This is a genomic window from Pedobacter cryoconitis (genome assembly GCF_014200605.1).
Lineage (GTDB): Bacteria > Bacteroidota > Bacteroidia > Sphingobacteriales > Sphingobacteriaceae > Pedobacter > Pedobacter cryoconitis_B.
The window spans coordinates 115343-173013 of the sequence record NZ_JACHCE010000007.1; the positions used below are offsets into that span (position 1 = coordinate 115343).

The window sequence follows — 57671 nt, forward strand, 5'->3', positions numbered from 1 at the left end:
TTTCCTTTAGCCACAAATTGAATCCATGCAACAAAGTCAATAGTCATCCTGATCAGGATGCCGATAAACGCTTCGGTAGAAGGTAGATTTTTTTGCATAATTATCAGATTATTTCTGAAATTCAAAAATACCTTATAAGGGTTATTTGCATCCAAAGTACCACCACCAACGTGATAGACCTCTGCATCAGGGCAATAGATGATTTTGTATCCAAGATTCTTTAATCGCCAGCAAAGGTCAATTTCTTCCATATGCGCAAATAGATCAGGGTCCAGTCCCCCTGTTTCTTCCCATTGTGCTCTTTTGATAAAAAAAGCAGCACCACTTGCCCAGAATATCTCTTTAGCCTGGTCATATTGTCCCAAATCATTTTCTATCTGATCAAAAATTCTTCCTCTGCAAAAAGGGAAGGCATTGATGTCCAGAAAACCACCTGCAGCACCAGCATATTCAAATTGTGATTTATCTTTTTGCCATTTTATTTTTGGCTGAGCTGCTGCAATCTGTGAGTCAGCTTCCATAGCTTTAATGACAGGTTCAATCCAGTTTTCAGGAACCTCAACATCAGAGTTTAAAAGCACGTAATAGTCAGCCTGAACCCGTTCAAGAATACGGTTATAACCTTCTGCAAATCCATAATTGCGATCATTTTCAATGATCTGAATATCAGGGAAGTTATTTCTCACATAATCAACAGATCCATCTGTTGATGCATTGTCACCTACAATGAGCTGAAGGTTACTATACCTTGTTTTAATTACACTGGGTAAAAAATCAGTTAATAATTGTTTTCCGTTCCAGTTGAGGATTACAACAGCTACACTCGGCTCTGACATTCGCTTAATTTCTCGTTTACGTTTATAAAAAAATGGAGATCAAATAGGAAAAAAGCCTTTTTTATCATTATTTTGCCTGATTGAAAATGCAAACATAAATTAACCAATGCACAATCCAGCTATATTTCCTCTTTTTTATCTTCCTCCTGTAAGTTATTTCTCTGCCTTAAATGCTCATAATTATGAATTTATCCTGGAAAAGGAAGAACATTTTCCAAAACAAACTTATCGTAACAGGACAAGAATCTATTCACCTAATGGAGCTTTAGATCTTTTCTTACCTGTAATTAAAGGATCGAAATACCATACAAAGGTCAAAGATGTTAAAATAAGTTATGATTTTAAATGGCAGCGTCTGCACTGGCTAAGTTTAGAAAGCTGTTATCGTAATTCTGCTTATTTTGAATATTACGAAGATGAGCTGGCAGTCTTTTATAATAAGAAGTTCGAATTTCTGTTTGACTATAACCTGGAGATATTACAATGGATATTTAAACAACTAAAAAAGCCTGCGGATTTTAACTTTACTACAGAATATATTAAAGAAATACCAGCTGAAAATGATTACAGATCAAAGATTCATTTCAAAGAACCTGAATTAATAGTGCCTGCAAAACCTTATTTTCAGGTGTTTGAAGATCGAATGGGTTTTATGCCAAACATGAGCATTGTTGATTTGTTGTTCAACCAGGGCCCTCAGACCAAAAACTATCTTTAGTTGATGGGTTAAAAAAAAGGTATGGATAAAAGGAATAAATCACGTAAGAAAAAACAACGCTTTAAAATACCTCTGGCTGGTACCAGTCCTGGTGTAGTCTATATAGACGAGAATTCGTTAAAACCGGTAATTACACTTCATAAAATCAATGAAAGTAGTTATGAAACCAAACAACTGCCTGATATTAATCAGATTTCTCAATTGCTGGCAGATAAAAACTTTACCTTCTGGATAGAAATAAAAGGTTTTGGATCGGCCGAGCTTTTTGAAACACTCAATCGTGAACTTCAGGTAAACCGGTTAATTCTGGAAGATATAACCAGATCATATCAGAGGCCGAAAATCGAAGAGTATGATGGTTATGTTTTTGCAGTGAGCAGGATGCTCTTGCTCGATGAGGAGAAAAATCTGGAGAACGAACAGTTATCTTTTATTCTTACAGATAATACACTGATTACTTTGCAGGAAAACTATTCTGATTGTTTCGGACCGGTAATTCAAAGATTGAAAGCTGGAAAAGGAAATATCAGGATTGCAGGAAGCAGTTATATCATGTATGCGCTGATGGATATTATTGTAGATAAGTATTTTGAGATTCTGGGGACATGGAGTGATGAACTTGACCTGATAGAAGATCGCTTGTTTGATAAACCTGATAAGAGCTTTATGTTTGATGTGCAGTTGATTAAGAGAAATCTGATTAACATCCGCAGAGTTGCCTGGCCAGAAAGAGATAAGTTAAATGATATACTACGTAGTGATAGTCCGCTGATTACTGATCAGACTAAACTATATATCCGTGATGCTTATGATCATTGTATACAGATTATTGATATTGTAGAGTCTCTAAAAGAGATTTCAGCAAGCAATATAGATATGTATTTGTCGATTATCAGTAACCGTATGAATGAAATCATGAAGGTGTTAACTATTATGTCTTCCATATTTATTCCGCTTACTTTTATTGCGGGGGTATATGGGATGAATTTTGCAAAAGAAGATCCGGTGACCCATAAATATATGCCTTATAACATGCCTGAATTGTATGCTTCACATGGATATCTTTATACGATGCTTATTATGGTCGTTATTGCAATCCTCCAGGTTGTTTATTTTTGGCGAAAAGGATGGTTTAAGTAAATGTCAGGGGCCATAAAAGAGAAAATATAATTACCTTAGCGTGGCATGCAATCTTATGAACTAGACAAATCGGATGTTTCCAGAATAAAATCTGCTCTTAGTGGTACTGATAATCAGTTAGCTGTCATTCTGGATGAGTATCACGCGTCCGAAATTGCTATCTTATTTGAAAGTCTGACTCAGGAGGACAGACAGCGTATTATTAACTTGCTTCCGGTTGAAACTGCATCAGAGATTTTTGCAGAGATGCATGAAGAAGCGCATCCTGAAGAATTATTATTCCAGCTCCATCCTGATAAGCGTACCGAGATTGTCGAAGAGCTGGACTATGATGATGCCACAGATATCATTTCGCAGCTCGAAGAGCATGAGCAGAAAGAAATTCTGGAAGACCTGAGTGAAGATGACGCTTCACATATCAGGAATCTGATGCGTTATGATGAAGATACAGCCGGCGGGCTAATGAACACGGAGTTTATCCGTATTCAGCTTCATCTGAAAAAGAAGGATGCTATTGATGAGATTATCAGACAGAGTGAAGAAATTGAAGAGTTCTATACAATCTTTGTTGTTGATGAGCACAATGTATTTCAGGGAATTGTCTCTCTGAAAGATATTATCAAAGCGAAGGGAAACGTAGAAATTACTGCATTGGTTAAATCTGATGTTGCCTGGGTAAGTCCTGATACTGACCAGGAAGAGGTAGCGAGATTGATCTCTCAATATAATATCACAAGTATTCCGGTTTTGGATAATCAAATGAAATTACTTGGAAGAGTAACTTTTGATGATGTGATCGATGTTCTTGAAGATGAGAATACGGAGGATATCCTTAAAATATCCGGGGTTTCGGAAGATGAAGAATTGAGTGGTAACTGGGTAGAAGCGGTGAAATCAAGGTTACCCTGGCTCATTATTAACCTGGGAACGGCTTTTCTGGCTTCTGCAGTAGTCAGACATTTCGAGCCGACAATTGCTAAAATTGCTGTACTTTCGGCTTACATGACGATTATTGCAGGGATGGGTGGAAATGCTGCTACACAGGCGCTGGCTGTAACTGTAAGAAGGATTTCTCTTTATGATTTGACCGATAATCAGGCTTATCGTACGGTATTAAAGGAATTTACAGTTGGTTTGATCAATGGCGCAGTAACTGGTCTGATCGTTTTCATCTTTGCGCTTGTTTTTGACGCAAATCCTTTATTAGGCCTCGTTATTTTTCTGGCAATGACAGGGAACCTTGTCATTGCAGGTGTAACAGGAGCAGGGATACCGCTGATACTTAAAAGGGTAGGTATTGATCCTGCAATTGCTTCTTCAATCATTATCACGACCTTTACAGACGTATTTGGGTTTCTCCTGTTACTAGGTATGGCGAGCAAATTACTGCTTTAAAATTCTTATTAGCTGATTTCTACTGGCGCAGGCTCATAAAGACCAAGGATAGTATTCGCCTCATCTATAAAACGCTCTATGTGTCTGGTTCTTCTAAAGTTAATTACTAGTAAAGGTTTGGTTTTATTCTGACCTGGAAGGTCAATTAAAGCTTTTACTTCAGTATCTGTATAGATGAAATTAGTAGACTTACGAATAATCTGAAACTGGATAAAATCATCAAATGAATATGTCTTTTTGATAAGCCCACCCAATGTAGTGTCTATAATCTGACGGTTATTTTTATCAAAACTTACTGAGGAAAAAAAGCCATTTACAAGTACCAGGCCTATTATCGCAGGAAAATAAGTGACCAGTATCCTTTTATAACTGGCTCTGTCATCCATGAAATCCGGATGAAACAGAATAAATACGGTGAGCGCGATTAGTAAAACCCCAAATATCAGGCCGCTCAACTTATTGTGGGTTATCTTATAGATGCCGTTTTCTTCATTGAAAAACTTGAAATCATAAATTACCTGTTTAGTGTGAAGCGGGCGGTTAGAGAATACAAGTTCATTGATTCTTGGTAAAACTTCCTGTTCGTAGGCGGTCAGGTTTGGATTGTTCTGTTTAGAATAGCCACAAGATAGTATGATCCCTTTTCCATGTCTGTTCGATTTTGAAAATGCACGGTAACTTATAGCTCCCATAGTATCATAAGGTGTAATGGCTGCAATCTGATCAAAAGGAGTGGTGCTGGTTGTTATCCCGAATAGTTTAGTGGAAAGCTGGCGGCTTTCGGCATCAAAAATCACCTTACGTTCACCCATAACATACACTAATAAACTCATCAGTATGATCAGGCCTTCGTAAGTTAAAACCAAATTGGTATTGCTTAATGTTTTACTGGTATAAAGAACAGCAATAAGTGCAGTAAATACTATAAAGTAAATAATACTTAGCCGGCGGGCGATTCTTGCAGGGTAAATAGTTAATGTATCCGGTTCACTGATCCAAAATGTTTTTGCCATTATATTTTATATTAATCCGTATGATAAGGTTTATATTAATGCCTAGTATAAGTTTTTTTGACGAAACCACAAAAAAACCGTCGCCTTTTAAAAAGCGACGGCTCTGTCTGTATCTGAATTTTATACTGCGGTAACTCTTGTTTCAATATTACCTCTGGTTGCTTTTGAATATGGACATGCTTTATGTGCTTTGTCAGCTAGTTTCTGAGTTTCTTCATGGCTCAATCCTGGTATGTGAACATCCAGTTCGGCTGATAATACATAAGCATTACCGTCCTGGTTAAAAGAAACCTGTACATTTACTGTAGCTTCAGAAACTTCTATACCTTCATTTTTTGCTACCGCATTTAATGCGCCAAGATAGCATGGGCCCCAGGCAGCAGCAAATAATTGTTCAGGATTTGTTGCGCCTCCCTGACCACCCATTTCTTTAGGTGTCCTTACTTCAAATTCAATAGTTCCGTCACTTGATTTTATATGACCGTCACGGCCTCCTTTAGCTAGTACTGCAGCTGTATATAACTTTTCCATGTTTTATTGTTTATAGTATTCCAACAAATTTTATTGTTTATACTGTGACAACAAATCTTATAGGCTTAAGTTTTATATTTTAATCTTTTCGGATAATTTAAAGATATCATAGGCTACTTTCTGAATCATATCATATTGCTCAATAATCATCATTTCATCCGGATTGCTAATTTTATTATCATCTTGTATACTCTTGATCAGGGGTACGTTACTGACTTCCCCGTCATTTTTAATCAGGTATTCAGCAGAGAGGTTTAGCAGGTAGAGTGTATTATTGACGATTGGTTTTAATTCTTCCGGATTACGCAGTGAAAAAGCATGTTCCTTAAAATAAAGTGAAAGTGTAGCTGTATAAGAAGACAGCAAATGGTTAAGTGCTGTGAACTGATGCATTTCTGTCATCAGTCTTTGCTTGCTTTTAGGCTCTGAGAACATCTTTTGGAAAATGGATGATAAATTAGCTGATGTTACATAGATCTCTTTTCTGGCGAGCCTGTAATTGGTTAGATTGTGCTCTGTGGTCGTATATAATAGTGTGACCTGATCGAAATAAGCCATATTAGCTTTCAATGTACTTAACATCGCTTCTTTCAAATTCTTGTTTTCCCAGTTAGGGAATAATGTATAACTTCCTAATAATGCAATAGCAGAACCTATTAACGTATCAAATATCCTTTCTCTGGCTACCGATAAACTACCCATCCCCAGAAAATCAAATAAAACAAGGATATAGGGGGTCATGAACAGAACGCTTACGATGTAATTCTTTCTCTGGAAGCTATAAGTTCCGATCATGCAGAATAGCAAAATAAAAAATAAAGTATGTTTATCATGGATATATACCAGAATCCCCATTCCGATTAAAGCGCCAACAACAGTTCCTGTCAGACGTTCATAATTACGTTGTTTGGTTAAGCTGAAAGCCGGTTTGGAAATGACAAGTACGGTAAGTAAAATCCAGTAGCTATGAGAGGAATCCAGCATTTTAGCTACCAGATATCCAATAAGCATAGCAATAGAGACACGCATTGCATGCCTGAAAGTAGAAGAGCTGAAAGTTAGGTTGTCAAAAAACAGTTTTGTATCAAATTTTTGTCTTGTGATAAATCTTTCCGTATCAATTGCACCAGTATTTTTTAAATTCTTTTTCTCTTTTTTATTGAAGTATCCATTGATAGTTTTAACTCTGGCAGCGATATTCTCGATATTAACCTCTATATTTTTCAGGGCAATCAGTCCAAGAGTATTGTATTTGCCATCAGTATTATCTTTTTCAAGCGCATTAATCTCTTCTTTTAAGCGTTTAACATCATCTGTAAGTACTGCCGGTGGACGCGGAGTACCTCCGGTTTTCAGTGCAAATGCTATTTCATCAAGCTCCCATGCGATCCTTCTGATAATCTGCTCATATCGTGATAAAATACCTGCTTTATCAAATTGATCATGAAGTTGCTGGTAATTATAATACGTTGACATCACCTGTTCGTAAAGGTCAACCATATCAACAAAAACCAGTAATAAGAAACGACCTTCGGGGGTAGATTCCCTTACGATTTCTCTCGTTTTAAAAAGGACTTCTCTTACCGCATCCTGTTTTTCATGTACAAGTACCTGTAATTGTAGTAGTTCTGCATAATTATCATCGTAATCTGTGCTTTCATGGTAAAACTTAGCCTTTGCTCTTAAAAATTCACTGACTTCGTGAATGGAATCACTAAGCGTTTGCTGAACAAGACGATAAGGTCTGAGCCGATAAAAGAAATAACTCAGCATCGCATACCACAAACTGCCTGAGAAAACCAGTGCAGAATAGATTAATACATCTTTCCATGGGCGCACATCATCAATACTCAGCACCATAATCAATAATGTTGCTGTTCCTACCAAAGCAGCTCTGGTTCCGTAAAGAAAGAACATGGAGAACAGAAAACTACAAATGACAAGTAATATGGCTATAAAATAAGGGTTCTTGTTGGTCAGTCCCACAATTACAGACAATGCTGTAATCAGTACCGAAGTTACCAGCATGGCATTTCTGCGGTGAACAATAGGACCTGGAGTATCAACAACGCTTACGCACAGGGCACCCAATGATAACGTCATTCCATACTTTAAAAGGCCAAACTGAGCCAAAATTAAAGAGGGGAGCAGCACACCAAAAGTGATACGCAGCCCATCTGCAAAATAGGTGCTCAGTAAAAAATCATGTATGCTTCTGATTGGACGATTAAACATTTGCAGAGGTTAATATATTATATTTGATTGAGCAATAATCTGACCGAAACAGCTAAAATTAGTTTGTTAAAGGTCAGGAATGATGTTTTTTAAGTGCTGCTGAGCAAATAAATAATCCTATAAGCGTTAAAAAGGCGGCTAGTATAAATGGTGCGCCAGGAAAATAAACGGCGTGTTTTGGATTGGTAAAATAGGCAAAAAGATTGGTCATCATTAAAGGGCCAATAATTGCAGCCGCACTCATCAGACCAGCTGTAACCCCCTGTATTTCACCTTGTGCATTCGCTTCTGTGTTATTCGCAATAATACCTTGCATTGCTGGTCCGAATATGCCTGCCAGGCCATAAGGAAGCATAAATGCAAACATCATCCAGCCTTGAGTGGCGAAAGCGAAAAGTACGAATCCTATGAAATATAATAACAATCCATAAAAAACAGCTTTTTCCTGTCCGATTTTAGGAATAATTATTCTGATCAGTACTCCTTGTACTATTCCGACTACAATACCTACAAAACCTAATGAATAACCTACCCAAGCCTCATTCCATTGAAACTTTTCCATCGTATAATAATTCCATGTGGACTGAACAGCATGGGCTGCAATATACAGTAGAAACAAAGCGGCCAATAAACCTGCTAGTTTAGGGTATTTTTTAATATGGAGTAAAGATCCAACTGGATTTGCTCTTTTCCAGTCAAAGCTACGTCTGTTTTCTTCGGTAAGAGATTCTGGCAGTATAAAGTATCCATAAAGCCAGTTAACCAATGCTAATACGGCTGATATGATAAAAGGAACTCTTAATCCGAACTGACTGAAAACACCGCCAATAACTGGTCCTACGATAAAGCCAATGCCGAATGCAGCACCAATTAAACCGAAGTTTTGTGCTCTTTTTTCTGGTGTGCTTACATCAGCTATATAGGCCATAGCAGTTGTAAAACTTGCGCCGGTGATACCAGCAAATATCCTTCCTACAAATAACCAGGCAATTGTGGGGGCAAAAGCCAGGAAGATATAATCGATCCCTAAGCCAAATAATGAAGCTAAAAGTATTGGTCTGCGACCAAAACGATCACTTAAACCTCCTAAAATAGGGGAACTAATGAACTGCATTACAGAATAAGAAATAGTCAGCCATCCTCCATAAACGGCTGCAAGACTTAATCCTCCGCCAGTAAGCTCTTCAATTAATTTAGGTAAAACAGGAATGATGATTCCAAATCCTGTGAAGTCGATAAGTAGTGTTATAAAAATAAATCCAATTGCAGATTTCTTTTGAGAGGCCATATGATAAATTGAATCGTAAAATTAGTTTAATTTCTGTAATTGCCGCTAACTGCATATGGAATACTGCTATAAAGAAAAATATTTTTCATGGCTGGAATTGGTAGTCTTCTTATTTTAACATTCTTTGCTTTAACGTTTTAATAATATCATGATTCCATTTTATGATAAATAAATATTAATATTATTTTATCAAACCAAATATAAATCTATGAAAAACATGAAGAAACAATTCAATGCGAGATCACTTGCAGTTATCGCAGGTGCGGGATTTTTTTTATTAGTGCATGTATCCTGTAAAAAGGAAGTTTCGCAGGGTAATACTGTTAGAGGTGAATCTGCTAAAACTGAAACAAATGCTTCAAATGCCAGTTTAATCGCATATAAATCTACACCACATGAAATTTCTGTTGGGTATTACAGGACATGGCGCGACCGTACTGTTTCAGGTAATATCAATGATCCGATTATGACAGAAATTCCTGATAGTCTGGATATTGTTTGTAATTTTTCTAATTTTACACCTGCCGGTTCTTCTTACTGGACTACATTGAAAAACACCTATATTCCAGCATTACATGCTAAAGGAACAAAAGTTGTAAATACGCAAGGTTTCCCAAATGTAGCTGATACCTCATATACAAATCATTATACGGATAATGTGGCCGGCTACCAGGCATGGGCATTGGCAACATCCAATCAATATGCTGCTATGGGATATGATGGTATTGACTTTGATGTCGAATATAATCCAACTGGAGCTAAACTGGTCACTCAGACCGGAATGGTTAAGGCCTTAAGCAAATATTTTGGTCCCAAATCAGGCACAGGTAAATTATTGATTTTTGATACTAATCAGAATGGTACTAACAATCTTTTCAGACAAGTGAGTACTTATATTGATTATTTGTTTTTGCAGGCCTATGGTCGCGGAACAAGTGGAATGCAAAGTACCTGGAATTCCTTTTCCACATATATTCAATCCAAACAATTCATTATCGGATTCTCTTTTTATGAAGAAAATGGTTATCCGGGGAATTATTGGGATGATGTAATTTATCCACGCAATGGTAAGGGGCGTGCTTATGATTACTCAAGATGGGAGCCGGTTACTGGTAAAAAAGGAGGCGTGCTTTCTTATGCAATAGACAGAGACGCACCTTTAACCACGTTGCATGATAATAATATTGTGAAACCTGATTTTAAGGTGACTAAAGATTTAATCAGGATTATGAATCCTTAATTTATATCATTAAATACATGATATAACTATATATAAGATCTTGTATGATAGTTTATACAAGGTCTTATATATAGTTGATGGTTAACTATTTCTCAGGTGCCATGCTTTAGGTTTAGTAAATGCACGTAATCCCTGATGGGATAACGTAGCGCCAATGCCTGAATGTTTTCTTCCGCTCCATGGGAGTCCTGCACTTACCCGGTCACAACAATTCCAGTAGCCTGTACCTGAATCAATCTGTGAAAGAATCTGCTGTGCCCGATCCATACTGGCAGAGTATACTGAAGCAGTTAGGCCGTATTCAGTGTCTTGCATCATTCTGATGGCTTCTGCATCATCTTTGACCTTCATAATGCCTATAATAGGCCCGAAACTCTCTTCTTGCATCACTTTCATTTCGTTAGATACGTTTACTAAAATGGTAGGTTCAAAATTGTATCCTTTACCATTTATCCGTTTTCCTCCGGTCAATAAAACTGCTCCATTCTTAACGGCATCCTCAACCTGTTGCTCCAAAACGTTTAATTGTTCTTTTCTTGTCAATGATCCTATGTATACACCTTTTTCAGTTGGAGACCCTATCTTCCATGATTTCAATTCTTTATTGAATGCTGATATGTAATCTTCGTAAATTTTTTCATGAACGTAAATACGTTCTACCGCACAACAACTCTGGCCATTATTATAAAAAGCCCCGTCTGCGGTTCCAATAGCAACTGCATTAATATCTTTAACATCTTCAGTTACGTACAAAGGGTCTTTACCACCTAATTCAAGCTGGCAGGGAACCATTTTTGCGGCGACTTTTTGATAGATGTGCTGGCCGGTACGATAAGATCCTGTAAAGAAGTACCCGTCAAAATCCAGGTCAAGAAGGAGCTCGCCAGTTTGATGAGCACCTAATGCTATCTGAAAAACTCCATCAGGTACGCCTGCTTTCTTAAGTAGCCTTTCAATTTCCAGTCCGGTAAGAGAGGCATATTCGGATGGTTTATACATAACTGCATTTCCGGCAAGCAGCGCAGGTATGAAAACATTTACGCCAACAAGATAGGGGTAGTTCCATGCTGAGATATTACAGATGACACCAAGCGGATCATAAGAGATTATTTCCTTTAGTTCGCTTGTGTTAACTATCAATTCATCAGATAGATATTTGTCTGAATTGTGGAGCATCCATTGTATTCTTGTCTTTGCTCCATTAATTTCGTTACGGGATTGTTGTAAAGGTTTTCCCACCTCTGATGTAAGCACTGCGGCAAGTGTTTCATTTTCAGTATCCAGTAAATCATAAAAGTTCTGAATAACTTTTGTACGTTCTTTAAGACCTTGTTTAGCCCAGTCTTCCTGTGATTTTTTAAGTATTGCTATTTTTTGATTCAGCGAAGCTTCATTGTCTTCCTGCAGTGTTGTGATTATTTCTTCTGTAGCCGGATTTATTATATTCATTTTTTATGTTTTTTCACTTCCTCAATAAATCTTTCTTTTATTTTTTGAGACAGTGGATTTACTTCCTTTTCTTTCATTCTTTCGGGGTGCCATTGTACCGCAAGCATAAAAGATTTATCTGTTTTGTCTTTAAATTCCAAACCCTCAATGAGTTGATCTGAGGTAAGTGAGTAAGAATTAGCAATTAAATTGTTGCTTAAAGTGTTATTTGTAACTCCTTGATGATGTGCGCTGTTCACTAATCCTTTTTCTAATCCAATTATAGCGTATAACATAGAGTTATGACCTATTTTGACATGATGGACTTTATCCATTGTCTGCTTTTTATGTATTTCATTAGCTCCGCCAATGTCTGCGAGGACCTTTCCGCCTTCAAGAATATTGATGTACTGCATTCCTCTGCATATACCTAAAACCGGTACTTTATGCGCTTGTGAATATTCATAAATCAGCTTTTCAAAATGGTCTCTTTCAGGTAAAAACTGAGCTGGTTTATAAGGGTAATTTTTGGGCCCGTCATAGTAAGAAGGTTCTACATCAATACCGCCGGTTAACAGGAAACCATCACACTCTTGCAGATCTTCAAGATTATTCTTTTCGAAGGATAATTTGATTAGCTCTATCTCGTCACCCAGGTCAGCATTAGTAAACCAGTTCCAGTAATTCTGGAAATTGGTCTCCGTGTAACTTATTCCAATCTTCTTTTTCATTTATATGAACTATTTGAGCGCTTTTAAATAGAGTTGTTTAAAATCTTCTCTCGTTACAGGTTTCGGATTATTAGGATGAGCAAAATCGGCAAGAGCCAAATCTGCAAGTGTTTCAATATGTTCTGGCTTTACACCAATTTCACCTAATGTATGCGGAATATGAACGCTTGAATTCAAATCATATAAATACTTAACTACCGCTTCCCCTGTTTCTTCTTTCAATTCCAGGGTTCTGGCAATACGCCTGAACCGGTCTTCAAAGCCTGCAATATTAAATTCCATGCCATATGGCAGATTTACTGCATTTGCTAAACCATGATGTGTATCCAGCAAAGACGAAAGCGGATGTGCCAGTGAATGCACTACACCTAATCCTTTTTGAAAAGCAATTGCACCCATCATAGAAGCCATCAGCATTTTACTTCTGCTTTCCAGGTCGGGGTGGTTAGTGGCTCTTTCAATTGCGTCTTTAATGAGGTATATACCTTCCAGTGCTATTCCATCACATAAAGGATGTGGATTTTTCGCTAAAAATGCCTCTAGATTGTGTGTTAGTGCATCCATAGCTGTAGCGGCCGTAATAAACGGTGGTAAGTCCATTGTTAATACCGGATCAGCAAATATAATTTTTGCCATTAATTTGGGAGAGAACAGAATCTTCTTCTGATGTGTTTCATCATCTGCGATAATTGCACTCCGGCCAACCTCACTTCCTGTTCCGGCAGTGGTTGGAACGGCAATGAAGTGTGGTACTTCATTCGTTACATAAATATCACCGCCAATTAAATCATCATATTTGAATAAATCTTCTCTGTGGTTTACACGCAGCACAATAGATCTTGCTACATCTAAAGCAGCTCCGCCACCAATTCCAATAATGCAGTCTCTTGAAGTATTGTCCCATAAGTCGGTCCCTTTATACACATCACTTTTAACAGGATTCTTATGAATATCACTAAACACCTCTGCAGAGATTTGATGTGTATTTAAATCACCCAAAATTGATTTAAAAAATGATAAACCCGCTATTGTCGGATCAGTCACGATAAGAGGACGTTTTAGTTTGTTTTTTTGAAGGTAAGCAGGCAATTCTTTTATCGCACCTGCACCAAACCGAATGATAGTCGGAAAGTTATACTGATAAACTTTATCAAATGTCATAGCTATAGTCGTTTAAATAATTTCAAAATATCTTTTAAGCTCCCAGTCAGTTACCGCTTTGGCATATTGTTTCCATTCCCATTCTCTGGTTAGGGTAAAATGCTCTGTAAACTGTTCTCCGAATAATTCTTTAGCAACTACTGATTGTTTCATCAATTGTGTGGCATAATGGAGGTTGGCAGGTAAAATGCCATTAGAAATGTCCTGGTATCCATTGCCTTTAGTAGCCGGCTGATCAAGTTTCATGTGGTGCTTAATTCCATATAAACCAGCAGCAAGACAGGCCGATAAGGCCAGGTATGGATTCGTATCTGAGCCAACAACCCTGGTCTCTAATCTGGTCGCTTTTGTGCTTCCTGGTAAAGCCCTTAAAGCCACTGTTCTGTTGTCAATGCCCCAGGTTAATGTCGTTGGTGCCCAGGCGCCTTCTACCAATCTTTTATAACTGTTCACCGTTGGCGCAATCATCGGTAAGATATGTGGCAGGCAATAAAGCTGCCCTGCTATATAGCTTTTCATCAGTTCACTCATTTTATCCGGATCTTTTTCCTCGTAGAACAAGTTTCTATTAGCTCCTTTATCCCATAAGCTCTGGTGCACATGACCACTGCAGCCAGGCAGATTTTCATTGAACTTTGCCATAAAAGTGGCCATGATACCATATTTATAAGCAATTTCCTTTACTGCTGTTTTAAATAATACTGCCTGATCTGCAGCTTGCAAAACAGGTGCATATCTGATTGCAGCTTCATAAACGCCAGGCCCGGTTTCTGTATGCAAACCTTCTATGGGGATATCAAATCTGGAAAGTAAATCAAAGAGATCACTCATGTAATCATTTCTCAACGAACCTCTGAGTATGGAATAACCGAACATTCCAGGGGTTAAAGGCGTAAGCTGATGAAAGCCCTTTTCATGTGCACTCTGAGGTGTTTCTGCAAAATTGAACCATTCGAATTCCTGTGAGAAATAAGGGGTGAAACCATTCTGTGTTGCTTCATTTAAAACTTTACGAAGCAATTGACGGGGGCAGGTGTAAGCTGGTACATTCTTTTCATTTACAAAATCACCCAAAAAAAATGGAACATCGTTTTCCCATGGGATTTTACGAAAGGTGCCTAAGTCTAGTTTGACCAGTGCATCCGGATACCCGGTGTGCCATCCTGTAAACTTTACATTATCGTAAGCTACATCGCCCATATCCCATCCAAAGGTAACATCACAAAAGCTCAGCCTGCCTTCAATGATAGAAGCAAACTTTTCAGCAGCAATGTATTTGCCTCTTAAAATACCATCTATATCGGCGACGGCTACTTTTACTTTTCCCGAAGGATGTTGTTTTACATACGCTAATATTTCTTGAACTGTCATTGGTCAGCTGGTTTAAACGTTCTATACAATAAAAAGGTGATGGCCAATATGGAAAAGTAAATCAGCCCTAATTTTATATTAAAGATTAACATAGCTATGATCGATATCGTAGCTATAAGCAGAGATATTACTGGAAATAATGGATAAAAGGGGACGCTAAACGGGCGTGGCAGTTCAGGTTCCTGTTTTCTTAAAAGCAGGATGGATATCATCGCAATAATATAAAGTGTTAAGGCTCCAAAAACAGAAATAACAATGATCTCAGAAGTCTTACCCGATAACAAGGCAAAGATTCCGATTATCATATTTCCAAATAATGCATTTGCAGGAGTTTGGAAACGCGGAGATATTTTTCCTAAAAAAGAGGGGATGTTTCTGGCATGGCCCATCTCGTAGGTTGAGCGCCCGGCAGCTAAAATTAATCCATGGAAAGAAGCTACCAGGCCAAATAAACCGACTGTAATCAGTAAATGATACATCAAATGATTACTCCCTGTTATTTTGGCCAGTGCTAAAGGAAGAGGAGAGTCTGAGGTTTCTCCACTTACACCATTTTTATATACAATCGCTTCCCAGCCTGCAATGCCAGTCGCTGAAATAAATATCAATGCACATAACACCACTAATGTAAATATAGCCCATCCAAATCCTTTACTAATATCACGCTGTGGATTTTTGGTTTCTTCAGCTACATTTGCGAGCCCCTCAATACCCAGAAAAAACCAGATAGCGAAAGGAATAGCTGCAAATATACCGCCCCAGCCATTTGGGAAGGAATGATGTGTCAGATTCGCTACCTCTAATTTTGGTAAAGCCAGACCTGAAAACAAGAGCAGTTCACCAACAGCTAAAACAGTCACTATAACTTCAAAAGAGGCAGCTGCTTTAATCCCATATATATTTAAACCTGTAAAGATAAAATAGATGACAATAGCACTTGTTAATATGGGAACCTGGGGAAAAAATGCATTGAAATAAGCACCAATAGCAAAGGCAATCGCAGGAGGAGCCAATATGAATTCAATAATCTGAGCGATACCTGCAATAAAGCCGATGTTTTTGCCCATCGCTCTGTTTGCATAGTCAAATACACCGCCTGCTTTTGGAATTGCACAGGCCAGTTCTGTATAACTGAATGTAAAAGTGACATACATTATGGCGATGGCGATTGTAGCAATAGCCATACCCCCTGTGCCACCTTTCTCCAGGCCAAGATTCCAGCCGAAATACATACCCGAAATAACATAACCTACACCGAGTCCCCAAAGCATAAATGGAGTCAGTGTTTTTCTTAAACCCTTATTTTCTGTCATTTATGCCTCAATTACTACGTAACTAAATATAAGATAAACTAATTTAAAAACGTATCGGCTAAATAAAAAAACAAAACAGAGCCTGTTTTATTCCATAATTTCTATAAACGAAAAATAAATAGTTTGAATCCACTATAGAATGGAATTATAATCTCAAAAAACACAGGATAAATGGATGATATTTTTAATTAATGATGGAGTTAGTCTTTGTATTTTCTTGTCGGTTGTGAAAAAAAAATATAAAGTGTCAAAAATACACAACTCTTGGTTTCGAAAACTGCTTTCTTCTATTCTTAAAGGCATATAATAGCTGTTTAAAAGCTTGTTTTATCGTATTAGCAAAATTTTCATTCACCACGTCAATAGGTATGTTTCGTCAAATAAATTATGATCTTAAATTATAATTACGAAAGTTTATGCACTTATTATTTAAATCATTTGAATGTGTTTAAAACTATAAGACAAATCTGTCTTATAGTTTTCAGACAAGAGGGGGAGGTATGTTTTTATTTTTCTTTTAATGATTAAAGTTATCAGAAAATTAAAGTTGATTGAGGTTGTGACTTGGTGTAAGTATTAAAAACAACATAAAAACAATAACTAAATATAAACAATGGCCGATAACATTAAATTCATTAAGGGTGAAGGTATTCGCCTTTACACCCCCGAAAACGAAGAGTACATTGATGCTGTTTCCGGAACTTTCAACATCTCGCTTGGATACAGTCATCCCGAACTGGTAGAAGCGCTTAAAAAACAGGTAGAAGATCTGATTCATGTATCTTCATCCTTTACCGGAGAACTTGCTCAGGAAGTGCTGGACTCTATTCTGGATGAAGCTCCAGAACATATCACTGACGGATGGATGCGTGATATTATTGGTTCTACAGCCAATGAGGGAGCAGTAAAAATTGCCAATAAATTTAATGGAAAAAGTGAAGTTCTAAGTGTTTCACTTTCCCATCACGGGCAAACACTTTTCACTACGAACATCTCCGGAAATGCCTTCAGGAGAAAGTCCTTTTCCAATACAATTTCGACAAACAACGCTGTCATTCCGGCGCCATATTGTTATCGCTGTCCTTTTTCTGCAAAAGGTCCTGATTGTGGTTATTTATGTGCAGAAGCTATACATGATTATGCACAGTATGGTAGTTCTGGTGGTGTGTCCTGTATGATTATAGAGCCTATTTTAGGTAATGGCGGTAATATTATACCCCCTGACGGTTATTTCAAAAAGGTAAGAGAAATATGTGATGAACTGGATATCACGTTGATTGCAGACGAAGTACAAACAGGAATAGGCAGAACTGGTCATATGTTCGCCAGCGAATATTATGATATTAAACCAGACATTATCACACTTGCAAAAGGATTGGGTGGAATTGGTATTCCTGCAGCTGCTATTCTTTATAAAAAGGAGTATGCTGTATTGGAGAAATTTGAACATTCTTATACTTCGGGTGGTAATTTACTCTCACTGACCGCTTCACAAAAGACAATGGAAGTAGTTTCCAGAGCAGGTTTTCTTGAGAATGTACGTGCTTCGGGAAAGATACTTGGGGATTTCCTTAATAAATTAAAGGAAGACTATGGACATGTTATTGGAGATGTACGTGGCATAGGCTATATGTGGGGCCTGGAAATTGTCGATAAAGACGGTGCACCAGATGTTGACCTTGCTAACAGGATCATCGATGTTGCATTATCTGATCATAAAATGATCCTCAGAGGCTCACGTTATGGATTTGGCAATGTAGTCAAAGTACGCCCGGCACTCACTGCCACGCAGGATGATATTGAAGAAATCTATTTCCGCTTAAACAAAATATTCAGTCAATTATAAAATGAAAGCAATCGTATACAACGGAGCCTGGGACATCCAGCTAAAAGACAGAGCAGAGCCTGAAATTACAGCAGCCGATGAAGTTATTGTCGAAATCAAAGCCACAGGTATTTGCGGCACAGACTTAAGTATTATTTCTGGTGAATACCAGGCAAGCCCACGCGTAATTATTGGTCATGAATCGGCAGGGGTTATTGTTGCCAAAGGCGACGGTGTAGAAACCTGCAACATAGGTCAGCGTGTGATTATAGATCCTACTTATTATTGTGGTTATTGTGAAAATTGCCGTAAGGGATTGCGTAATCACTGTTTGTTAAAATCAAGTACAGAAGCAGGTGTATCTATCGATGGTACTTTTACCAAATACTTTAAGACGACTAAACAGTTTATTTACCCTCTGCACGATCATATTCCTTTTGAACAGGGAGCTATGTCTGAACCACTTAGTTGTGTCCTGACAGCTGTGAAAAAACTAGCTGTAACTCCATTTATGCGGACTGCTATTTTAGGAGGAGGACCAATTGGTTTACTGTTTTATATGGCATTAACCCAGCATGGTATTCAGGAAGGTGTAGTTTATGAAGCTTCCAGTGACCGGATCAAACTCATCGAAGAAAATAACGTGCTGTCAAAAAACTGGAAAATAGAACCAGCTTTTATTCCGCAGAAAAACCAGTATGATCTGATTATTGATACTACAGGTACGCTGCTGGAAAAGTCTATACAAGCCATAGCAGATGGCGGTAAGATCTCTATGATGGGTTTGCGTAATAATCAGCAGACTATTAATCCAAGAGAGATTGCCGATCGCAGTATTTCTATTATTGGCTCTATCGATTCAATGGATACTTTCAGACATGCAGTTGATCTGATCAATAAAGGTAATTTAGGTTTAGAAAAAATTATCACTAATGAATATGGCCTGAATGATTTTGAAGCAGCAATTAAGGATCTGGGTTGTGATGTCAATAAACGTGAAAGAAGTAATAACATTTCAAGTCTTAAATCAGTAATCAGAATTTAAACAAAGGATGCTTAACTCAGCATAATATTTAATTAATACATACAAATTAGAATATCCCATGAGATACATTATTTTTGATATAGATGGAACATTGACAGATACCACCGAAGTAGATGATCACTGTTTTACAAAAGCATTGGAAGACACTTTTAATTTCCGTGGTTTCGAAACAGATTATGGACATTATGAAGACACAACAGATTCTGGAATTATTCATCAGTTGTTTATGGAACGTGATCAGCGTACTTATACTGAAGAAGAAAGAGAACATTTCATTCATAATTTCTGTGCTTTGCTAAAAGAAGCTTATGCAGATCGTAACGATTGTATGAAAGAAATACCTAAGGCAGGTAAAATCTTAAATGCTTTATGCGCAAAAGAAGGAATCAGTGTGGGGCTGGCGACCGGGGGCTGGAGAGAATCGGCTATGTTTAAGCTCAGCTGTGCTGGTATAACCACTGCAGGATGTGCAGCAGCTTCATTTGCACAAGATGCCAGGGCGAGACGTGACATTATTGGAAACACCATACTGCAGATGAATAAATTACATCAGATCGATATGCCATTGTCCGAAATTATTTACGTTGGAGATGGGAAATGGGATTATCAGGCGACACAACAGTTAGGTATACAATTTATTGGAATTGAAAATAAAAAATTGGAACACCTGGCAGATATTGTTAAGATTGCAGACTATGATGAATTACACCTGCACCTGGCATAAAAACAAATAATGTATGTTATCTATTGATAAAAAACGTTCACATCGTATTGCAACCAGCGTATTTTTTTTTATCGCCGGACTCACATATTCAAGCTGGGCATGCCGTATTCATGATATTAAATCTTTCTATACTTTAAATGATGCAGAATTGGGTAGTGTATTGTTCGCTTTACCAATAGGCCTGATGATCAGCCTGCCTATATCCGGATGGATGGTTACCCGTTTTACGAGTCGTAAAGTTTTGATTGCAGCTGGTCTGTTATTTCCATTTATGCTTTGTATGATTGGATTGACCACACATATCTGGCAGCTTGTTATTGTCCTGTTTCTATTTGGATTTTTAAACAACGTTTTTGAGATCGCAATGAATACACAGGCAGTTGGGATAGAAGAATTATATCAAAGATCAATTATGGCCTCTTTTCATGGGCTATGGAGCCTGGCAGGATTTACGGGTGTTGCGATTGGTACATTGGCTATAGCTTTAAAATGGCCTTTTTGGATACATTTTACTATTGTAGGAGTGTTATGCTGGGTACTGGTAATGTATTCTTGGAGATATTTGCTGAAGCAGGACGGCATATCAGAATCGCAGCCATTATTTGCAAAACCTGATAGTAATATTCTGAAACTGGGTTTCATTGCCTTTGCAAGCTTAATTACCGAAGGGACTATGTTTGATTGGAGTGGAGTCTATTTTAAAACGGTGGTTACGGTACCAGAAGCTTTGACAACAATGGGTTCTATCGCTTTTATGGCAACTATGGCAGGCGGACGTTTTACTGCAGACCGGTTCGTGACCAAGTTTGGGATTAGCAGGATATTACAATGCAGCGGTATCATTAGTACAACAGGACTCTTAATAGCTGTGATGTTTCCAAATATCTATACAGCTACAATTGGGTTTTTGATGGTTGGCATTGGTGTATCATCTGTAGTACCACTTGTATTAGCTCTGGCAGGAAAATCTAAAACTTTACCTCCCGGGATAGCTATTGCTGCTGTTTCAACAGTTGGGTTCCTGGGTTTTCTAATCGGACCGCCAATGATTGGTTTTATCGCTCAGGCGACAAATCTACGCTGGTCATTTTTATTAATTGCCGTTCTTGGGTTTGGAACAACATTATTAGCTTCACAGATTAAAAAGATGGTTTAGAATTATCTATAAAAACCATATTAAAACAGGCTTGGAATTAGTATTTTTACGATGTAATTAACTGATTTCAAGCCTGTTATTTGTATCTTGAATGAATTCATTCAAGATACACAAAAGCTCCCCTAAAAGCTTTGTTTTAACGTGCATTTCAAAGGCATTGTTAATCGTTTCTGTAATAAATTATGTATTAGCAGGTAAGAATTACTTGATTTTCCATTGTCAATAATTGAGAATTACGCATTGTAATGTTTCATTTAATTATGTTAAATTTAAGTTAGTGTAAACCAAATAATAAATTAATGTATGATGAAAAGATTTACAAAACAAATTGTTTTGCTTCTAATGCTCTGTTTTACAGTTTTGTATGTGAGAGCTCAAAGCATTGTTATTAGTGGCTCTGTAATTGACAGGCAAAGCCGGGAGCCGATCCCCGGAGCTGGAATTACCGTTAAAGGAAAAACGGTTGGAACGTCCACAAACCAAAATGGCCACTATGCATTCAGCACTTCAGAGAAGGCTCCATTTACACTTGTGATTTCCTTTTTGGGTTATACTCCGGTCGAGAAGCTGATTACGGGAAACATTGCGGACTTAAATATAGAATTGGAACAAGCCGGTATTCTAGGTCAGGAAGTTGTTATTTCTGCTTCCAGAACTCCTGAAAGGATATTAGAATCTCCGGTTTCTATAGAAAGAATGGGCCAGAGTACTATTAAAGAGCTTGCAGCTCCGTCATTTTACGATGCATTGAACAATATGAAAGGTGTTGAAGTGAGTACTCAGAGTCTGACTTTTAAATCTGTTAATACAAGAGGTTTTAATTCCAATGGTAATACCAGGTTTAATCAGTTTGTTGACGGAATGGACAACCAGGCACCGGGATTAAACTTCGCTGTAGGTAATATTGTAGGAATCAATGATCTGGATCTGGATAATGTAGAATTATTGCCCGGTGCATCATCTGCACTTTATGGTGCTGGTGGAATTAATGGTACGATGCTGATGACGTCCAAAAGTCCATTTGACTACCAGGGGCCTAGTTTTCAGTTTAAAACCGGGATCAACCATGTGAACGATAATAATACTGGCGGTGTACAGCCTTATAATCAATTGGATCTCCGGCTTGCAAAAGCATGGAATAATAAATTTGCTGTTAAAGGAACCTTTTCCTTTTTACAGGCACAGGACTGGCAGGCAGATAATTATTCTGATTTTGACCGTGCATCAAGAACAGGAAAGTCCGGAGACAGAAACTCAGATCCAAATTATGATGGTATCAATGTATATGGTGATGAAGTTAGTCAGAATATGCGTAATGTAGCACAATCTGTGCTTAATGCAGGTACATCTGGTTTTATTCAAAGCGCATTGGGTTTGCCGGCACCACCAACTGCTGCACAGATCGCTGGATTTAAAGCTGACCCTGGAAGATTGGGTGCATTAAATGGTTTTTTGAGTACGAATGCAACCATGAGACCTTTTTATGCAGGAATCAATACACCGGGTTTACTTCCTAATCAAAATGTATCCAGAACCGGTTATGACGAAAGTGCACTGGTAGATTATAAGACACAATCAATTAAGGCATCCGGTTCAGTGAATTACCGTTTGACAAAGACTGTTGAAGCTATTGCTCAGGCATACTGGGGCAGTGGCACTTCTGTCTATACAGGATCAGATCGTTATTCTCTACGAAATTTTAGTATAGGACAATATAAACTAGAATTAAAAGGACAGGATTTCTTTATCAGAGGTTATACAACCCAGGAACGTTCAGGCGATTCTTATATAGCTTCGATTTTGGGGAGTTATATTAACGAAACCTCTAAAAAATCTACCGACTGGTTTCCACAATATGTAGGGAACTATATTGGAGCAAAATCCCAGGGTGCTACTGATGCAGCTGCCTATGCAGCGGCGAGGGCAGCTGCTGATCAGGGTAGGTTTGTTCAGGGCTCGCCGCAATTCGAAGCAGCTAAAAATAAAATCCTGAATACCACAATCTCTGGCAGTGATTTTAGCAAAGGTATATACGGAGCAAAATTCGATGATAAGACTAATTTATATCATTACGAAGGAATGTATAATTTCAGCAACCTTTTTAATAATGTTGTTGAATTCCAAGCCGGAGCCTCTTATCGTTTATATCAGTTAAGATCAAACGGCACAATTTTTAACGACTTTGACAGTGAGATCGATATCAAAGAATATGGAAGTTTTGCGCAGCTGGGTAAAAAATTCTTTAATGATAAATTTAAGCTGACTGTTTCGGGACGTTATGATAAGAGTACAAATTTTGACGGCCGCTTTACGCCAAGAATAACAGGCGTATATACAGTAGCCAAAAATAATAATATACGTATCTCTTATCAGACCGGGTACCGGAATCCAACTACTCAAAATCAATATATAGATCTATCAGTTGGCGGTGGTTCACAAAGGTTAATTGGTGGAATACCAGAAATTCTTAATAAGTATAGTTTATATACCAATCAGGCCTACACAGATGTGAGTTATCGCGCATTTCTCAATTCGGCGGCCGGAGGAACTCCGGATATGAGCCTGTTGAAAAACTATAGCTTTGATCCGAAAGGTGTGCGTCCCGAAAGTGTCCAGGCTTATGAAGTTGGATACAGAGGCCTTTTAGGACCGAAATTTCTGATTGATGCCTATGCTTATTATAACATCTATAAGGATTTTATTACAGCAGTAGACGTTTATCAGAAGGAAATTAATGGCTCAAACTTTACAAAATTTGGTGTTCCGGTAAATGCAAAAGGAAAAGTTACTTCTTATGGAGCGGCATTGGGAATTGATTATTTACTGGCAGATTATACTTTGAGCGGTAATATTTCTTATAATAATATAGGGGATATTCCTGATAATTATATCAATGATTTTAATACCCCGAAAATCCGTTATAACCTGGGGATAGGAAAAAAAGAACTGATTAAAAATGTCGGTTTTAATGTCAACTATCGCTGGCAGGGTAAATTTTACTGGAATTCTTCTTTTGCTTCTGGTAATGTTCCTGCCTTTGGTTCGCTGGACGCTCAGGTTAACTTTAAAATTCCTTCAGTAAATTCTATGATTAAAATCGGAGGTTCAAATGTACTGAACAAGTATAATTTCACTTCTTATGGAAATCCGGCAGCAGGTGCTATATATTATGTAGCATATGCTTTTAATCCTTAAGGTTTTATTTGTACATCTGTTTTTGTTTTTACAAGGACCTGTCAGGCTGATAGGTCCTTGTAATTCATAGCTACCGGCGGTAGGGTAGGGATCACTGGACACTCATGTATTAAACCTGGGAAAAAATCTTTGTATGATTCTATCCCAAGGCGATTACTTATCGTGTTGTGTAAAATAAATAAGTTCATGTCATTATCTTTATGATATGAACTTATTTATTCAAAACCTGGAGAGTTTATTTATGAGATCTTTTGAAAATATTCTTATAGATCTTGAGGATGCAGATATTGACCTGATTTTGAGTAATCGGGATCTCTATGTTTTTTCAAATTCATGGGCCAGGGCTTATAAAGAAATTAAAAAGAAACCAGTCAATAATCAGGAACAAAAACAAATAGATGAAATAAGGAAGGATATTTTTATGCGTGTGTTTTCAAAAACAAACTCTTCAGATCTTTCGGCATATATTTCTGATGACTTTGAATTGATTTGTTTTCATTTATTAGGAAATTATAGAAATAAATGGGTAACAACATTATGTGCAGCATATTTTACGAGTCAAATCCCGCAGGGAAAATTAGTTGCTTCTGATAAGACTTTGCAGGAACTGATTAGTAATCAATAGACTTGAGAATTTGTTATGTAGATGTTCTGTTGTAAAATGTATATTATTTTCTTTTTATTATTTTGTTGTATAATTAACATTATGTTAAGTACATTTATTCGGTAAATATATTGTCTCCCATTTTGGCCCATATTACTCATCCATTCCTTTTAGAGGTTTTAGTTCTTTATGATTTTATAGGTCTGTACACTTCCATCTAGATTGGTTACAGTTAATACATAAAACGGATCCTGGTAATCCTTCATGCTCAACTCGATATTTTTACTGTTCACATGTGTAACGATCTGTAAAACCTGACCAGTTCTAAGTGAAGTTAATTTAGCTGATGAAATTACATGCTCACTATTTAATTTCAGCCAATCCTTTACCGGATTTGGATAAGGAAGAAATTCTCTTGAGGTTACCGGAAATACTTTCTGATCTTTTAAATTCGAAGTCTGATCTGAACCACCCAGATTAAAGCGGTAAATAACTGCATCGGCAGCACCAAGATTAGTATTTAACGTGCCAGTAACAGATAAAATATTACCGCTGTACAATTCCTTAACCGAATAATTCTGATCTGGATTTAATCCCAGTCTGTTCAGGTTGACCGTATAATTTTTACTATTGGAACCATAATTTAAGACTGCAATATAATAGTATCCCCCTATCTGTCTGGAAAATATTTCGCTTGCCCCCTGCCCGGCATTGCCTTCTACTGGCCTAAATGCAACTCCGTTTCTTGCAATATCGAGCACATCCTGATTTTGAAATAAAGTCTGTGCTCTTCCATTCCATTGTCCCGTCGAAGAAAAATCATCTCCCATCATTAATGTACCGTTTATGACTCCTGAAGTTACCCTCGCTTTATTTGCGCCCAACGTCTCATTTTTAAGTACTAAATGATCACCATCAATATAATTATAAACATAAGTCTGCCACCAGCCGTAATTTGTACTATTCAACGTATACTGTGTTTCATCGATGCCAGAATATGCATCACATGCGATTCTCCTGGTATGTGCATAACGGCCAGTAGCCATATTTGGAGAAATAGCGGCATAAACAAGCATTTTTCCATCCAATTGGTCTGTAAGATATTCCATTCCTTTACGAAATGCCTGCATGCCAGTATGTACAGAAGAATCGTAATAGCTATCTGCTTCTATAGCCGCATGACCAATAAAATCAATCTTGATCATTTCAAACCCTGCAGCCTTGAATCTTCCTATCATATAAGCAATTCTTTGCTTTGTTGCAGGATGTGTAGGATCAATTGCCCGGCAACCGTCCAAATCGTGATAAGCCCCATTTTGTTTAGTCCAGATCTCTGTATAATTGGTTGAGCTCCCTTCTACTATTCTGTTCGTTTTACTCCAGTCTACAAAAGGTGCCCAGTAAATTCCTGGTTTGAGCCCTTTACTCTTAGCATAATCTGCAAACTCCTTTAGTTGACTGTCATTCAGATTATCCCAATAAGAATCAAGATCTATATAAGCCGTATTTCCATTCCGGTACCCCTTTAGGCTGGCATTCACAAAATCGACCACACCTTTTGCATTTGTTAAAGAAAGATTACTCTGGATTGCTCCCCAGCTATTCCAGCCAAATGGCGTTGGCTGTGTCCAGCTGAAAATATAACGTGATTCTGCAATTCTGTTAGATTTCCCATACTCCTCCATCCCATCTCGCCAGTCACTAAAATAACCTATCATCATTTTTGGGGATTTTGCCGTTGTAGTACCTACTCCTACCCATCCATGCCCCCTTTTATCCCTGGTTGTTTGCTCTTCAACGAAACCTCCAAATACTTCCAATGCAGTAAGATTTGAGCCTGTTCCATTAATTTTAATCCCTGTTTTCCAGTCATTATGTTCTATTGAGCCGAATACCAGTCCATTACGACCATTGTTATCATAGATAGCACTTACTTCCGAACTAGTCGTATTTACAGTTTCACTTAAAGATTTTGCATCATATCTAATGAAAGTATCATTATCAAAAGGAACATATAAAGCTTTGAGGTCACCACTAAAAGGCAGTTTAGAATTTCCTGATATTAATGGAGACATATAATAACTGTTAGCTCCTATCCCATTCAGGATATTTTCGGTATAAAAATATTCTTTCGAATTATATATATAAAATACCTGCTGCATTGGGATTAATCCATTTCCGGACATACTGATGGTATGTTTTGTACCTGCACCAAATCCATCGTTTATGGCAGATGTCGCATAAGTACGTGTCGTATAACTTGTACTGGTAAATGTAGTATTTGATTTCGCACTGGCATAAGCATCAATAATCGTTTTAGTATTATTAAAATAAACATTGTACTTTCCTGTAGATAAATTATACTCTATACGGTTACCTACTCCGAAATACATGTTTTTTATCGCTGCATTTACAGCCGTGATTTCCAGTTTGTCCACATTAGGTGCCCAGCCAGAATTATTATCCATTTTGATTGTATTATTTCCCGAATTCAGGTTCACTACTACCGTTGTGGTTGCTACAGTAGTCCATCCACCAGAAGAGAAACAAGGCAATTGAATTGCTGCGTTGTTATTTACCTTTAGAAAAATAGAACGCGGATCATTAGTTGCATAATAAACTGTAAGATTATAAGTGCCAGCTGTACTTACATTGACCGAACTAAGCAGACTTCCATTTGTAGTCCCTCCAAGATTACCCACCATTTTTGAACCAGAACAACTATTGCAACTTTGAATATTTGCCCCGCCAGACAGTGTGCCCGTTTCTGCTTCATATATTGTCTGTTGAGAAAATGCAGACATACCAAAGAAAAGAAATAAAAAACATGGGATAAAGGCATACAATAAGCTTCGCATAAGGAGAGGTTAAAAAAAAATCAGGCACATGTGATTTTCACACTTATCTAAAAATCGTAAGAACCATCAATTTAATATTATGCTTTTTTGGCTTTATGTTAAGCTATATTCAATATATAATAGTTTAAGAAAATTCTTAATAGAAAAAGCTTCCTTATGATGCGTTTCGAAGAAACGCATCATAAGGAAGCTTTTAAATAGGATGTTAATCAGGTTAAAATTCCTCTAACTGAGCTTTTAGTTCCTGAGCTCTGTCGAATCTGTTTTTACGGGTATAAATATCAATCAGTAAATTGATCGTAGGCTTGTCTTTTCGGTTTACCTTATGTGCTTGCGACAGGATAACTTCAGCACGATTCAAATTAGAAGTAAAAGCAGCAACATCTTTTTTTGAAGGCTCTAATGCATCATTGCTCAAATTAATATAAACAAGGGCCAATTGGTATAAAGCATCAAAATAATTACGATCTATATCCAATGCTTTATTGTAAGCCAGTTCTGCTGTACCCATATTTGTGTTTTTCTGATGCAGGTAACCATACAGGAAATACAGTAGTTTACTTCTGGTTTCTACTTTTAAAGTATTTTCAATGACCTGTCTTGCTTCCGTATATTTCTCAGTGTCTAATAACAAATTTATATAATCATTATTCAGCAAATCATTATATGGGTTTTTGATCAGACCTTCCTGAATAGTTTTCAGTGCCATATCATTATCCAGTTTGCTTTTATATATTCCAGCCATACGCTGAAATACAACAGGATTAATAATACCATTATCCTTAGCGCGTTTAAAATAACTCAACGCTTCGTCTTCATTTTTGACACCTTCAGCACTTAAAGCTGCATTTACAGCAAGAATTGTATCCTTTGGGAAAAAATCACTGACTTCCTTTAAATATTTAAATGCAGCTCCAAAATCTTTGGCCTGATAAGCAGCCTTTCCTTTTTGCTGTTTTTTAATATTTACATTATAGCTTGATGCTGTGATTAAGCCAGTATTATCTTCGAATTTATCAAATCTTTTTGCTGAATCTATCGCATTGATAGCCAGGTCATAATATTTATCAGAATTATCCTGACTAGGGTCAATAATCGCTATATAAGAGCTCAAATACGATTTTATAGCCCAGGTTTCCGGCCACTTTTTTGTTTCCCTATCCTTTTCAGCAGCTTCAGCAGCCTTGATCCCCTCTCCTAATATGGAAAGCTGTGTTTTTTGATCTTGTTTATTTGAAATTGCCGCCTGAAGTTTCCCTACACTATTTCTGGCAATGTACAGTTGTGTTTTTTGCGAAAACGCTGATGTGGAACTAACCATTAAAATAGTAACTGCAAATATATATCGTTTCTTCATCATATGCTTCATTAGGCTTAGCTGCAAATTTATACAAAAAAAAAGAGGGATAAAATTTATCCCTCTTTTAATATCAATTGATTAAGAATTATTTTTTTGGTGCTCCATTTTGTGCATCCAATAATTTCTTAGTAGCCTCATAATTTACTTTATCATCTTTAAAAGCATAGATAACTTTTAAGTTTTCTAAAGCAGAGATCATTTTAGGATCAAGTTCATAAGCTTTTTTGTAATAAGGTAATGCCTGATCGATAAAACCTTTCATTTTAGCAGTTACTTCATCAAATTCTTTTTTCTTTTTAGGATCTATTTTATTTCTTTTTCCTTGTAAATCCAATGCTTGTTTGTAGTAAGTATCGCCCATAGCATATTGGTATGTAGCATTTTTACCGTCTTTAGCAATTAGTTTACTTAAAGATTCCTGAGATTTTGCAACATTACCCTGTTTGATATAAAGGTCAGTTTGCATACCAGTGAAATAAGGATTTTCAGGATATTTTGCAATAGCAGCCTCTAACAATGCAGTACCAGCAACAGTATCTTTCACAGTAGCGAAAGTTGTAGAAATGATTTCACTGTATAAAGATTCAGCATCTTTAGAACCTAAATCGATAGCTTTTTTGAAGTTTGTAATCATTTGAGGATAATCAGGAATTTGTTTAGCAGTAACACCTGCATTTACAAAAGTTGAAGTATCCTGAGGATTTTTAACTGTTACTTCATTAAAAAACTGAAGAGCAGATTTGTAATCTTTTTTATTGTAAGCAAAAATGGCTCTGTTTCTCAAAGCATTTGACAAAGTCTGTTCAGCTTCTTTAATGTTTTCTTTTTCTGCACCTTTAGTATCCAGTGCTTTTGCTTTTTCAATTGCTTCTTCTGCAATTTTATCCTTTGCAATTGCATTGGTAACATCTAAAGAATCCACAAATGAAATTCTTGAAGCAAATAATGCTCTGTAAGACCATGCTTCTGGCATATCTTTAGACTTTTCGTTTGCAATAGCATTATCAGTAGCCTTTAATCCTTCTTCAAGAGATTTTAATGTTACATCTAAAGGTTTATTGTTCGATAAACTCGCTAACGCCCATGTGTTTTTAGCTTTTGAAACTTCACTCTTTTGAGCACTTGCATAGGTGGCAACACCTACTAGAAGCATACTTAAAACTACTTTTTTCATATTGTAAATTGTTTTTAATGAATATAAACCCTACAGGTCAACAATTGTTTATGCTGCAGGGTTTATGGGTTTTTAATTTAATTTATAATTAGTTTTCTTCTGTTTCGTCAGTATCTCCTTCTTCACTTTCTTCATCTGTTTCTTCTTCTTCAGTTTCAGCTTCCTCTTCTTCAGCACCAGCTTCTTCTGGAAGAACATCAGCAGGATCTATAATTAACAGATCTTCAGAAACTTCTTCTTCAGGATCATCCTCATGTTCAATTTTTGCAACAGATGCAATAGAGTCACTACCTTTTAAGTTGATCAGACGAACACCTTGTGTTGCCCTTCCGATAACCCTAAGCTGACTTAATACAATTCTGATCACAATTCCTGATTTATTGATAATCATTAAATCATCAGCATCAGTTACTGCTTTAATAGCAATCAGATCACCAGTTTTTTCAGTAATAGTAATTGTTTTTACACCTTTACCACCACGGTTTGTAACGCGGTAATCTTCAACATTAGTACGTTTACCGTAACCTTTTTCAGAAACGACCATTACTGTAGCTGATGGATCATCAACAGCAATCATGCCAACAACTTCATCTTCAGCATGACCTAAAGTAACGCCTCTTACCCCAGTAGCAGTTCTACCCATTGGTCTAACCGTAGCTTCATTGAACCTGATAGCACGTCCGGAGCGTAATGCCATGATGATTTCACTTGATCCGCTGGTTAAACTTGCTTCCAGTAATTGATCACCTTCATTAATGTTAATTGCATTGATACCATTTACCCTCGGTCTTGAATAAGCTTCCAGTGAAGTTTTCTTAATCGTTCCCTTTTTAGTACACATGATAATATAGTTGTTCTCCAGATATTCCTGATCTTTCAAGTTCTTAACCTTAATATAAGCCTTGATTTTCTCTTCTTTAGGAATATTGATAATATTCTGGATTGCTCTTCCTTTACTTAGTCTTGAACCTTCCGGAATTTCGTAAACTCTTAACCAGAAACAACGGCCTGTTTCAGTAAAGAACAACATATAATTATGGTTAGAAGCAATCAGTAAATGCTCAATAAAATCTTCATTTCTCGAATCACTTCCTTTAGAACCCTTACCTCCTCTTGCCTGCGTGCGGTATTCAGTAGCAGGTGTACGTTTGATATAACCTTCATGAGAGATCGTGATCACAACTTCTTCATCTTCGATAAAGTCTTCCATGCTCATATCTTCGGCAGAGTGAACGATAGTAGTTCTACGTTCATCGCCGTATTTCTCCATCATTTCAGCTAACTCATCCTTGATAATCTTCATTCTAAGAGCTTCATCAGCCAGGATAGACTGCAAGTATTCAATCGTCTTCATCAACTCATTAAACTCTTCTTTGATCTTGTCTCTTTCCAGACCTGTTAAACGACGTAAAGTCATATCCAGAATAGCTCTTGCCTGGATATCACTTAAACCAAACTGCTCCATTAAGCCTGTTCTTGCTTCTTCCGGAGTATTTGAGGCTCTGATTAACTTAATTACTTCATCTAAGTGATCTAAAGCAATTAATAAACCTTCAAGAATGTGTGCACGTTTTTGTGCTTCATCCAATTCAAATTTAGTACGGCGTACAATTACATCATGTCTGTGATCAACAAAGTGTCTGATCAGATCTTTCAGATTCAGCATCTGAGGTCTGCCATTCACTAAAGCGATGTTATTTACACTGAATGAAGTTTGTAATGCAGTCTGTTTGAAAAGGTTGTTCAATACAATAGAAGCATTCGCATCACGTTTAATTTCATAAACGATACGGATACCATCCTTATTTGATTCATCTTTAATATTAGAGATACCTTCCAGTTTTTTCTCTCCGACTAATTCAGCAGTACGCTCAATCATCATTGCTTTATTTACCTGGTAAGGGATTTCAGTAACGATAATAGTTTCGCGGTCCTTTACAGTTTCGATTTCGGCTTTGGCACGCATCACGATACGTCCTCTACCAGTTTCGAAAGCATCCTGAACACCATTATATCCGTAAATTATAGCACCAGTAGGAAAATCCGGGCCCTTTACGAATTTCATTAACTCAGGGATAGTAATTTCTGTATTTTCAATGTATGCGATAGTCGCATTGATTACTTCAGTAATATTGTGAGGAGGCATATTGGTTGCCATACCTACAGCAATACCCGAAGAACCGTTAATTAAAAGGTTTGGTACTTTTGCAGGAAGCACAGTTGGCTCTTTTAAAGAGTCATCAAAGTTCAACTGAAAATCTACCGTATCTTTATTGATATCTGCAAGCATATCTTCAGCGATTTTCTGGAATCTGGCCTCCGTATAACGCATTGCTGCCGGAGAGTCCCCATCAATCGAACCATAGTTACCCTGACCTTCTACCAGTAAATAACGTAAGCTCCATGGCTGTGCCATACGAACCATAGTCATATATACTGATGAGTCACCATGCGGGTGATACTTACCCAGTACTTCTCCTACAATACGGGCTGATTTCTTGTAAGGCTTATTGTTCGCCAAACCAAGATCAAGCATCCCGTAAAGTACACGACGGTGTACCGGTTTTAATCCATCGCGTACATCAGGTAACGCCCTTGATACAATAACAGACATCGAATAATCGATGTAGGCAGACTTCATCTGCTCGTCAATATCAATTTTTATTATTTTGTCGTTTTCCTGATTTTCTAAATCTTCTGCCATAAAATATTGATGTTCGTTAAAAACGATTTAAATAAGGTAATGTTATAACCTTGCGAATTTAAGAAAATATTGCTGTTTAAGCGCATTGTGGAAAAAAATTAAGCCCAGTCTATACCTTTTATTAACTTACTCAGAGTTGCAGCCTCTGGGCTGTTTTCTGCAGGCTGGTGGTTATATATCCACTTTGCCATTGGTGGTAAGCTCATTAGGATAGATTCGATTCTTCCGTTTGTCTCCAAACCGAACTTTGTACCCGAATCATAAACCAGATTAAATTCCGCATAACGGCTCCTTCTTACGTATTGCCACTCTTGTTCAGCAGCTGTAAAAGGCTTATTTCTGTTCCTTTCAATCAGCTCAGTATAAGCCGGAAGGAAAGAATTACCTACTGCAAGAGAAAAATTGAACAATTGATCCCAGTCCAGGCCCGTATTTTCAGGTTTTAGCCTGTCATAAAAGATACCGCCTACACCACGTGTTTCTTCCCTGTGTTTAATAAAGAAATAATCATCCGCCTGTTTTTTAAACTTCGGATAAAACGATGAATCAAACTCATCACAGGTTTGTTTAAGTAAGCCATGAAAAAAACGAACATCATTATCAACTACATAATGAGGCGTTAAATCAATACCACCACCAAACCATCTTGTTTGTTCATCCATTTCGAAATAACGGATATTCATATGTATAATAGGTACCAAAGGATTCGAAGGATGAATGACAATAGAAACACCCGTGGCGAAAAACTCATCATTCTCCACTTTGAAGGCCTTTTTTACCGCTTCCGGTAATTTACCATATACAGCAGAGAAATTAACCCCGCCTTTTTCAATTACATTTCCATTTTGAAAAACACGCGTACGACCGCCACCACCACCTTCTCTGGTCCAGATTTCTTCTTCAAACTCCCCTTTGCCATCAACCAGAGCCAAAGTCTGACTAATTTCATCCTGAATCTTCTTATACGCTTCTACAACTTTATCTTTTAACATCGTTCCGTGAATATATGGCGCCAAAGTTATTTATATATATTATCACTATAATGATATTTGTTCAATCATTTTGTAAATAACTTCTATCTGACAAAACATTTCCAAATAAAAAGGCTTTGCCAATTAATCAGCAAAGCCCAAAAAAAATTAACTACCTATGATTATTCTTATTTTTTCGGCATTAAAACGGCATCAATTACATGAGTCACTCCATTACTTGAAACAGCGTCAGTAATGGTAATTTTGGCATCATTAATATACCATTGACCATCTTTCTTAGTAAATTTAACTTTCTGTCCCTGAACAGTCGCCAGTTCCAGGCCATCTTTTAAATCAGCAGCTTTATAATTACCAGCAATTACGTGGTAAGTTAAAATACCGGCAAGATCTTTTTTCATTTCTGGTTTAAGCAGTGAAGCTACAGTACCAGCTGGTAATTTATCAAATGCTTCATTTGTAGGGGCAAAAACAGTAAAAGGGCCTTTTCCGCTTAAAGTTTCAGCTAAACCAGCTGCTTTAACAGCTGCTACCAAAGTAGTATGGTCTTTAGATTCTACAGCATTTTCAACAATATTTTTTGTAGGCACCATCAGTGCACCACCAACCATCACACCTTCCTGAGTATGCATTTTTGAAGTATCAGCTGCCATACCCGACATTTTACTGCTTGTATCAGCCGCCATTTTTGACGCTGTATCAGTAGCAGATCCTGTTTTTGATGAATTGCAAGCCGATGCTAAAGAAAGAAATGCAAGGGCCATTGCAACTGTGAAAATTTGCTTTTTCATAAATTTGTTATTTTATTTTTCTGTTTTGTAAATAGATAAACGAAGTTTATCCGTGATTGGATTTTTTAATATGAAGATTCCAATAATCTTTCAGATATTTAAACGAAATGATCGTATCAGAGAAAACACTTAAATGGGGCTTGTGTTTTTACCCCCCACTTCTATTTCAGCGTATTTGGGTCAGGAAATTCCACACAGGGTTCAGGGGAGTTGATGTTAAAATTTATAAAAGTCTTTTCAATAAAAACTATAACGGTTCAATATTTGGCGGTACTATATATGCTGCTACAGACCCTTTTTATGCATTACTTTTCGATCAGCTTTTGCAGCGCGAAGGATTTAAGGTAAGAGTATGGCTAAAAAGCGCAAGTATTCAATATCTGAAACCAGGACGCTCTGCTCTGTTTTTTACCATTCACATCACTGATGAAATGCTAAATGATGCTGTAGAGGCGTTAAATACAACAGGTAAGTTTGTCAAAGCTTATCCAATGGAAATTAAAAACAGAGACGGTGAAATTTGCGCCACAGTCATGAACGAGGTTTATGTCAGAAATCTGCACAGTGGTGAAAATGGCCCCGTAGCTTATTAATTTGCTATATCTTATTTTAAACAGAATGTCTGCTAAAACCTCTAAAAATGAACATCAGGAAACTTATTTTACAAGGAGAAGGAACAACACTGGATTTTAAAAAGACGATTAATAATTATGAGAAGATTGCAAAAAGTCTGGTTGCATTTGCCAATAATAGAGGAGGACAATTACTAATAGGCGTAGCTGATGATGGAAGTATTAAAGGCGTTAAATCGGAAGAAGAAGAACGTTATATGATTACTAAATCCGCGCATCAGTTTTGTAAGCCTGCAATAGAGCCGGAATTTGAAGAAGTATATATAGATAATAAAGTAGTATTGGTTGCTAAAATCCCTCAGAGCGATACTAAACCTCATTACGCGTTGGACGAGAACAAAAAATGGTGGGTGTATTTTCGTGTTAATGACAAAAGTATTCTGGCCAGTAAAATTATTGTCGATGTCCTGAAAAAAGAAAATACCCATAGCGGACAGCTCATTAGCTATACAGATCAGGAGCAAAAACTGCTGAAATATTTAGACGAAGAAGGCCGGATTACTTTAAAACAATTTAGTAAACTCACTAAAATTTCGAATCAGAAAGCTCAAAAAATACTGGTTAGTTTTATTCTCGCAGACTTGATTCAACCTCATATTTCTGAAAAAGAAGAATATTTTACCATGACAACGCCTAAATAGGCGTACCTTTGAAGGTTCCAATACAATTCATTATGTTCAGTTCCTTCTACGCAAAATACAAGCCCTATTACTCAGATAATCTTAGACTAGCTATGCCTATTGTGGTATCTCAGCTGGGACATACCGTTGTGCATCTTGCCGATAGTGTGATTGTAGGGCATTTCGCAGGAACTATCCAACTGGCAGCGGTTTCGCTGGTTAATAGTCTGTTTATGCTGATCCTTGTTTTAGGAATGGGGATTTCTTATGGATTAACCCCACTTATTGCACAAGAAAACGGGCGTAAGAATTACAAAGAATGTGGCCGTTTATTATCAAACAGCTTATTAATCAATATCGTCATGGGCATATTCCTTTATATGCTGGTACATTTCGGTACTTTACTGGCAATTGACCATATGGGACAATCTCCTGAAGTTGTTGCGTATGCAAAACCATATTTGGGCTATCTTAGTTTTTCAATTATTCCACTGATGATTTTTCAGACCTTTAAGCAATTTGCAGAAGGTTTGGGTTTCACTAAACAAGCCATGTTTATCTCCATATGGGGGAATGTAATCAATGTTATTCTAGGGATCATCTTAGTGAAAGGGATGTTTGGGATTACTCCTATGGGTGTTAAAGGAGTTGGGGTCAGTACACTGGTTGATAGAATACTTATGGCTATAGTAATGTGTATTTATGTCTTTAATTCCAGGAACTTTAAGGTCTACCTGCAGAACTTTAAGTTTAACCTGATTGATAAAGTGCGAAGCATCAAAATCCTAAAAATTGGTGCCCCTGTTGCCCTGCAATATTCATTTGAGATCAGTGCATTCAGCGGTGCTGCTATTCTGATCGGTACAATTGGTGCTGTAGAGCAGGCAGCTCATCAGGTAGCTATTAATCTTGCCTCAGTAACTTATATGCTGGCCAGCGGAATTGCATCAGCAGCAACTATTAAAACCGGCAATAACCTTGGTAAAAATAACTTCCTTGATCTGAGAAGATCAGCTATAGCAAGTTATCATGCCGTAGCAGTTTTTATGAGTATCACAGCTGTTGCATTTGTTTGCGCTAATCATATTTTACCCTATATCTATACTGAAGATACTGCTGTAATTCATATTGCAGCCCAATTGTTGATCATCGCAGGTTTCTTCCAGTTATTTGATGGTACACAGGTAGTTGGATTGGGTGTTTTACGCGGTTTAGGTGACGTAAACATACCTACTGTGATCACTTTTATAGCTTACTGGATTATTGGTATTCCACTAGGTTATCTGCTGGGTATAAAAATGGAAATGGGTGTAAACGGAATCTGGTATGGTTTGACATTTGGTCTGCTTACTGCTTCTGTATTGTTATTTTTCAGATTCCAGAAAAGAACAAAAATGCTCGTTTCAATTCCTGCGTAAAATAATATTTATCAATTGATAATTATGGTATGTGGTTTGTCTGAATAAAATACATGACTCATCAGAAAGCATCAATTTATAGCGCTCTTGCAGCCAATCTGCTCATCGCAATTACAAAATTTATAGCTGGTACATTCAGTAACAGTGCATCTATGATTTCTGAGGGAATACACTCTCTGGTAGATACGGTGAACCAGTTGCTGCTGCTTTTCGGATTAAAAAGAAGTAAAAAACCAGCAGATGCCTTACGTCCTTTCGGATATGGTAAAGAGCTGTATTTCTACTCGTTTATAGTCTCTATCCTTATTTTTGGTTTAGGTGGAGGAATCTCTATTTACCAGGGGATTATTCATATCATACACCCTGAGCCAATCGGTGATCCGACCTGGAATTATGTAGTATTGGCATTATGTGTAGTTTTTGAAGGTACTTCGCTGGTTATTGCGGCCAAATCCTTTAACAAAATAAGGGGTCAGGAAACCTGGTGGAATGCAATTGTGAAAAGTAAAGACCCTTCCAGTTTTCTGGTGCTTTTTGAAGACGGGGCAGCAGTTTTAGGACTATTTATCGTCATGATCTGTATGTTTTTCAACCACTGGCTTTACCTGCCTGAACTAGACGGTATAGCCTCATTACTGGTTGGTCTGATCTTAGTTGGGGTTTCGCTGATCCTGGCCAGAGAAAGCAGAAGTTTATTAATGGGCGAAGGGATCTCTCCTGCTTCCAGACAAAAAATAGTTACCATAACCGAAAAAGTTACAGGAGTTGAAAAGGTGCTCACGGTCGTATCCACTTATCAGTCACCAGATGAGGTTTTGCTCATGCTGATTGTTACTTTTAAAGAAGATCTGGATACACATGAAATTAATGAAGCAATTGATCAGATTCAGGCAGAGATCAGAAAAGAATTTAAGCTCATCAAGTTCATTATTGTACAGCCGGAACAATATACAAAGCAATTTAAATTCTAGGCGTATTTTTTAAGACAATTGTTTAGTTATTGAAAAATAAAAGATATTTTGTCTGGATAAGGACGTAAATACTATTATGCAAGCTGTTTTTAATCCTGTAGATCAGGAAACATGGGTAAGAAAACCCTATTTTGATTATTACTATCAAACCATAAAATGTAAATACAATATCAATGCTAATATTGATATTTCTCTGCTGCTGGAAGAAACGAAAAAGAAAGGACTCAAGTTTTATCCCACATTTCTATATGTCATCATGAGGGCTGTCAACCAGAATCCGGAGTTCCGGATGAGTTTTGATGAAAATGGGGTATTAGGTACCTGGAACCATGTTGTCCCCTCCTATACCATTTTTCATAATGACGATAAGACATTCTCTGATGTCTGGAGCGAATACAAAGAAGAGTTCTCAGATTTCTATCAAATTATACAAGACGATATAGAGACTTATAAAGACGTAAAAGGTATCAAAGCCAGACAAGGCCGTCCTGCCAATTTTTGCCCTGTGTCAGCGCTCCCATGGCTAAGTTTTACAGGTTTCAATCAGGATACTTATAGTGAATCTTCGCTCCTGTTCCCAATTATCAGGTTTGGCAAGTATTTCACAGAGAACGGTAAGACACAGATTCCTGTATCAGTTTTTGTAAATCATGCTATTGCAGATGGTTACCACACCTGCAAGCTGGTGAATGATATCCAGGATTTTGCGGATAAAGTTAAAAACTGGATATAAAATTAAGTTTTCAAGTCAGAATAAATATATCTGTTAAGCTCAATTAGTCCAATTGTGGGGTAACTCTAACTAAAGGCATTAAACTTCACTCATAATTTTTATTCCCTGAATAAGTTCTTCCTTATTCAGGGAACCATAACCGAGCCTGATATAATCCGAAGGCTGATTGTCTAAATAGAAACTACCCGGCGGAACAATCTGGACACCTTTCAATCTGAGTAATCCTATATACCTGTTAAAGTTTACTTTCTGATTAAACTTTATCCAGCATGCCAGCCCTCCTTCCGGCTTTCGGAAACTGATACGCTCCCCAAAATTATCTCTTAAACAAGATTCCATTACATCCCTTCTTTCCTTATATATCGCTACTGCTTTACGGGCATGTCTTGCCATCGTACCGTTTTCCATCAGCTCAGCTATCGCATGCTCCAGAATTGTATCTCCCTGGCGGTCAATCTGTACCCGTAAATTTATCAATGATTCCATAAATGCTTTTGGGCCAGTAATATAACCTACTCTGATTGCAGGAGCGATCAGTTTACTCAGCGAACTGACATAGATAACATTGGCGGCTTTTTCACCACTCGCCAATGCCAGGTTATTTCCAGTACCAAAATGATATTCATGATCATAATCATCCTCAATTACAGCAAAATTATATTGAAGTGAAAGTTCCAGTAACCTTATCCTTCTGCCAGCTTTCATAATCACTGTTGTCGGATATTGATGATGAGGGGTTACATATACTGCTTTGATCTTTGTCTGAAGACATAATTTTTCAAGTGCATCTACATTGATCCCATCCTGATCTACATTAACCGCTTTCAATACAGCACCTGCTTCATGAAATAGCTTTCGCACAGCATAATAACCAGGATTTTCTACTGCAATCACATCCCCTGGACGCACAAGGACTTTTGCCGCAAGATAAATAGCCATCTGGCTCCCTCTGGTAATACAAATATCAGCCGGATTCGTATATAAGCCCCTATCCTGTGCAAGCATGACGGAAATCATCTCTCTAAGTTTCCGGTCACCCTTTTCACTGCCATAGCCCAGTAACTTCCATTTTCCCTGACGTTGAAATACACGTTTGTAAGCCATTGATAATTCTTTCAATGGGGCCAGTCTGGTATCCGGGCCGCCCTCATTAAAAACGATCAGATTCCCATCTAATGGCCGGTCATTAACTTCAAAAGGATGATGATGAATATAGTCGAAATTGCTTACCAATGGTTTAGAAATCCTTTTTGGTATTTCTTCTATCAGTGGCAGGTTTTCGGAAATGAAAGTTCCGGATTTATGTTTGCTTTCCAGCCAGCCTTCGGCAATAAGTGATTCATAGGCAAAAACAACAGTTTTTCTGTTTACGCCAATATCCTGTGCCAATGACCGGCTACCAGGTAAAGAAGCACCTCTTTCTAATCTCCCCTTAATGATCTCTTTTCTGATTACATCAGCAATTTGCCTGACAAGTGTCTGATCCGTACGAAATGAAATATTAAAAAGAGTCTTCCAGGGTCTTAGCATTCGTGTATTTACCAATTTTTAAGCTGCAAAATTACCCAATTAAAGCTTATATTATTCATCTGGCCCTATTAATTTATCAAAACTGGACTCCTTTAACCATCCTGAAATAAGCAAGCTTTGCAGTTCATTAAATAAAAAATATACACCAATTATGAAAGAGATTGAAGTAGCTACATTAGAACATTTGAATGAATTTGCAGAACTATTTAATAGTTACAGAATCTTTTACAGACAAGTACCGGATCTGGAAAAAGGGAAAGCTTTTTTGAGGGATAGAATTATCAACAAAGAAACTGTTACCTATCTGATTAAAGCAGACAACAAATTTGTAGGTTTTGCCCAATTATATCCATTATATCATTATGGGAAATTACAGCGCCAATGGTTATTAAGTGATTTGTTTGTCTCGCCAGATTTTCGTGGACGAGGTCTTTCCATTGACCTGATAGACAGATGTAAACAGCATTGTGATGAAACAGATGCCTGTGGTTTGTTATTAGAAACTGAGAAAACAAATGATATAGGAAACAGACTCTATCCAAAATGCGGATTTGAACTTGATGAAGCCCATAATTATTATAACTGGTGGAAATAGCGGTAATTAGCATGGCAGGTTCTTAACTGCCATGCTGATTAATATGTATATATAATTTTCTTTTATTGTTTTTTACATTTGATTAAGAAAAATGGAAAGCTCTCTGTAATTTCTGTGATCTCAAATAATCCGGCCTGATCAAACTCTGCATGGATTGATTCTCTGTCATAAAAGAACATTTGAACACCCTCAAATATTTCATAGCGGTCTTTGCTGATAAACCTGCCTTTGCCGTAAGTATCAGCTTCTTTCGAAATGGCCGTAAAAACCATATATCCATTATCAGACAGTTGATTATAGCAATCGCGAATTAGTTTATCTCTTTCGCTAGTGTCCAGTAAATGAATTAAAGCATAGCAAAATATACCATCATACAACTGGTTATCAAAAGGCATATCAGTTACAGAACCATGATAGATTGCCAGATCTTTGCCATAATGCTTTTCAGCCATTTCAATAGCCGTTTTTGAAATCTCAATACCTGTTACAGTGATTCCATTGTCTCTGAACACCTGGGCATTCCGTCCATAGCCAACTCCAGGGATAAGGATATTTTTTACTGATTTTTCTACAAAGAAATCTTTGGTCAATGCCGCAGAATTAGCCGGCTCAAAGCCCCACATTTCCTGTTTATCTATAAAGCTGGATTCCCAAAACTCAGTTTTTTCAGGTTTATTCATGATAATTGCTTTTTTTGCTGTTAAAGAAGCAATTTACAAATAAAGACTACGCTGTTTGCTGAAACTATAGGTTATGACCAATTATGACTAATGGATTAAAAAAGAACCGGGCCAGGAATAGTATATGGTATCAGCTCAAAGACTATCCCATTCAGCTCATTTAGCCTGCCAGAGTAATTATAAACCAGTATAATCCCTATCTTTCGGTTGTTGGTACTAAAAGGTAAAAGGTGCTAAAGAAACGACTATTGTAATGCATACATTTGTCAATTCGTGTCAGAAATTATTAAAAATTATATGAGTGAAAAAATAGTAGGGATAATGGGTGCTATGCATGAGGAAATTAATAGCATAATTAAACTCATGACAGCTGTAGAAGAGTTTACCCATGGCAGAAGAACATATTATACCGGCTTTATTAACGGCATTAAATCAGTAGTTGTTTTCTCCAGATGGGGTAAAGTTGCTGCTGCAACTACAGTAACCAGTCTGATTATTAAATTCAATATCACAGACCTGATCTTTATTGGCGTTGCCGGTGCAATAAATCCATCCTTAAAAATAGGTGATATTGTTATTGGAGATCAATTGGTTCAGCATGATATGGACGCAAGGCCTTTAATGGACAGATATGAGATACCCTTGCTGGGCATTACCTATTTTACACCGGATCAAGGCCTGGTGGCTATTGCAGAAAATGCTATTCATACCATCATAGATAATCACGCACAGCCTTTTATTGGTCAGCATGAAAGAGACCGGTTTTCATTGGCTACCCCTAAATTGCATAAAGGAAATATAGCCAGTGGTGATAAGTTTTTCGCTGCTCAAAATGATAAGGATGCATTGTTTTCAAATTTACCTGCCACGCTGTGCGTAGAAATGGAAGGTGCCTCAGTAGCTCAGGTTTGTTATGAATATGAAATTCCTTTTGTTATTCTGAGAATTATTTCGGACGAATCCAATGAGCATTCACCGATAGACTTCCCCGATTTCATCATCAATGTATCCAGTAAGTATTCTCAGGAAATTATTAAGAATATGTTTACGGGTTTTGAGTAAGATAACTCGTTGAGATTTTGAGTAAATAGTTCGGATCTGAACTATTTACTTCACGAAACTTCTTTCAGTTGTTTTGGAAAGCCTGTATGTTGGTGGTTTATCTATAAAGGTATCATTTGAATCGTCAAATCCGGTCTTCTAGTCTGAAAATAAATCAAGATTTATTACAGAAATACGAGCTGGCTCAAGATTGTTTTCGCATACTTTGCTTAATTTTTTCCCTGTGTTGTTCACCCCAGGCACTTAGTTCGCCTATCACGTTCTTTAACGTTCTGCTATAGTCTGTCGCTTCATAAATAATACTTACAGGAATAGTTGGATATACATTACGTTTAACAAAGTCATTCAATTCCAGATCTTTTAGTTCTTTAGCCAATATCTTAGAAGATATGCCAGTGACTTCATACTGCAGCTCATTAAAACGCTTTGATGATTGCACCAGGCAAAGGATCACAGCCAGTTTCCACTTTCCATTGATAACATACAGTGCATCAATTACATTTTTGAGTGAGTGTGCGCATTCTTCGTTATCCGGAAGGATCTCATTTACAGTCATTTTCATAAAGCAAAGATAATCACTTACCTGAAGGAAACCGCTTTCCTTTGGGTAAGTAGTAACTTTTGATCAGCTGGTAACCATACTTTTACTTTTGATAATCCGGGCGGATGAAAACCTTGAGAATTAATACAAAAGGTAATTTGATGCTACCGGAATTTAAAAATTGATAAGGCAATAAAAACTAAATTTATTATGAAACACATCCTTCATCTAAAATCAAGTATACAAGGTAACGAGTCGTACAGTATTAAACTGGGGCAGGCAATCGTCGAAAAAATTCAGGACAAGTATCCGGGTAGTGCATTGGAAGAACTAAACCTTGTCGACATAGAAATTCCACACCTTACCCCTGCTGTGCTTCGTACATTCTTTATTCCTGAAAATCAGCTTACTGAACAAGACAAAAAATCTATTCGCTTTTCTGATGAGCTGGTTAAACAGCTATTGGCCGCAGACATCATTGTGATTGGTGCGCCACTTATCAATTACACTATCCCTACAGTATTAAAGTCCTGGATTGATCATATTACCAGGGCCGGAATAACTTTTGGATATGGTGAAAATGGTCCTGTTGGAAAAGTAATGGGAAAAAAGGTTTATGTGGCAATGTCTTCCGGTGGTGTTTATTCACAGGGACCAGGTCAGACTAACGACTTTGTTGCTCCTTATCTGAAGGCTTTCCTTGGTTTTTTAGGCATGACAGATCTGACGGTATTCCGTGCCGAAGGTTTGAAAGTTCCCGGGGTAAAAGAATATGCAATGAAGAAAGCAATTGAAAGCATAATGGTTGATTAAAAGTTTGTTTATTAACCGGAATTATCTGAATCATAAAGATTTCCCATACATGGGGGCCTGAAACAGGTTAAGATAAATCATCACAGTATAAGTGGTCGTAGTTAAGAGGGTGTTGAAAGGGTCTCTAGCCCTTTCAACACCCTCTCAACGTAAAATACAATACGACTTGTCTTATCACAAACTAGTTCTTTGACTTACTGTCTGCTCATGAATTTCAACAACAAAAAGGTATTAACAGTTACAGGCAATTCAAATTGATATTATATATTTACGATCAATCTACATTTGAATGAACAAGCTATTGATCTTTCATTAATACTTAAAAAGTAAATTCATTCGCAACACAGATGATGAAATTTATAAATTCTGGCATGCAGTTTTTCAATAATAGGATTGATTATCCGTTAAGATATCAATCGAAATACTTGCCAAAAATTGTGTTGATCCAGTTTTCACTGATTTTTGTCACCCTCTATTTATTTAAACCGTTTACAGTAAATGGCGCAGAGCAAAAATTAAATTATTTAGCAATCTGCTGTTTGCATGCCTTATCTCCTGCTCTGATCGTTTACTTATATTTCAGTACACTTACCCGTTTCAGAAAAAGGCATCAAATAAATAACTGGACACTAAAAGAGGAATTTTTTCATGTAGCGGTTGTATTTCTTATTATTGGCTTATCGGGCTTTTTATTGCGGGGTGTGATCTATACCAATCCGGACAATATTTCATGGCGCTACTTATGGGAAGAAATAAGAAACGGTTATCTGGCAGGGACAATATTCTGTTTTTACTTGATTTTTACTAAGTTCTATGTTATCTCCACCATTGATAAATCACCCGGTTATCATCCTGCTGAGAATGCGCCAGAACCTGTAAAGGAATATTTAGCTCCTCCCTCTATATTTATTAAAGCGCACGTTAGGGTTGATGATTTCTATTTCAAAGCCAATGATCTGTTATTTGCCAAAGCAGAAGGAAATTATATTTCTTTAACGACCATCAAAGATGGTTTTTTAAAAACTGAACTTAAAAGAATTTCCTTAAAACAACTGGAAATACAACTTACTGCCTATCCATATTTATTACGTTGTCATCGTTCATATATATTGAATATTCAAAGAGTAGTAAAGCTCTCAGGTAATTCACAGGGATATTTAATTTCATTTAATAACACGGAAGACAAAGTACCTGTCTCACGGGCATACGTAAATGTGTTTGATCAGGTCTATCAGCAAGAAGCCCATGTAGCCTGTTAGTTATCATCCTTGTCATTGATCACAAAACATAGTTACTCATCACAACCTTTTAGCATAGTTTATGAGTTCATGTATTTTTGAAGAGTCAATGCAGCAGTTATTCCTGCGGCTTTATTTTCTCCATAAAATCATGAAAAATATAAAAAACACAACATTAATTATCATGCTGTTTTCCGTGGTAAATTTGGTCCTGCACATAATTGCTGATTATAATTCAGGATTTCAAGGGGATGAGTTCCTGCACATCACAACTGGTAACTATCCTGCCTTTGGTTATATGGAGTTCCCACCAGTAATTGGCTGGATGGCATGGATACAGAATCAATTTGGATCAACTGCGGTATTTGTACATCATATTTTTGCTCATATTGCCACTATACTAATCTTGATCCTGATAGGATTAATTACAGTAGAATTGGGTGGAAAATCAAAAGCGGTCTTTATCGCGCTACTTTGTATTATGGTTTCACCTGGGTTTGACAGATCACATCAATTGTTTCAGCCAGTTGTATTTAGTGAACTTTTTTGGGTATTATCTTTTTACCAGCTGGTTAGGTTTATAAAAGAGCCAAATAACAAGAATTTATTTTACTTAACGGTTGCTCTTGCCTTTGGTTTTTTAACCAAGTATGATATTGTGTTTTTTATAGCGGGGATTTGCAGCCTCTTCTTTTTTAAAAACACGAAAAAGATATTGTTAAGCAGGCAGTCCTGGAGATTCGCTTTAATCTTCTTTGTTATTGTAGCGCCTAATCTTTGGTGGCAGTATATACATCGTTTCCCCATGTTCCAAATGTTTTCGCGTTTGTATGAAACACAACTGGATAAGCTGAGTATAGGTGCTGTTTTAGGCCAATTAATAATTGACCTTAACCCAGTAACTCTATTGATATGGCTGCCAGGATGGTTTTATATGTTCAATAATAAGTCAAAAGTATTGTACCGGCCATTAGCCGTTTACATCACCTTATCAATACTGTTTCTGGCACTGGCAAAAGGCAAACATTATTACTTTTTTTCAGAGGTCATATTTTTGATCATATTTGGCAGTATCTGGTTTGAACAAACAGTACTGGCCTGGCGAAAATGGCTATTATATCCTGTTAGTGCGCTATTTATTCTGACAGGGTTGTTCCTGCTGCCATGGGGATTAATGGTATTGCCACTGAACAGTTTTATCAATGTTTACAAATTGAAAAAAGAAGAAAATAGGTATGGTATACCTGATGAATATTACACGAAAAGCAAATGGGTGAAAACAATGTCGGCCATTAAGTCTGTTTATGATAGTTTGCCTGTTAAAGAACGGCACAGTTGTTTGATTTGGGGCAAACATTATGGCCAGGCTGGTGCAGTGAACCTTTTTGGTAGCGCATATAGTTTACCCAAAGCTTTCTCTTATCATGGTAGTTTTTACTCATGGGCCCCTGGAGGACAAATGCCAGAAACGGTTATAGCCTTTACAAATGGTGAAGCAACTATTGATTTCTTTGAATGTTATTTCAACTCCGTTGTTGCGGTAAAAAAGGTCTATAACCCTTATGCATCTTTCGATAAAGACTTATTTCAAACTATTTATATCTGCAAAAAGCCTAAACAAAGTTTTGATAAGTTAAAAGTTCTCTTTGAGAAAAGAATTTTTGAGTAAATAATTGTGCCGCCGGGTAGGTTACAGCTTTGCCGAATAGTAATCCCAAATCTCTTTTGCAATTGCTGCAATTGCATTAATACCTCTTTCTTTTGGCCCCTTAAAATCTGACATCAATACAGAAATAGCCAGATGTTTGCCATTAGGTAAAGTAACGATACCAATATCATTAAAGGCAGCCATTAAACCTTCTTTACTTACACCAGATGCACCAGTCTTATGAATCAATTCGGTTGCAGGTGGTAAAAACAAGGTAATTCTCTTGCCCCAGTCAGGTAATTCCCTCATGATCTGAATCAGGAAATCATTGCTGGATTTAGAAAGTAATTTCTGATCATATAAGAGCTGGAGCAATTGCAGCGAAGCACCAGGTTTACACCAGTTCTTATATTGTAGCGCCCATTCCTTTTCCATCTCTCCTTCTGTATAGACAATGGAAATATCTTTCACACCTGCCTGATGAAGATATTTATTTACGGCAGCAGGGCCACCAGCTACCCTGGTATATAGAAAATCACAAGCATTGTTGTCACTCTTTGAAACTGCATAAGTCAGCAGGTCTGCTAAGCTCATATCAAGATCCTGATCAGGGAAATCTTTAACCATCGGACTCCAGGTATTGGTATCTAATGTTGCTTTAGGCATATTAAACTTTTGGCTGAGCTTTAGTTCTCCTTTATCTACCTTCTGCAGTATTGCAAAGGCAAGTGGAAATTTAAAAACACTCATCATCGGATAGCCGTGATCTCCGTTAATGATAAAACCACCTTTAAAATCCATACATTTTACACCTACACCGATTTTTCCTCCGGCAGTATCTATTATGTGTTTAATCCTCTCCTGTAATTGTAAGATTGATTTGTTTTGCTGAGCAAATAATGCCTGTGGTATAAGCAATAATGCTATGATAAATATTTTAAGGCTTCTGTTTACTGTCATATTGCAAATTAAGCTGAAATTGTTGATTAGACAAAGCTCAAAGGTCAATATCAGGTAACTGTTGCGGTAAGATCTGGATCCTTTTTTTAAGATCCTGAAAATTTTGATATTGATTATAATTCTTCCACTTCGCTTAATGACAAGCTTGTAATATCAACTATCTGTTGTGCTGTATATCCATCTTTTTTCATTTTGAATGCAACTATCCGGATTACTTCTTCACCTCTTTCTTTTTTGACTTTCTCTGTGACTTCTTTTTTGACTTTCTCTGTAACGTTCTTTGTAACCTCCTTTGTGATCTCCTTTGTGATCTCTTTTGTGACCTGTTTTGTGACCTCATCCCGAACTTTCTCTGTAGCTTCCTCCACAGCCAACTCAATCGCGTAATCCATCACATTCTTATTGTCCCATCTGTGCTTATCATTGTTATTCCACAACATTTTTTCCTCCTTTGTTAAATTAGTGAATTGGGCAATGTTAAATAATTTTTCGAATACCGGTTTACGAAGATACGCAGGTATTTTGTCCATACTGCTCATGTTTTTGAGTACAAACAGCCATTTATCCAAATCTGTTTCCAATTGATCGGATGTCTTTACAAACTTATGTAATTCAATGTAAATATAACCTAGCTTATCGTAAAATATTTTTCCCGTATCCCTGTCACAGAGACAAATATCGTGAAGATACTGACCTTCCTGGAAATCTTCAGCCACTGAATCTTCCAGTAAAGCAATCAGAAAAACTTCAGTCAGATTATATCTCCATTCGTTCCTTTTACCTTTTGGAGCCTGATCGCTAATTAAACGACTGGTGTAGAACAATGCACGCTGTTTAAAATTCTTTTGTTTGCCACGTTGTACTTCAATGATAAAATGTTCATCATGAGCTCCTGTACACAATAAATCAAATACAACACCGCCTTCGTTCATCAAATCGCCTGGATGTTCATTTTTATTGTAAATCAGATCGATGATATGTTTTCTACCTCTGAACACTTCATTTAGAAAATCGATTAGTAAATCTTTGTTAGGATCAGACCCGAATATCTTTTTAAATGCAAAATCTATTAGAGGATCTATATATTTTATGGCTTGCCGCATGTAAATAAGTTGAAAAAGAATATCTATATTCCTTTCTGGCAACTTAATCCCCTTTATTATATATCTGGTAATAAATTAACAGATATATAAATCAAAAAAAGTATCAGGACAAAAGTGTATTTCTAAATAATGTATTTTTTGGTTATAGTAACTAAAATTTATTTTGAGTAAAACGGCTTGTTTTTATTTAACTTAATGGTATTAATTTTCTGCCTTTAAAATAATTATTATGAAAAAAAACGCTCTTTTATTACCTATACTGATGATGGCTACCTTAATCAGTTGTAATAACTCTTTAAAAAAACAAACTAATAAAAATGCTGCTGATGCCATATATTTTGGTGGAGACATCCTAACTATGGAAGGTGATGCTGCCAGTTATATTGAAGCAGTGGCTGTAAAAGATGGTAAAATCATTTTTGCAGGAACTAAATCGGATGCAGATAAATTCCGGGGAAACCAGACTGCGATGAAAGATCTGGCCGGGAAAACTTTATTGCCGGGGTTTGTAGACGGACATAGCCATTTCAGCGAAGTAGGCTTGCAGTCTGTGTCAGCAAATCTTTTATCTCCACCAGACGGCCAGGTTAAAAATATAAACGATCTGCAAAAGGTACTTCGTGAGTTTATGGCTACTTCTTCAATTGTTGCGGCACATCAGCTTGTGCTGGGAATGAATTATGATAATTCTCAATTACAAGAACAGCGGAGTCCGGTAAGACAGGAACTGGATGCTGTTTCGACAGAATTACCGGTTCTGGTTATACATCAGTCGGGACACTTAGCTGTTTTTAATAGTAAAGCTTTGTCTATGGCAGGTATTACTGCTGATTCTAAAGACCCTCAGGGAGGAGTCATTGAACGGGAAGCAGATGGTAAAACACCAAATGGGGTTTTACAGGAAAGTGCATTCTTTCAAATCATTCCAAAATTACCCCTGAATTTTACGCCGGAAGAAGTCGTCTCTATGCTTCAAACAAGTGAAAATATTTATATGAAGAATGGCTTTACAACCATACAGGATGGTAAAACATCACCTGCAAATATTAAGATTCTACCAGAACTTGCTAAAAAAGGACTTTTTAAAGTTGACATCGTTTCTTATCCTGATTTTGTTCTTTTGAGTAAAGACAGTATTCTGTGGGGGCCGTTAATGTCAAAAAAATACACGAATCATTTTCGGATTGGTGGTGTAAAACTGACATTGGACGGTTCACCTCAGGGAAAAACAGCCTGGTTTACTAAACCCTATTTTAAAGTTCCCGAAGGTAAGGAAGATACTTATGCTGGTTATGCAGCATTTACTGATACAGCCCTGATCAAATGGTTTGAGCTGGCTTATAAAAATAACTGGCAATTATTAACACATACTAATGGTGATGCAGCTATTGACCAGCTGATTAAGATGGATAAAGCAGCTTCTTTTAAATATCCTGCTAAAGATCGCCGTACTGTGATGATACATGGGCAATTTCTACGATATGACCAGGTCAAACAAATAAAAAATGCGGGTATTTTTGCTTCTCTATTTCCCCTGCATACTTTCAATTGGGGTGATTATCACCGTCAATCTGTAGTTGGGCCGGAACGTGCAGAAAATATGTCTCCAACGGGCTGGTTACTGGAAAACAAAATGAAATTCAGCATTCACTCAGATGCTCCGGTTATTTTTCCAAATTCAATGCAGCTGATCTCAACCGCAGTGAACAGAACGACGCGCACCAATTATCTGTTAGGCCCAAAACAGAAAGTATCCCCTTACATTGCTTTAAAGGCGATGACAATCTGGCCTGCCTATCAGTATTTTGAAGAGCATACAAAAGGTTCATTAGTGAAAGGTAAAAATGCCGACTTCGTGATTTTAGATAAGAACCCGGTAAAAGTTGATTCCAAAAAGATCAATGAAATAAAAGTGGTAGAAACGATTAAAGAAGGTAAAACAGTTTATCCGGATTAGTCTTTATTACAAATAAAGATTATGCAGGTAGAATTAATCATGCGGTTCTGATCAATTCTACCCTGCTGTTTTTGGAAAATATTTACTTGGAGTTTCCCCCAAATGTTTTTTAAAGAAATCTATAAATGCACTATCACTTGAAAACTCTAAATCAAAAGCAGTTTCTCCAACATTTCTGCCTTCTGCAAGCAATTCTATAGCCTTATGCAATCGCCATTGCTGTCGCCAGTCCTGGTAAGGCATGCCTGTTTCCTTGATAAAAATACGGGTAATCGTTTTTTCACTTGCTGCTGCCAGTTTTGAAAATTCCTTTAAAAACGGAGGCATTGATTCTCCTTTATTCCATTGCTCTACAAAAGACTGTACACGTAAATCTTTAGGCATAGTCAGAACCAGATTATCTGTAGAAGCATTATTAAGTTCATCCAGAAACACATGTAAAATGTTCTGCTGTAATTCAAAGGGCCTATCCCATTCCCAAAAAGAAACCCGCTCTATTAGCTCTTTAAATAGCCCATTAACATTGAAGAGCTGCAATTGACCGGGCAGATTGGAGAATTGATGAATATCAAAATAAATAGAACGATAAGCGACCACATTTCTCATGATGACCCGGTGTAATGTATTTGCAGGAATCCAAAATGCTCTGTTTGGTGGTAAAATATATTGTCTTTCTGCCGACGTTACCGTCATACAGCCACTCGGTGCATATAATAATTGCGCCTTTTGATGACTGTGCAATCCAGAATCGTGTGCTGCCAGGTCCGAAGCAATTCCAATTACAGGAATATCGATCTCATCAGGATTAAAATAACTGTCTTTAAGTATAAATGTCATCTGTCCTTATTTTGGTATTTATTGATCTGATATAATTATAAAGATAGTGACTGTTCGCCATAAATTTGCACAGTATTTTAAAAACAAATATCATGACAACAAAACCAAAGCTGTGGCTAATGATTATTTTAATGATGTTTCCGCAATTTGTAGAAACAATTTATAGTCCTGTATTGCCACAGATTGCAAAGAAATTTAGTGTAAACGACCAGCAGGCTTCACAAACTATAGCTATTTATTTTATCGCATTTGCAATTGGCGTAGTTTTCTGGGGAATTGTCAGTGACCGTATTGGCAGACGAAAAGCAATGATTTACGGACTGATCACTTATGGAGCAGGTACAATTATAGCTTTATTCACAACTGATTTTAATATAATCCTGCTGGCCCGGGTCATTGCGGCCTTTGGGGTAGCGGTATGTTCAGTAGTAACACAGACTATATTAAGAGATACTTTTGATAAAACAGAGCTGGCCAAAGTATTTTCTATCATGGGAATTGCACTTTCTATCAGTCCTGTGGCAGGGTTATTAACTGGTGGTCTGGTGTCTGCCCATTATGGTTATTCAGGTGTCTTTTCGACGCTGTTAATGTTAGCAATAGCTTTAATCACAGCGACATTTGTTTTTTTACCAGAGACCCAAAAAACTTCAGCCAATGAAACCAGATTTATAGATGTGCTAAAAAAAATGAGCACTGATAAAATGATATGGTATAGCGTGTTTTTAGTTGCTGCATTCAATGTCATGCTCTTTAGTTATTACGCTTTAGCACCCTTTATTTTTGAAAGAGCCGGATATAACACAACACAGTTCGGATACAGTGGTATTGCGCTCGCCATAGGGTCATTTATAGGTGGGATAACAAATAAAAACTTAGTCCGGGCCGGTTATTCTTCAGCAAAACTGATTTTGTCAGCTGCCCTGCTGGCTGCATCTGGTGCTTTGGGTGTATGGTTTCTTCAAAAAGATATTTGGTTCCTTTTGTCTATGTTATTTATTGTAGCAGCTTTTGGGATAGCTATCCCGAATATCTTAAGCCAGGCATTGAATCGATACAAACAGGTTGCCGGTACAGCCGGGGCATTATTCGGATTAATGTACTATCTGATTATCGGGATAGGTTTAATCATTTCGGGCTGGGTCCAGAACCTGGGGCTCATATTGATCATTTGTTCCGCATTTTCTATTGGGGTTGCCCTGAAGTATAAAGCCAGGGCCATTTTATAAATGTTTATCCGGACCAGCAACATGCTGGTCCGGATAAACAAAATGCACTATTTTGCAGCAAAACTATCTCACTTAAAGAAAGAAAACAATCCTTTTTTCCATTCCTTTTTTCTTTGAAGTGCTTCTGCATTATCCGGATAGGCCTCCAGAATGTTCTTTACATTTTCAAGAGCCTCATCTTTAGCACCTGTTGCACGTAAAGCATCAGCATATTGTAGTTTAACTTTTAGTAATTCATCATCCCAGCCCCAGTTATTTCTGATATAACAGGTGATAGCCGCGTAAGCTGCTTCATTACAATTATCCCATTTTTTTAGTGTAAAATAGCAGTCTGTCAGATGCAGATAAGCTCTGCTCAATTCATACTCATTGTCAGGATACACAATTTTAAGCGGCTCAATTAAAGCTTTCAGATCTTCAATTGCTTTCTCGTAATTGCCCAGGCTCATATAAGATAAACCACGCATATAATGAATTTTGCAGCGCGAAGTATCCTGTATGGCTTCTTTTTTGACAGCCTGATAATTGTCTGCACAAGCAATACACTGGCTGTAATCTTTAATGATATAATATTCCTGCATCAGCATAAACCAGGCAGAATTATCATCAGGGTTTTTAACCAGCTCATTCTGCCAGGCTTTAATCGCATCTTCAGGGCTCCCTTTACTCAGCAGATCATGTCTTACATTTTGAATAATGATATATTGTTCGCTGAGTTCAAAGAGCTGTTCTTCTGTTAGTTTACTGTTGTTTACTTCAAGAAAAGAATCATATTCATTAGTTATCGCATCCAATATTTGGTGCGTATCCTCTATAAGACCTAATTTATAAGTCATATCCAATACCTCAGCTTTGATTCTTAAATAGCTTGGGAAGGATAAATAGTCGTTGCTATAGGTAAAAGCTACCTGAAATATTTCAATCGCTTCTTCATATTTCTCTAACCCCTTAAGTGCTGTTCCCCAGCTGTTCAGCTGTTCCCAGAAAGGAGATAGCGCATAACCGATTGCATGTACTTCGGCAGCTTTCTCATAAGCGCCCATTTCTGTAAGTGTTATCCCGTAATTATTACAGCATTTGGCAAAAGTGTGGACTTCATTTGCCAAACTTACACCGGTATTATTATAGAAATAATCATAAAAACCCTGGTAAGAAACCTCATAGAACTTCGCTTTGATTTCCTGTAATTCATCGGCCAGTGCTGCTGTCCAGAGCTTCGGAATAGATTCATAGTAAAAATCACATCCCGCGTTATAATAGGCTTCCGGAGAGTCAAGAGGTAAAGCATCAATGTCCGGTAGTTGTCCGCTTAGACGGCAGCTGGCATCAATATAACGTTGCAAACCACGGGCTGTCCCTCCTAGTTGCTGACTCTTTTTCAGATAAGGCAAAGCTTCTTCATATTTTTCCGCATCAAATAAAAACGAACCGGCAAAGTGATATGGAATATCCCAGTCCGGATAAATTTTAATATAGCTCAGGGACAGGCTTAATGTTTCCAGCTGATCGGCGCCCAAAAAATCGGAGAACTTTCCTAAAGCAAGCAATAAACTATGAACCAAAATTTTGCTTAACGTATTTTTTCTGCTTAAAGCACTGATTCTGTGGTACAGATCAATCAGTTCCTGGTTTGGCTCAGCATCACTATATTCAAAAGCCATGTAAGCGGCCTCTCCTGCCAGTTCAAACTGCTGATAATCTAAAGCTAGCAGTGCAACAGCATTATTGGTCAGGTAATTATTATGCGGATAAGCTTTTCCCTCATTGAAGGCCTGGAACACTTTAGGTGCATCTTCTTTATGCCAGAGATAGATATTGGTCCTTTCCAGGTAAAGCATGCTTAACTCTTTGTCTAAAATGCTTCTGTTATTTGGATATAAAGCCTGGTAATGATTGATCATCAGGGTGATATCTTTAAGGACAAGGTCTATATTACCCAGGATAAAATTAACATGGCGGCGATAGCCGATAGCCTTTAACTTAATATCTTCATCTTCTGAAAGCGCAAGGATATCACAATAAACCTGTGCTTCTGGTAAATTAGCCTGTGTGATAAAGATATTGATGTATGAGGCATACAGCATAGCTTCCTCTTGTGTAGGCTCTATTTTTAAGACATATTCAAAACTATCATAAGAGGCCAGGTATAAAGAATTGTCGTCTTTATCCTCATTCAAAGCCAGGCTGGCCAGTTGATATTCGCATTTCGCTTTAAGCAGTAAGGCTTCAATGCTATCGGAATTAACCAGGAGAAAGGGATTTAAAGATTCAAGGCATTTAGAGAAATTACCCTGATTATAAAAGGATTGCAGATCTTGTATTGTTGTCATATTGTATTCCTATAGATTGGCTTCTGCTATTATCGGCTCAGAAAAGCGCAATGAACCGGCAAATATAACATTACACGAAACAAAGATATCTGTATAAATTATTTTTTATCTATTATTTTTCCAGGTGAAACGCCAAACCTGCGCTTGAATAAAAGAGAAAAAAAACTCTTGTTGCTGTAGCCCAGCTGGTAGACCACATCCGAAACATTGTAGTTTCCTGTTAAAAGCAATTCTCTGCCGAGGTCTATTTTTTTATCTACGTATATCTTTTTAGGTGAATCACCATAAATCTGTGTGAATAGGCGTTTGTATTTGGAACCAGACATATTTGCACGCTTGGCCAGGGCTTCAATTCCGGGAAACTGACTCTCCAGATTGGAATTGATTGTTTCCATAGAATTCTGGATAGCCATGATGTCCGAAGAATGCAAATTGTCTGTGTCTGTCGTTTTTCTGCCCAGGTTCTCATAAAAATTGGTGATCAGTGAAAATGTAGCGACCAATAAGTAAAAAGCATAAGCCGGATCACTCATTTTTAATTCGGAAAATTTCTCCAGGATGATTTTTGATTTTACATCCATATCAAACTGATAAAATATAGAGTTTGATTGTGGGGCCGGCTGCATGGATAATAAAGTGTCTTTATCAAATAAAGAGGTAGCGAGTGCGATGGCATATTCTCTTTTAATAATTATCCGCAGGGCATGGCTCTTTGGGGCCCTGGAAATATCAGTTTCACTACCTGATTTATAATCTGCTTTTAAAGAGCAGTCCATAAGTGTAATCTGGTTAAATATCCTTGACATTGACTGGACCGGGTCATTGTCATTAGCGAATTCCAAACGTTCTTCTGGTGAAAAATGCAAGAGGATAAAATTGCCGTCTGGATTCTTAAAATTAATACGCAGGGGAATATGGTACGCGACGTTAGTATAGATGACGGCCATGTTTTCGTTCAATTGGAGAAAACAATATTCTCCTGTCCCGAGTGAGGCAGACGGAGTACACTTAACTATTTTATACCCGCCTGCAGCATTAGAAATTTCTATTTCAGATCCGAGAGTGAGACTTAACTTTTCGAACCACGAGGAATTTACATCAACAGTACAGGTATAACATGCACTACTCATAAAAAGGAGGATTAGATAATTTAAACTGGTTAATCAAATAAGTATTGGGCAATACGGAGCCCTGTTCATCTCTATCAGAGATGTTTTTACAGGCAGATGGAGAAATCCCTAATTTCTTAGGTATAACGAAAGTGATAAAATGTCGTGGTTATTCTCTTCTTTGCAAATCGTATCGGTCATTTCCCGGGTAGCTATATCAAGGTCTTCTGCTGATTTGCGTAAATAGAAGACCATTTCTTTAATGTTTTGGGCTGTAAGGTGTTCGTCATCCATCAGCTCGGCTATTTTTACAATATTGGTCACCGGGTTGCGGACTTTGTGTGAATTAATAAATATAACATCATTGAGCGTTTGTGTATAGGCCGCTCTTTGGTTGGAGAGCTTGTTCTGCAAATGCTTATAGTTTATCCCGATAATTGCTGCGACCCATAAGCCTAAAACTGAGATGATCCGGTTAATTGGAAGAATCCATACAGAGTCAAATGAAGCAGGAGAAAAATAGATATAATTTGAAATGATCAGTACTGTTGCCAGCGCGGCTATATAAATGATGGTCTTTTTTGATTCATTCATCACGATTGGAATTGAAGCCATGTAAAATATACCTATCCCGCCTATATGCAGAGGCGTTAAATAGTCAAGGATACAAACTAATAAAAGGCAAATTCCCGCCAGCATTAAACGTCTGGAATTCTGTACTGATGTTATCATCTTACAAATGTCCTGCTATATTAAATATTGCGGTAGTTCAATAAGACATTTTGATACCACAATAAGACTTATGTAAAGCTTACAGAGAGGGTGATCAGGCGCAAAAAA

The 57671-nt window shown here is 37.2% G+C and carries 47 protein-coding genes (1 of these 47 cut by a window edge); 22 read left to right on the forward strand and 25 right to left on the reverse strand.

Translation table 11 applies throughout. The features are described from left to right. Positions 1–836: the 5' portion of a glycosyltransferase family 2 protein gene (locus HDE68_RS19535; protein ID WP_183883918.1), read on the reverse strand. It extends 190 nt beyond the left edge of the window; 836 of the gene's 1026 nt are visible here — the first part of the coding sequence; the start codon lies at positions 834–836; its stop codon lies off the left edge, out of view. Between the two features lie 106 nt (positions 837–942). Between HDE68_RS19535 and HDE68_RS19540 the strand changes: the two genes are divergently transcribed. From HDE68_RS19540 to mgtE, 3 genes are read left to right on the forward strand one after another with little or no spacing between them, the layout of a single operon-like run. After that, positions 943–1554, forward strand: coding sequence for a WbqC family protein (locus HDE68_RS19540; protein WP_183883919.1), 612 nt, complete (start codon positions 943–945; stop codon positions 1552–1554). A gap of 21 nt (positions 1555–1575) precedes the next feature. Then, positions 1576–2694, forward strand: coding sequence for a magnesium/cobalt transporter CorA (gene corA / locus HDE68_RS19545; RefSeq protein WP_183883920.1), 1119 nt, complete (start codon positions 1576–1578; stop codon positions 2692–2694). A 45-nt stretch (positions 2695–2739) separates the two neighbouring features. Next, positions 2740–4089 (forward strand): magnesium transporter, encoded by a 1350-nt coding sequence (mgtE, locus tag HDE68_RS19550; RefSeq protein ID WP_183883921.1) that lies wholly within the window; start codon positions 2740–2742, stop codon positions 4087–4089. A gap of 8 nt (positions 4090–4097) precedes the next feature. Here mgtE and HDE68_RS19555 read toward each other — a convergent pair whose 3' ends face one another. From HDE68_RS19555 to HDE68_RS19570, 4 genes are all read right to left on the reverse strand, one after another. Continuing rightward, positions 4098–5102 (reverse strand): hypothetical protein, encoded by a 1005-nt coding sequence (locus HDE68_RS19555; RefSeq protein WP_183883922.1) that lies wholly within the window; start codon positions 5100–5102, stop codon positions 4098–4100. Between the two features lie 120 nt (positions 5103–5222). Continuing rightward, positions 5223–5633: an organic hydroperoxide resistance protein gene (locus HDE68_RS19560; RefSeq protein ID WP_183883923.1), complete on the reverse strand. Its 411-nt coding sequence runs from the start codon at positions 5631–5633 to the stop codon at positions 5223–5225. Positions 5634–5705: 72 nt separating this feature from the next. After that, positions 5706–7868 carry an FUSC family protein gene (locus tag HDE68_RS19565; protein WP_183883924.1) on the reverse strand — a complete coding sequence of 721 codons (2163 nt, stop codon included), beginning with the start codon at positions 7866–7868 and terminating at the stop codon, positions 5706–5708. Between the two features lie 73 nt (positions 7869–7941). Beyond that, a complete protein-coding gene (locus tag HDE68_RS19570; RefSeq protein ID WP_183883925.1) occupies positions 7942–9156 on the reverse strand; it encodes a TCR/Tet family MFS transporter in 1215 nt (404 codons plus the stop codon). A gap of 217 nt (positions 9157–9373) precedes the next feature. Here HDE68_RS19570 and HDE68_RS19575 point away from each other — a divergent pair, with 217 nt between their 5' ends. Next, a complete protein-coding gene (locus HDE68_RS19575) occupies positions 9374–10396 on the forward strand; it encodes an endo-beta-N-acetylglucosaminidase (protein WP_183883926.1) in 1023 nt (340 codons plus the stop codon). A gap of 81 nt (positions 10397–10477) precedes the next feature. Here HDE68_RS19575 and HDE68_RS19580 read toward each other — a convergent pair whose 3' ends face one another. Genes HDE68_RS19580 through eat form a run of 5 tightly spaced genes read right to left on the reverse strand, consistent with a single transcriptional unit; the run spans position 10478 to position 16400 of the window. Continuing rightward, on the reverse strand, positions 10478–11845 hold the full coding sequence (locus HDE68_RS19580) for an aldehyde dehydrogenase family protein (protein WP_183883927.1): 1368 nt from the start codon (positions 11843–11845) through the stop codon (positions 10478–10480). Then, positions 11842–12555: a gamma-glutamyl-gamma-aminobutyrate hydrolase family protein gene (locus HDE68_RS19585; protein ID WP_183883928.1), complete on the reverse strand. Its 714-nt coding sequence runs from the start codon at positions 12553–12555 to the stop codon at positions 11842–11844. The genes HDE68_RS19580 and HDE68_RS19585 overlap by 4 nt, the downstream gene beginning before the upstream one ends. A 9-nt stretch (positions 12556–12564) precedes the next feature. After that, a complete protein-coding gene (locus HDE68_RS19590) occupies positions 12565–13716 on the reverse strand; it encodes an iron-containing alcohol dehydrogenase (protein WP_183883929.1) in 1152 nt (383 codons plus the stop codon). 12 nt (positions 13717–13728) lie between these two features. Beyond that, positions 13729–15087 carry a glutamine synthetase family protein gene (locus HDE68_RS19595; protein WP_183883930.1) on the reverse strand — a complete coding sequence of 453 codons (1359 nt, stop codon included), beginning with the start codon at positions 15085–15087 and terminating at the stop codon, positions 13729–13731. Then, positions 15084–16400, reverse strand: coding sequence for an ethanolamine permease (gene eat, locus HDE68_RS19600; RefSeq protein ID WP_183883931.1), 1317 nt, complete (start codon positions 16398–16400; stop codon positions 15084–15086). The genes HDE68_RS19595 and eat overlap by 4 nt, the downstream gene beginning before the upstream one ends. Before the next feature lie 613 nt (positions 16401–17013). Here eat and HDE68_RS19605 point away from each other — a divergent pair. From HDE68_RS19605 to HDE68_RS19630, 6 genes are all read left to right on the forward strand, one after another. Then, positions 17014–18246, forward strand: a complete 1233-nt coding sequence (locus HDE68_RS19605; protein WP_183883932.1) for an aspartate aminotransferase family protein — start codon at positions 17014–17016, stop codon at positions 18244–18246. A 1-nt stretch (position 18247) separates the two neighbouring features. Continuing rightward, complete coding sequence (locus tag HDE68_RS19610; protein WP_183883933.1) at positions 18248–19270, forward strand: zinc-dependent alcohol dehydrogenase; 1023 nt, start codon at positions 18248–18250, stop codon at positions 19268–19270. 58 nt (positions 19271–19328) lie between these two features. After that, positions 19329–19994, forward strand: coding sequence for an HAD family hydrolase (locus tag HDE68_RS19615; protein WP_183883934.1), 666 nt, complete (start codon positions 19329–19331; stop codon positions 19992–19994). Positions 19995–20007: 13 nt separating this feature from the next. After that, a complete protein-coding gene (locus tag HDE68_RS19620) occupies positions 20008–21150 on the forward strand; it encodes an MFS transporter (RefSeq protein ID WP_183883935.1) in 1143 nt (380 codons plus the stop codon). A gap of 303 nt (positions 21151–21453) precedes the next feature. Next, a complete protein-coding gene (locus tag HDE68_RS19625) occupies positions 21454–24345 on the forward strand; it encodes a TonB-dependent receptor (protein ID WP_260171812.1) in 2892 nt (963 codons plus the stop codon). A 205-nt stretch (positions 24346–24550) separates the two neighbouring features. Further along, complete coding sequence (locus HDE68_RS19630) at positions 24551–24970, forward strand: hypothetical protein (RefSeq protein ID WP_183883936.1); 420 nt, start codon at positions 24551–24553, stop codon at positions 24968–24970. A gap of 158 nt (positions 24971–25128) precedes the next feature. Here the strand turns inward: HDE68_RS19630 and HDE68_RS19635 are convergent, their stop codons facing one another. The 6 genes from HDE68_RS19635 to HDE68_RS19660 form a co-directional block, all read right to left on the reverse strand. Next, positions 25129–27807: a CBM35 domain-containing protein gene (locus HDE68_RS19635; RefSeq protein ID WP_183883937.1), complete on the reverse strand. Its 2679-nt coding sequence runs from the start codon at positions 27805–27807 to the stop codon at positions 25129–25131. Positions 27808–28021: 214 nt separating this feature from the next. Next, positions 28022–29167 (reverse strand): tetratricopeptide repeat protein, encoded by a 1146-nt coding sequence (locus HDE68_RS19640; protein ID WP_260171813.1) that lies wholly within the window; start codon positions 29165–29167, stop codon positions 28022–28024. Between the two features lie 85 nt (positions 29168–29252). Next, positions 29253–30341, reverse strand: coding sequence for a tetratricopeptide repeat protein (locus HDE68_RS19645; RefSeq protein ID WP_183883938.1), 1089 nt, complete (start codon positions 30339–30341; stop codon positions 29253–29255). Positions 30342–30429: 88 nt separating this feature from the next. Then, entirely contained in the window at positions 30430–33045 is a 2616-nt protein-coding gene (gene gyrA, locus HDE68_RS19650; RefSeq protein ID WP_183883939.1) for a DNA gyrase subunit A, read from the reverse strand. A gap of 98 nt (positions 33046–33143) precedes the next feature. Beyond that, complete coding sequence (gene hemF / locus HDE68_RS19655) at positions 33144–34037, reverse strand: oxygen-dependent coproporphyrinogen oxidase (protein ID WP_183883940.1); 894 nt, start codon at positions 34035–34037, stop codon at positions 33144–33146. Between the two features lie 167 nt (positions 34038–34204). After that, positions 34205–34825 carry a fasciclin domain-containing protein gene (locus tag HDE68_RS19660; RefSeq protein WP_183883941.1) on the reverse strand — a complete coding sequence of 207 codons (621 nt, stop codon included), beginning with the start codon at positions 34823–34825 and terminating at the stop codon, positions 34205–34207. A gap of 107 nt (positions 34826–34932) precedes the next feature. On the opposite strand from HDE68_RS19660, the gene HDE68_RS19665 reads away from it, so the two are divergent. From HDE68_RS19665 to HDE68_RS19685, 5 genes are all read left to right on the forward strand, one after another. After that, complete coding sequence (locus HDE68_RS19665) at positions 34933–35418, forward strand: DUF4442 domain-containing protein (RefSeq protein ID WP_183883942.1); 486 nt, start codon at positions 34933–34935, stop codon at positions 35416–35418. 47 nt (positions 35419–35465) lie between these two features. Next, the gene (locus tag HDE68_RS19670) at positions 35466–36098 is read left to right on the forward strand and encodes a helix-turn-helix domain-containing protein (protein ID WP_183883943.1); all 633 of its coding nucleotides are present in this window, start codon (positions 35466–35468) and stop codon (positions 36096–36098) included. Between the two features lie 32 nt (positions 36099–36130). Continuing rightward, a complete protein-coding gene (locus HDE68_RS19675; RefSeq protein ID WP_183883944.1) occupies positions 36131–37495 on the forward strand; it encodes an MATE family efflux transporter in 1365 nt (454 codons plus the stop codon). A 53-nt stretch (positions 37496–37548) separates the two neighbouring features. Next, on the forward strand, positions 37549–38466 hold the full coding sequence (locus HDE68_RS19680) for a cation diffusion facilitator family transporter (protein ID WP_183883945.1): 918 nt from the start codon (positions 37549–37551) through the stop codon (positions 38464–38466). 76 nt (positions 38467–38542) lie between these two features. Further along, the gene (locus tag HDE68_RS19685) at positions 38543–39199 is read left to right on the forward strand and encodes a CatA-like O-acetyltransferase (RefSeq protein ID WP_183883946.1); all 657 of its coding nucleotides are present in this window, start codon (positions 38543–38545) and stop codon (positions 39197–39199) included. 78 nt (positions 39200–39277) lie between these two features. Here HDE68_RS19685 and HDE68_RS19690 read toward each other — a convergent pair whose 3' ends face one another. Then, on the reverse strand, positions 39278–40729 hold the full coding sequence (locus tag HDE68_RS19690) for a PLP-dependent aminotransferase family protein (protein WP_183883947.1): 1452 nt from the start codon (positions 40727–40729) through the stop codon (positions 39278–39280). Between the two features lie 151 nt (positions 40730–40880). Between HDE68_RS19690 and HDE68_RS19695 the strand changes: the two genes are divergently transcribed. Further along, entirely contained in the window at positions 40881–41324 is a 444-nt protein-coding gene (locus tag HDE68_RS19695) for a GNAT family N-acetyltransferase (RefSeq protein ID WP_221300822.1), read from the forward strand. A 62-nt stretch (positions 41325–41386) separates the two neighbouring features. Here the strand turns inward: HDE68_RS19695 and HDE68_RS19700 are convergent, their stop codons facing one another. After that, positions 41387–42004 (reverse strand): class I SAM-dependent methyltransferase, encoded by a 618-nt coding sequence (locus HDE68_RS19700; RefSeq protein WP_183883948.1) that lies wholly within the window; start codon positions 42002–42004, stop codon positions 41387–41389. A gap of 297 nt (positions 42005–42301) precedes the next feature. Here HDE68_RS19700 and HDE68_RS19705 point away from each other — a divergent pair, with 297 nt between their 5' ends. After that, on the forward strand, positions 42302–43066 hold the full coding sequence (locus HDE68_RS19705; protein WP_183883949.1) for a 5'-methylthioadenosine/adenosylhomocysteine nucleosidase: 765 nt from the start codon (positions 42302–42304) through the stop codon (positions 43064–43066). Between the two features lie 184 nt (positions 43067–43250). On the opposite strand, the gene HDE68_RS19710 is transcribed toward HDE68_RS19705, so the two are convergent. Next, positions 43251–43628, reverse strand: a complete 378-nt coding sequence (locus HDE68_RS19710) for a winged helix-turn-helix transcriptional regulator (protein ID WP_260171814.1) — start codon at positions 43626–43628, stop codon at positions 43251–43253. A 189-nt stretch (positions 43629–43817) separates the two neighbouring features. On the opposite strand from HDE68_RS19710, the gene HDE68_RS19715 reads away from it, so the two are divergent. From HDE68_RS19715 to HDE68_RS19725, 3 genes are all read left to right on the forward strand, one after another. Next, a complete protein-coding gene (locus HDE68_RS19715) occupies positions 43818–44420 on the forward strand; it encodes an FMN-dependent NADH-azoreductase (protein ID WP_183883950.1) in 603 nt (200 codons plus the stop codon). A 347-nt stretch (positions 44421–44767) separates the two neighbouring features. Further along, entirely contained in the window at positions 44768–45679 is a 912-nt protein-coding gene (locus tag HDE68_RS19720) for a LytR/AlgR family response regulator transcription factor (protein WP_183883951.1), read from the forward strand. 130 nt (positions 45680–45809) lie between these two features. Further along, a complete protein-coding gene (locus tag HDE68_RS19725; RefSeq protein ID WP_183883952.1) occupies positions 45810–47327 on the forward strand; it encodes an ArnT family glycosyltransferase in 1518 nt (505 codons plus the stop codon). A 21-nt stretch (positions 47328–47348) separates the two neighbouring features. Here the strand turns inward: HDE68_RS19725 and bla are convergent, their stop codons facing one another. Next, positions 47349–48266 carry a class A beta-lactamase gene (bla, locus tag HDE68_RS19730; RefSeq protein ID WP_183883953.1) on the reverse strand — a complete coding sequence of 306 codons (918 nt, stop codon included), beginning with the start codon at positions 48264–48266 and terminating at the stop codon, positions 47349–47351. A 113-nt stretch (positions 48267–48379) separates the two neighbouring features. Further along, entirely contained in the window at positions 48380–49369 is a 990-nt protein-coding gene (locus tag HDE68_RS19735; RefSeq protein WP_183883954.1) for an Rpn family recombination-promoting nuclease/putative transposase, read from the reverse strand. A 229-nt stretch (positions 49370–49598) separates the two neighbouring features. Here HDE68_RS19735 and HDE68_RS19740 point away from each other — a divergent pair, with 229 nt between their 5' ends. Continuing rightward, positions 49599–51326, forward strand: a complete 1728-nt coding sequence (locus HDE68_RS19740) for an amidohydrolase (RefSeq protein ID WP_183883955.1) — start codon at positions 49599–49601, stop codon at positions 51324–51326. Between the two features lie 57 nt (positions 51327–51383). Here HDE68_RS19740 and HDE68_RS19745 read toward each other — a convergent pair whose 3' ends face one another. Then, on the reverse strand, positions 51384–52163 hold the full coding sequence (locus HDE68_RS19745; protein WP_183883956.1) for an AraC family transcriptional regulator: 780 nt from the start codon (positions 52161–52163) through the stop codon (positions 51384–51386). A 92-nt stretch (positions 52164–52255) separates the two neighbouring features. On the opposite strand from HDE68_RS19745, the gene HDE68_RS19750 reads away from it, so the two are divergent. After that, positions 52256–53392: a multidrug effflux MFS transporter gene (locus HDE68_RS19750; RefSeq protein ID WP_183883957.1), complete on the forward strand. Its 1137-nt coding sequence runs from the start codon at positions 52256–52258 to the stop codon at positions 53390–53392. A 68-nt stretch (positions 53393–53460) separates the two neighbouring features. Here the strand turns inward: HDE68_RS19750 and HDE68_RS19755 are convergent, their stop codons facing one another. The 3 genes from HDE68_RS19755 to HDE68_RS19765 all read right to left on the reverse strand — a co-directional run bounded on the left by HDE68_RS19755 (position 53461) and on the right by HDE68_RS19765 (position 57563). Then, complete coding sequence (locus HDE68_RS19755; RefSeq protein WP_183883958.1) at positions 53461–55722, reverse strand: tetratricopeptide repeat protein; 2262 nt, start codon at positions 55720–55722, stop codon at positions 53461–53463. A gap of 98 nt (positions 55723–55820) precedes the next feature. Then, positions 55821–56852: a helix-turn-helix domain-containing protein gene (locus HDE68_RS19760; RefSeq protein ID WP_183883959.1), complete on the reverse strand. Its 1032-nt coding sequence runs from the start codon at positions 56850–56852 to the stop codon at positions 55821–55823. A 108-nt stretch (positions 56853–56960) separates the two neighbouring features. Then, the gene (locus HDE68_RS19765) at positions 56961–57563 is read right to left on the reverse strand and encodes a hypothetical protein (protein WP_183883960.1); all 603 of its coding nucleotides are present in this window, start codon (positions 57561–57563) and stop codon (positions 56961–56963) included. Positions 57564–57671: the final 108 nt, after the last annotated feature.

Excerpts from the sequence above, each read along its gene's own strand:
- HDE68_RS19540 (WP_183883919.1), top strand. The coding sequence starts at position 943 with ATGCACAATCCAGCTATATTTCCTCTTTTTTATCTTCCTCCTGTAAGT.
- corA (WP_183883920.1), top strand. The coding sequence starts at position 1,576 with ATGGATAAAAGGAATAAATCACGTAAGAAAAAACAACGCTTTAAAATA.
- mgtE (WP_183883921.1), top strand. The coding sequence starts at position 2,740 with ATGCAATCTTATGAACTAGACAAATCGGATGTTTCCAGAATAAAATCT.
- HDE68_RS19555 (WP_183883922.1), bottom strand. The coding sequence starts at position 5,102 with ATGGCAAAAACATTTTGGATCAGTGAACCGGATACATTAACTATTTAC.
- HDE68_RS19560 (WP_183883923.1), bottom strand. The coding sequence starts at position 5,633 with ATGGAAAAGTTATATACAGCTGCAGTACTAGCTAAAGGAGGCCGTGAC.
- HDE68_RS19565 (WP_183883924.1), bottom strand. The coding sequence starts at position 7,868 with ATGTTTAATCGTCCAATCAGAAGCATACATGATTTTTTACTGAGCACC.
- HDE68_RS19570 (WP_183883925.1), bottom strand. The coding sequence starts at position 9,156 with ATGGCCTCTCAAAAGAAATCTGCAATTGGATTTATTTTTATAACACTA.
- HDE68_RS19575 (WP_183883926.1), top strand. The coding sequence starts at position 9,374 with ATGAAGAAACAATTCAATGCGAGATCACTTGCAGTTATCGCAGGTGCG.
- HDE68_RS19580 (WP_183883927.1), bottom strand. The coding sequence starts at position 11,845 with ATGAATATAATAAATCCGGCTACAGAAGAAATAATCACAACACTGCAG.
- HDE68_RS19585 (WP_183883928.1), bottom strand. The coding sequence starts at position 12,555 with ATGAAAAAGAAGATTGGAATAAGTTACACGGAGACCAATTTCCAGAAT.
- HDE68_RS19590 (WP_183883929.1), bottom strand. The coding sequence starts at position 13,716 with ATGACATTTGATAAAGTTTATCAGTATAACTTTCCGACTATCATTCGG.
- HDE68_RS19595 (WP_183883930.1), bottom strand. The coding sequence starts at position 15,087 with ATGACAGTTCAAGAAATATTAGCGTATGTAAAACAACATCCTTCGGGA.
- eat (WP_183883931.1), bottom strand. The coding sequence starts at position 16,400 with ATGACAGAAAATAAGGGTTTAAGAAAAACACTGACTCCATTTATGCTT.
- HDE68_RS19605 (WP_183883932.1), top strand. The coding sequence starts at position 17,014 with ATGGCCGATAACATTAAATTCATTAAGGGTGAAGGTATTCGCCTTTAC.
- HDE68_RS19610 (WP_183883933.1), top strand. The coding sequence starts at position 18,248 with ATGAAAGCAATCGTATACAACGGAGCCTGGGACATCCAGCTAAAAGAC.
- HDE68_RS19615 (WP_183883934.1), top strand. The coding sequence starts at position 19,329 with ATGAGATACATTATTTTTGATATAGATGGAACATTGACAGATACCACC.
- HDE68_RS19620 (WP_183883935.1), top strand. The coding sequence starts at position 20,008 with ATGTTATCTATTGATAAAAAACGTTCACATCGTATTGCAACCAGCGTA.
- HDE68_RS19625 (WP_260171812.1), top strand. The coding sequence starts at position 21,454 with ATGATGAAAAGATTTACAAAACAAATTGTTTTGCTTCTAATGCTCTGT.
- HDE68_RS19630 (WP_183883936.1), top strand. The coding sequence starts at position 24,551 with ATGAACTTATTTATTCAAAACCTGGAGAGTTTATTTATGAGATCTTTT.
- HDE68_RS19635 (WP_183883937.1), bottom strand. The coding sequence starts at position 27,807 with ATGCGAAGCTTATTGTATGCCTTTATCCCATGTTTTTTATTTCTTTTC.
- HDE68_RS19640 (WP_260171813.1), bottom strand. The coding sequence starts at position 29,167 with ATGATGAAGAAACGATATATATTTGCAGTTACTATTTTAATGGTTAGT.
- HDE68_RS19645 (WP_183883938.1), bottom strand. The coding sequence starts at position 30,341 with ATGAAAAAAGTAGTTTTAAGTATGCTTCTAGTAGGTGTTGCCACCTAT.
- gyrA (WP_183883939.1), bottom strand. The coding sequence starts at position 33,045 with ATGGCAGAAGATTTAGAAAATCAGGAAAACGACAAAATAATAAAAATT.
- hemF (WP_183883940.1), bottom strand. The coding sequence starts at position 34,037 with ATGTTAAAAGATAAAGTTGTAGAAGCGTATAAGAAGATTCAGGATGAA.
- HDE68_RS19660 (WP_183883941.1), bottom strand. The coding sequence starts at position 34,825 with ATGAAAAAGCAAATTTTCACAGTTGCAATGGCCCTTGCATTTCTTTCT.
- HDE68_RS19665 (WP_183883942.1), top strand. The coding sequence starts at position 34,933 with ATGATCGTATCAGAGAAAACACTTAAATGGGGCTTGTGTTTTTACCCC.
- HDE68_RS19670 (WP_183883943.1), top strand. The coding sequence starts at position 35,466 with ATGAACATCAGGAAACTTATTTTACAAGGAGAAGGAACAACACTGGAT.
- HDE68_RS19675 (WP_183883944.1), top strand. The coding sequence starts at position 36,131 with ATGTTCAGTTCCTTCTACGCAAAATACAAGCCCTATTACTCAGATAAT.
- HDE68_RS19680 (WP_183883945.1), top strand. The coding sequence starts at position 37,549 with ATGACTCATCAGAAAGCATCAATTTATAGCGCTCTTGCAGCCAATCTG.
- HDE68_RS19685 (WP_183883946.1), top strand. The coding sequence starts at position 38,543 with ATGCAAGCTGTTTTTAATCCTGTAGATCAGGAAACATGGGTAAGAAAA.
- HDE68_RS19690 (WP_183883947.1), bottom strand. The coding sequence starts at position 40,729 with ATGCTAAGACCCTGGAAGACTCTTTTTAATATTTCATTTCGTACGGAT.
- HDE68_RS19695 (WP_221300822.1), top strand. The coding sequence starts at position 40,881 with ATGAAAGAGATTGAAGTAGCTACATTAGAACATTTGAATGAATTTGCA.
- HDE68_RS19700 (WP_183883948.1), bottom strand. The coding sequence starts at position 42,004 with ATGAATAAACCTGAAAAAACTGAGTTTTGGGAATCCAGCTTTATAGAT.
- HDE68_RS19705 (WP_183883949.1), top strand. The coding sequence starts at position 42,302 with ATGAGTGAAAAAATAGTAGGGATAATGGGTGCTATGCATGAGGAAATT.
- HDE68_RS19710 (WP_260171814.1), bottom strand. The coding sequence starts at position 43,628 with ATGAAAATGACTGTAAATGAGATCCTTCCGGATAACGAAGAATGCGCA.
- HDE68_RS19715 (WP_183883950.1), top strand. The coding sequence starts at position 43,818 with ATGAAACACATCCTTCATCTAAAATCAAGTATACAAGGTAACGAGTCG.
- HDE68_RS19720 (WP_183883951.1), top strand. The coding sequence starts at position 44,768 with ATGATGAAATTTATAAATTCTGGCATGCAGTTTTTCAATAATAGGATT.
- HDE68_RS19725 (WP_183883952.1), top strand. The coding sequence starts at position 45,810 with ATGAAAAATATAAAAAACACAACATTAATTATCATGCTGTTTTCCGTG.
- bla (WP_183883953.1), bottom strand. The coding sequence starts at position 48,266 with ATGACAGTAAACAGAAGCCTTAAAATATTTATCATAGCATTATTGCTT.
- HDE68_RS19735 (WP_183883954.1), bottom strand. The coding sequence starts at position 49,369 with ATGCGGCAAGCCATAAAATATATAGATCCTCTAATAGATTTTGCATTT.
- HDE68_RS19740 (WP_183883955.1), top strand. The coding sequence starts at position 49,599 with ATGAAAAAAAACGCTCTTTTATTACCTATACTGATGATGGCTACCTTA.
- HDE68_RS19745 (WP_183883956.1), bottom strand. The coding sequence starts at position 52,163 with ATGACATTTATACTTAAAGACAGTTATTTTAATCCTGATGAGATCGAT.
- HDE68_RS19750 (WP_183883957.1), top strand. The coding sequence starts at position 52,256 with ATGACAACAAAACCAAAGCTGTGGCTAATGATTATTTTAATGATGTTT.
- HDE68_RS19755 (WP_183883958.1), bottom strand. The coding sequence starts at position 55,722 with ATGACAACAATACAAGATCTGCAATCCTTTTATAATCAGGGTAATTTC.
- HDE68_RS19760 (WP_183883959.1), bottom strand. The coding sequence starts at position 56,852 with ATGAGTAGTGCATGTTATACCTGTACTGTTGATGTAAATTCCTCGTGG.
- HDE68_RS19765 (WP_183883960.1), bottom strand. The coding sequence starts at position 57,563 with ATGATAACATCAGTACAGAATTCCAGACGTTTAATGCTGGCGGGAATT.